Genomic DNA, 49284 nt, shown 5'->3' on the forward strand with positions numbered 1-49284 from the left:
CGCTTTCAAGCATTTTCTTTTCGTTCTTGGTACTGTATTGTTTTTTCAAGGTTCGCCGCGTTTTTTGCGGCTTATTTATAATACCAAACTCCCTCCCCCATGTCAACTCCTTTTTTTATCTTTTTTGTTTTTTTTATTCAGGATGTGTTTATATAGTTAAATTACCTTTATTTAAGCGAAAAAATGATTTATATAATTTTACGTTTGATCCTGTTTTTTTGTCTCGATTCAAAATTATTTGTGGCTTTTTTACTTTTTTATAAAATGCCATATACTGACAATCTCCCACATCCACAAATAAAAAAGGACTGTTACGACGTCTTCGCCCTAACAGTCCTTTATTCATATATTCATAATAAATTTTTTACTTTACCGTTTTTCTGAGGTCTACACCAAGCTGGTAAGCCGCTGCAAGTTCCTCTTCGTTCGGGTTGAGCTTCGCCTTTGCTTCGCCAACCACCTTCACGCCAAGATCGGTCAGCCGCTCGCTCATATACTTGCAGGCCTCCCCGCTCCACGCATAGGTGCCAAATACTGCCGCGTGCTTTCCCTTGACCACATAAGAGCAAAGGGAAGTCATTACATCCCATACGGGCTTTAACACATCCCTGTTGAGCGTTGGCGATCCAAGCGCAAACGCATCCGCATTATGGATTTTTGCGGCAACTTCCGACGCAGCAATCTTGGAAACATCCTCGATTTCTACCTCCACGCCATCCTGATCCGCTCCTTCATACAGCTTTTCGGCAAGCTTTGCCGTATAGCCGTAGCATGTAACATATCCGATATAAATCTTTTTCGGATCGTTGATCGTGGGCATGGACCAATTTTCGTAACGCTTCACAGCGCCCCACGGATCCTGACGCAAAACCGGACCGTGAGACGGGCCGATCACATCAATTTTCAGGTTCCGGATCTTTTCAACCGCCTGCAAAACATAGCTTTTGAACGGCGACATAATCACATCGAAATAATATTTCTGGGAAGCGATCATATTCGCGTCAAGCTTTGTAAGGTCGTCGAATATCTGGCCTGCCGAATAGTGGACCCCGAATACGTCGCCTGAAGACAGGAACGCATCCTCCTTCACATACGTAAAAATGGAATCCGGCCAGTGTAAATAAGGCGCTGAAATAAACTCAATCGTCTTATTGCCAAGGTCAAGCGTTACTCCGTCGCCCGCAACAATACATTCGAAATCCCTGTTAATGATCTCTTTGATGAACGTTTTTGCAGGACGCGAGCATACAACCACTGCGTTTGGAGCCGCATCCATCAGCTTAACCAAGGCGCCCGAATGGTCAGGCTCTGTGTGATTACATATAATGTAGTCAATTTTCTTCGGATCGACAACCGCGCTGATGCGCTCCAGCTGTTCTTCCGAGAATCCCTGTTTTACAGCGTCAACTACCGCAATCTTTTCACTTCCCTGAATCAAATACGAATTATAGGAAGTTCCCCATTCGGTTCTCATGATTACGTCGAAAATACGCAGATCAGGATTCTGAACACCTACCCACCAGATGCCGTCCGTTATTTTTGTCGGTGCTGCTGTCATACATACCCCTCCGTCTTATTCTTTCTCGAATGCCGATTTATCGGCTCCGCAAACAGGGCATACCCAGTCATTGGAAATATCGTCAAACTTTGTTCCTGGCGCAACGCCGTTATCCGGATCGCCCACCTCGGGATCGTAAACATAGCCACAGATTGTGCATACATATTTTTCCATTTGTTTTGTTCTCCTTTAGTAATTGATTTATAATGCGGAACAATCGTCCCTTATTTATCTGCAAGATACGCGTTCAGCTTTGTTTCCAGAGCATCCGCGTCAATTCCATGGACGGCACAAGCCTGTTCCAGATTCTCAAAATGCGCAGCCGCGCAACCAAGGCAGCCCATTCCGGCTTCCATAAAGATATCCGCGCAGCCTTCGTCTACCTGGATAATATCCATGATGTTCATATCCTTCGTTACTTTTTTTGCCATTGATTTTTACCTCTTTCCCTCAATCATTAATTACTGCTTTTTTATCGATCTCTAAAATATATAAATTATCATATATATTCATAAATAACCGTTCCCCAAATTGGCTAAACGTTTTTTTACGCGCCAAACGTCACAATAAGTTCCGGCGAACCGTTTTCCCGGATGAACCGGACAAATTCCTGCGCGCTGTGAATACCGTCCGGGAGCATCACGCCTCCCCGGCCGACGTCCTCTTCACTGTGCGCATCGCTTCCGCCGATCATGAGCAGATCATGCTCCGCCGCAAATTCGATCGCAAGCTTATTGCGCGAAAAATGCCTCGGGTGCGTATTGACGATCTCTATTCCGTCATAGCAGACAGGCTCTACCGGCGTAAGGCCATAGCGGTACGGGTGCGCCTGGAATACGAGAAAACCGTTCTCGTGCATTTTCCTGTAAAAATCCTGAAAGCTGAGCCGGTACAGGTATGGCTCGTCATATAAGAATTCCCGAGTGAATCCATACACCAGAAAATCGCTTCCAAGCCCGCTTTCCTGATCGATGCCAAGGGCGACCTCCATCCCCGGAAGCACGGTAATGCCCGTTCCCTCCGCCGCCTTGAGCGCATGCTCGTAGCCATTCCAGAAATAATCGATTTTTTCCTTCCACGATTTCCGTTTGAGCTTCGGTACCTCAAATACCTCCGGGTGATAATGATCTGTCGTAAATACATAACGGTATCCCGCTTCCTGATATCCATTGATCAGGTATCTGGCAGGTATCCGCGAGCACGGGCTGACTTCCTTCGTGTGACAATGCAATTCCGCCTGATAATATTTCAATATGCCACCTCCGCATTCTTACACTCCTATCATAGTATATTAATACCTCCCGTGCAACGCAAAACTTGATATATCGCAGCTTTTTTTTAATAAAATACACCTGTGGCAATTTGATATATTTTATTTTCCCGTTGCTTTTCTTTGCTTCCAACGCATGCGATTTTGCGAAGGAAGCAGGCGGTATGTAATACTTCCATACATAGAAACATTGCAGCATGAAAATTTTTGCAGAATATGTCCAATATATCATTTTGATATCCATAAGCGTAAAAATGAGCGGCAACCAACACACAATTTGATGAAAAAACACTCCGCATATGTTATGATATTAATAGTATTGGGCTGCTATCCTGAGAGCGAGCAGTCTGACATAATTTCAGAAATCGTATTTTTATCAAAAAATCAAAGGGGTTATTATGCAAAATCATTATTATTTTTATCTTTCTCCAAACAACAACCCGCATCACACGCTCGCAGTGGAAGAATATATGATGAACCATGTGAGCCCTGGCGATGTAATTCTTTACCTTTATATCCATTCTGATTCCATTATTATTGGAAAAAACCAGAATGCCTGGGCAGAATGCCGTCACGAACAACTGGGGGCGGACGGCGGGATTCTTGCGCGCAGGGTGTCCGGCGGCGGAGCAGTGTTCCACGATATGGAAAACCTCAACTTTTCCTTTATTGTCGGACGCGAGACTTACGACCTGCACCGCCAACTCAAGGTCATGCTGGACGCGGCAAAAATGTTTGGTATAGATGCTGAATTTTCCGGCAGGAACGATATTCTGGCGGACGGCAGGAAATTCTCCGGCAATGCGTTTTGTTTCCGCAAAAACGGCGCGTTTCACCACGGTACAATCCTCATCAATACGGATATGACAAAATTATCCAAATATTTAGCGGTACCAAAAGATAAAATTGAATCCAAGGGCATCGCGTCCGTACGTTCCCGTGTCGTAAACCTTGCAGAGCTCAATCCCCAGATCACACCCGAAAGCATGACTCAGGCGCTCAAAAAATCCTTTGCCGCAGAATATGGGGAGCCGCAGGAATATCCCTTCACGCAGGAAGCATGGGACGAAATCGCAAAAATCGAAGAACGCAATGCAGGATGGGACTGGCTATTCGGCCAGACGCCGCAGTTTGACATCACCATCAAAACACGTTTTGCCTGGGGCGGAATTGAGCTTTTACTCAAAACCAAGGATGCGGTCATTGAAGACGCTACGCTTTATTCAGACGCAATGGATGCGGACTTTATGGCTTCCATCCCCAATGCACTGAAAGGGAGCGTATTCCGCAGCCAGGAGCTGGCAGAACGCCTCCGCAGCCTTCCTGAAACCGAAGAACAAAAGCAGATCACGGACGATATTGCGGCATACATTGTCGAGCAGGGATATTAAATAATCCAGAACACAGGCAGCCATACCGGTTCATTGCGGGTATGGCTGTTTTTTTTGCGTCTTCTACTTTATAAAAAAACGATACTCGGTTATTGACCGGCAGATTTCGTTCTTTCCAAGGATACACGATGGAAAATGATCGTGATGCACACTGTCCGGATACAGCTGCGTTTCAAAGCAGCAGGCGCTTCTTGCCCCATAACGTTTCCCCCGCTTTCCCCTGACTCCTGCAAGTGCGTTCGCAGTATAAAACTGCATTCCGGGCCTGTCTGTAAAAACCTCCATCACAAGACCGCTTCCCGGCGCTTCAAGCCGTGCGGCGCGGCGCAGTCCCCTGCCCCTCAGCACAAAATTATGGTCGTATCCGCCGCACAGCTTCATCTGGCGCGCTTTGCTATTAATCATCCCTCCAATCCGGTGCGTTTCCCTGAAATCAAACGGCGTATTTTCCACCTTTAAAACTTCTCCTGTTGGAATCAGGTTCTCATCGACCGGCGTATAATAGTCGGCTTCCATGAAAAGCCTGTGATCTTCGATGCGCCCGCCGCCATCCAAATTGAAATAGGAATGGTTTGTAAGGTTCAATACGGTATCCGCATCCGAACGCGCCCCGTATTCAAGGCGAAGCGCATTTTCCTCCGTAAGGCTCATTGTTACGCACACATCCACTGCCCCCGGGAATCCCCCTTCCCCGTCAGGGCTTCTGTACGTAAAGAATAACCTGTCTCCTTCCCCTGTTTTCCCCTCCCATACAGCCCGGTGAAATCCAAATGTTCCGCTATGTAACAAATTGATTCCGTTTTCATTACATGGAATATGGTATTTTTCCTTTCCAACCGCAAAGCTTCCTCCGGCGATGCGATTTGCGCAGCGCCCGATGGTCGCCCCCAAAAATGGTTGTTCTGCAAAATATTCCTGCGGCGTATCAAAACCGAGCACCACGTCCTGAAGCATTCCATGTACATCCGGAATTTCAAGGGACATGATCGCGGCCCCATAATTGGTCGCCTTTAAGCGCATACCGTTTTTATTTGCAATCCTGTAAATGTAAACCTCTTTTCCGTTTTTTTTGCACACTCTTTCTGTTGTTGCCATCGTATTTTCCTTTCCAAAGGAAAAGCGGCGCATATGCGCGCCGCTTTTCCCATTTGTATTGTGAACCTACCTTATGAGGTGGCTTTCGCACCCATATTGTTTGTATCCTGAATTTTCCGGTAAAACCCATGCAGCTCTTTGAGGGATTGTTCATATAGCTTTTGGAAGGGTTTGTATTTTTCATACATATCCTGATTCGGGGCATACTCCGCAGCAACTTTTGCATGTGCTTTTGCCGTATCTTTAAGGTCCGGAAATATGCCAACCGCATTTCCCGCGAGCAGCGCTCCGCCCCACATTGCCGCATCATCCCTGTGGAGCACCTGATAAGCCTTTCCTGTCACATCTGCGTTCATCTGCATCCAGAACGCAGATTTTGCGCCGCCTCCGATTGCCCTGACCTCTTTTTTGCGGTATTCAGGATACAGCTTTTCTATTGTGTCAATCGTAAGATTGAAATCATATGTAAAGCTCTCCAGCAGCGCTTTATAAAAATGCTCCCTCCCGTGACTCCAGTCGTGCCCCATCCACATTCCGCGCAGCGCTCCGTCAAGCGGCATAGAGCTTCCTCCCAAAAGTCCAATCGCCATAAGCCCGCCGCATCCCGGAGGTATATTCCGCATATCCCGCTCCAGCCTGCAAAACGCTTCTGATAGCTCTTCCCCGTCGCGCCGTGCAAACGTATTTACAAACCAGTCAAGCGTAATCCCTGAACCAGCTACAAACTTTGTCGCAAAAAAGCATCCTGGTACTGCGGATGGCAGGCAATCGATTCTGCCCGTCTGTAAATCGGGCCTGTAATCCGGTACACAGCAACTGATCTCCCCGTAAGAACCAGCCTCAAAAATCATATCCCCGGGCGATACCGCGCCGCTTCCGAGCGCGCCCGCCATCTTGTCCCCCGCGCCGGAAACAAGCGGCACACCTTCTCTAAGGCCGGTATACTCTGCCATTTTTCTGGAAAGGTTGGCGCATATGGTATTGGATGAAACGATGCGCGGCAGGTATTTGGTATCGAGCCCGATCCTGTCGCAAATGCGCTCCGACCATGCTCCCTTCCCAATATCTGCAAGGCCCGTCCATGTCGTGTAGGTCGTATCGATCACCGCATCCTCGACAGGCATTCCGGAAAGCTTTCCAATCAGATATCCGCTGATCATCAGGTATTTCCTGATCTTTTTGCTTTCCTCCGGAAATTCCTTTTTGAACCATTCAAATTTAGGCGCCATCTGCGGAGCATTTGTGCCGCTGGTCTGAAGGAATTCTCTCTTCAGCTCCTTCATTTGGCGCTGCGCATACGGCATATACCGGCTGTCAAGCGAGCACGACCATGTGGTGATATCATTCCATTCATGATCCACCCCCATAAACCCGGACATCTGGCCTGTAAAAGCGATTGCCGCTATGTTTTTCACCCTGCCTCCAAGCTCATCGCATACCTTTTTCATACAGGAAACCGCGGAAGTTACCAGATCGTCTCCCCTCTGGATAAAGATGCCGGGCTTTGGCCTCTCATCCCTGACCGGCTCTGTCCTGAGCGCTACGCAGGCGCTGTCCATATCATACACGCCGGTTTTTATGAAACTCGTTCCGAGATCCACCGACATCAATAGAACCTCTTCCATATTTGTTTCTCCTATTTTACCAAGAGAACATACTCCCAAAGGGGCCGTATGTTCTCCTGGCGTCGTTTCTATTTTGGTGTGTTTGTTACCTTAAACCTCGATACACTCGATATCGAGTACATCGCACAGCATACGCAGCCTTCTCATATGGTCGCCTGTAAACATCACCTGATGATGCGTGCCTCCATATTTCAGCCAGTCGTTCATTGACGCACGGATTCCCTGATCCGGTTTAAAAAACGAATAATTCATCGGAATCCCGGGGATTTCTTCCGTATCAAGCACCTCGCCCTTTGAAATCAGCATCCTGTAACGGCTGCCTTCCACAGGCACCAGCGTTGCCATCGTCGTCTCTCCCGGCTGTGCGCTGTAAATCGGCGTGGGCGGGTTTTCCATATCCCCAATGTCCAGCGGACGGTCAATCAGCTTTATGGGCCTGTCCTTACGGGCGATTTTCCAGTTTCCTTCTCCCATATGGCTCATCAGCGCCGCATCGCGTACGTAATCGAGCGAATACATCTCGGTGAAATGCGGATCGCCGATCAAAAGGTGTCCTATCACGGTAAGCAGCATCGCGTGCACGTCCCCCTCCGCCGAATAACCATAGCCCTTGGCAAGCAGGTTTGACGCGCCCAGTATCGGCAGCTGCCGGAGCCTTGCGCCGTCATCGTGGTAAATGGTAAAGTTTGGCGTAAACGCCTCATACCCTTTTTTGACCATGAATTTTTCAAAGGCAATCTGCAGCCGGGCCGCGTAACGGTGCGATTCCTTCGGCAGGTTCGGCATAATCTCAAAATTCTTCGCATCCTCTGCTACCTGCTCGTCCACTTCCTCTTTTGTTACTTTTTCAAATTCCTCCACCACAAGCCCGATTGACTCGTAATCGATTTCCATTCCAAATTTTTGGAAATATGCCACTTCGTCCCCAAGGATGTCGCCCATGCCCTGCATTTTGTTAAATACAGCTCCCTTGACGGACTTCAGACGTTTTTTGGTGTAAGCCGCCGCAGCCCAGTCCTCTACAAAGTCCTTGAACGCCTTCGTATGCCAATCCTCTGTAATAATCGTTGGCTTTACGCCAAGGCGCATCAGCATATTTGCCGTATCCTGTGAGCCGTGAATGCCCTGGTTGGTTGTCAGCAGGCTCCAGTTCCAGTCCTGCGTTACCTCGGCAAGCGGCTGGATGTTTGCGATCAGCACCGGCAGCCTGTTGTCTTTCATTGCCTGTACCACGCGCATTCCCGGCGAATACAGCAGGTTCAGGGATATAATTCCATCATAATCCTTATCGTTAAACGTTTTTACGATGCGTTCGATTCCATCCCGGTCCTTTGCAATCTCCGGAAAATCGATCTCCACTACATCATCCAGATAAGCGGTCAGCTCCTTTACAAATTTTGTCTGGTTTTCCGGTATTTCCGGCTGCGACTCGTCATAAAGCCCCTGCATGATTCCTAAAAGGCCAACCTTTGGTTTCATTTTCTGCAACATCGTTTTTCTCCTTATGTTTAATTTCCTTTTTTCCTGTGTGAAAGCTGGTCGATCGTTACTGCCAGTATCAAAATCGCCCCGCTGATAAGGTCCTGCCAATATACCGATACGCTCATCAGCACAAGGCCATTGTTGATAATATTGAGCAATATCACGCCGAGGATCGAGCCGAATACCGTGCCCTCCCCGCCCGTCAGGCTCGCGCCGCCGATCACGCACGCCGATATCACGCGCATCTCCGTTCCCACGCCCGCGTTTGGAGCCGCCACATTAAAGCGCGAAAGTGACAGCACTCCCGCAATGCCTGCGAGAAGCGCGCATACAATGTAAACGATCATCTTGATCTTTGCCGTATTGATGCCCGAAAGGAGCGCCGCTTTTTCATTGCTGCCTGTGTAATACACATTGCGCAGCGGCGCAGACTTGCGGAACAGGAAGTCGGCTATGACCGCTATGACGACAAAAATAATGACAAATACCGGAATCCCTGCAAGGTCTCCGCTGCCAAGCACACGGAACTCCTCAGATACGCCCGAAAGCGACAGCGGCGAACCTTCGGTCAGCACATATGCCGCGCCGCGCGCAATACTCATCATACCAAGCGTCGCGATGAGCGGGCTGAGGCCGATCTTTCCGATAAAGTATCCGTTGAATAAGCCGCACAGCAGCGCTACTCCAAGGGCAATGAGTGCAGCCAGCCAGATATTGACTCCAAAAAAGATATACAGCGCACCGGCAGTTACCATCGATAGCCCCATCACAGAACCAACCGAGAGGTCTATTCCGCCAATCACGAGAACCATTGTCATTCCAATCGCAATAATTCCATCCGCAGATAGCCCCAGCGCTGTTGTCGAAAGGTTTGCGCTTGTCAGGAAATACGGCGAAATGATACTCAGGATTACTGTGATGCCAATGATCAGGAAAATAACCGAGGTTTCCCTGAAAGCAAACAGCTTTTTGAATGTATTTGCGTTTTTTTGATTTTGAAGTGTTCTTTCTTCCATTTTTCTCCCCCTTAGCTTGCGGCTGTTTTCTGCTGCGCGCCCGATGCGTACACGATAATATTTTCTTCGCTCAGGTCGCTGCCCGAAAGCTCCCCGCTGATTTTCCCCTCGTGCATCACGACCACCCTGTCCGCAACGCCTATGATTTCCGGCAGCTCTGAAGAAATGATGATCACGCCAATCCCTTCGTTTGCAAGCTTACGCAGCATTTTATGGATTTCTGATTTTGCGCCCACGTCGATTCCGCGCGTCGGTTCGTCCATAATGAGAAGCTGGGGATTGGTCGCAAGCCATTTGCCGATCATCACCTTTTGCTGGTTGCCGCCTGAAAGGCTTTTTACCTTTTGCTGGTTTGAAGCAATCTTGATTTCAAGGTCTCCCACATACCGGTCGCACAGCTTTCCCTGCTTTGCCTTGTCGATGGTAAGCCCGGACCTTATATTGTCTACCTTTGCCGCCGCAATATTCTCCTCAATGGTCATATCAAGGAACAGCCCCTGCGATTTGCGGTCCTCCGTAAGATATGCAAACCCGTGCGATATCGCTTCTTTATAGTCCTGGTTTTTGACCGTCTGCCCTTTAAAAATAATTTCACCGTCATCCTTTTGGTCGATTCCGCACATGGCCCGCATGACCTCCGTACGCCCAGCGCCCACCAGTCCGTAAAAGCCGAGCACCTCGCCCTTTTTGAGCGCGAAGGAAACGTCCTCAAATACGCCCCTGCTCGTGAGCCCATTCACCTTCAGAATCACTTCGCCGGTTTGCGCCGCCTTTTCCGGATACAGGTTTTCTATATTGCGCCCTACCATCATCCGTACAACCTGGTCCGGCGTTACGTCTTTCACTTCCACACTGTCTACAAAGCAGCCGTCCCGTATGACAGTGATCGAATCGCACATCTCGAATATTTCTTCCATACGGTGGCTGATATAAAGGATGCTCACCCCCTGCTCCTTGATTTCCTTTAATATCTGGAACAGCACCACCGTTTCCGCTTCCGTAATGGATGAAGTCGGCTCGTCGAGTATCAATAATTTGCAGTCGAGCGCAAGCGCTTTTGCAATCTCGATAATCTGTTGCTGTGCAACCGTAAGGTCCTTTACAAGGTCGTCCGGCCCAAAATCCGCATGGAATTTCTGCAGATAGCGTTTGGCATTCTCATGCAGCGCACGCGCGTCCGTAAGCTTCATTCCCTTGCGCGGCAGCCTTCCCATAAAAATATTTTCGCTTACCTTCAGGTGAGAGCACAGGCTCAGCTCCTGGTGCACAAAACCGATCCCCACATCCTGCGCTGCCTTTGGCGTCAAAAATTGCACCTTCTCACCCATAAATATAATTTCCCCTTCATCCGGCTGCATCAGCCCGGAAATCACATTCATGAGCGTTGATTTGCCCGCCCCGTTCTCTCCTACGATCGCGTGCGCTTCCCCTTTGTGCACTTTGAAATGCACCTGATTGAGCGCGAGCGTGCCGGGGAATTTTTTTGTAATATCCTTTACTTCCAAAATAATCTCGTCATGTGACATAGCGTTCCCCCATTTCGTCATCCTTGTTTTGTATCCGGCTTCGATTCTGTCGAAGCCGGATACAAAGGAAATCAAACCTATTTTTCCATGTAGAAGGAATCCGCATTATCCTTCGTTACAATGCTTACGCCTGTATCGACCGTAGTCGGCAGTGGGCTGATGCCTTTTTCCTTCCAGCCTTCCACTGGATTAGCATGGTTATTGTGCAGGTCATACAGGAATTCAAACGACCAGAAGCCCATATTGTAGGTGCCCTGTGCAATCGTCGCCTGGATCGTGCCCTCCTTAATCATATCGAGCGTCGCAGAATCCGTATCAAAGCTTACAACCTGGATCGCGCCTTCCTTGCCCGCTTCCTTGACAGCCGTACCCGCGCCTACTCCTGCGGTGGAGTCCGTGCAGAAGATTCCCTTCATATTGGGATTTGCCTGTAGCATTCCCGCCGTTACCTTCGCGCCTTCCGCCTGGTCGAGATTACCGTTTACAGTCTGTACCACCTTCATATTTGGATAATTGGCCTCGATTGTTTCTTTAAAGCCGTTTGCGCGTTCCTCCAAGTTCAGCAGGCCCGGCACCTGCAGTATCCCGACTTCTCCCTGTTCGCCGCATAGTTCTGCGATAGCCTTTGCCGCTTCTACGCCCGCCGCATAGTTACCGGTGGCAAGGAAGGAGTAGCGTCCGCTGTCAGGAGAATCCGAGTCGAACGTCACCACTGGAATACCCTGATCTATCGCCTTCTGGATCGGATCCTTCAGCCCCTCCGGATTCACGCACGTTACCGCAATGCCCGCAGGGTTTTTGGCGATGACCTGCTCCAAAACGGTAACCTCCTGGTTTACGTCGTTTGTATTCGCGCCCGTATATTCGGTTTTTGCTCCATATTTGGCCGCCGCGCTTTCAAAACCGTTATAACAGCCCTTCCAATACTCGATCCCCGAAGAGAACGTAACCATATAGTAGACGTCGTCCGGATTTGCCGCAGACACAGCCTGTGTTCCCTCATCTCCTGCGGATGCGGCAGGCGCGTTTGCGGAAGTGCCGCTGCAACCAGCCAGCATAGCCGCCGTTAACAATAAAGCTACGATAACCATCAAATTTTTTTTCATTTTTTCTCCCTCTTTCATTACTTTTTTATAGGATTTCATTCTTGTGAATGAAACTTATGATCTTCGATTACGTCCGTTATTGAAACGTTATTACCGCCTTCATAACGCCCTTTGTGCGAATATCTTCAAATGCGTCCCCAATCCTGCAAAGCGGGTACCGCTGCGAGATATATTTTCCTGCATCGATTTTGCCGCCGGACATCCATGCGAGCACCTTTCTGTTTTGTTTTGGCGTTGATGCGTGCACCCCATATATACCAAGCTCTTTATAGTGGATGATATTGCTGTCCAAAAAACCTGTTCCTTCCCCCGGAAGTCCGCCAAACAGGCTGATCCTTCCGCGTTTTGCAATGATGCTTTGCGCGTCGCGCTGTGCCGCGCCTGCAGAGCACGCAACAATCGCAACATCGGCTCCACAGCCTTCCGTCAGCTCCAGCACGCTGTGCCGCGTATTCCCTTCAACCGCAAAAATCTGCGGTATCAGTTCCTTTGCAGCCTGTCTGCGCGTTTCGTTTGGTTCGATCATCATCACCTTTTCCGCCCCTGCTGCCAAGGCAAGCTCAGCGTGCATACATCCGATAAATCCGGAACCAAATACCACAACACGTTCCCCTTCGCCAATATTCAGGAATTCCTGCGCGTTCACCACGCACGCAATCGGCTCCGCAAGCGCCGCTTGCTCATAAGGTACATTTTGGGGCACATGGTTCACATTTCCCATTTCAAAGTACCGTGCAGGTATTTCCATATATTCCGCAAAACTTCCGTCACACTGGAACCCCAGCGTTTCCAGATGATCGCACATATTCGTATGCCCCCTGCGGCACATCCTGCATTCACCGCATCCAAGCGCCGGGGCAACCGACACGATATCCCCCGGTGCAAACCCCTGCACACCCGCGCCGGCTTCGACAATCTCTCCACACATCTCGTGGCCGATTGTAGTGCCCGGGGCGATCTTTTTGCTGCCATGCAGGTATGTCCTGAAATCCGTACCGCATATGGACGACGCGAGCACCCTTATCACTGCCGCGCCTTTCCCTGCCTTTGGGCGCTCCTTCTCTACCAGTTCAAATTTTTCGTCCCTGTTAAAAATATATGCCAGCATATTGTCAACCCTTCCCTTCTGCCTTTGTTATTTTTCCAACCGCGTTCACGTGCACTCATTTTGCAAAAAAATTTCCTTTGAGATGCTAATATTACCTTTTTTCCAACTTTTGCCATGTATCAGGTGTGGCCAAGAATGATGCGGAAACTTTTTCTGTACTTCATTCGGCTTGCGTTCACGTGCACTCAAAAGATTAAACAAAGTACCGCCTTTTCGATTGCCTGGAAAAAGCCTGTTTTCATGCGTTATTCATTTTTTTGCTGTCATTTCTGGAGTCTGGTTAAAAATCTATCGTTACTTGCTTTTCAATATTTATAGAGCGGGTACCCATCCACACTGGGCCGTTCGCTGAGCAATATCCCCAGCCTGGTGTACAGATGTTCCTTCTCAGGCATTTTACCGTCCGTGAGATACCGCGATAATATTTTCAGTGAGTAATAGCCTTGCGCGTGCGGATCCTGGTGGATTGCCGCATAAATCACATTTTTTTGCATCAGCTCTTCTATTTCGTCATTTACGTCAAAACCGATCGCCTTTATAACGTCCTGTTTCCCGCAATCAAGTATTGCCCTTGCGGAGGCTTCAAGTCCCGTCGTTGTGGTCAAAAATACGCCCGCAAGCTGTGGGTAATCGATTGTCAGCCGTTTGGTGATCTGGTAGGCTTCTTCCTTGTCCTCAAAATACTCGTAGGTGCCAATCAGCTCAATCTGCGGAAAGCTTTCCTTCATGACGCTGATAAAGCCCTCTGCGCGCTCGCGCAGCCCGGAAGCCTGTGGAAACCCTGAGAGGATTGCCACCTGTCCCTTTTTCGCAAGAAACTTTCCCATCAGCTCTGCAGCCACCCTGCCCGCCATCATGGAGTCCTCGCCCACAAAGCAAAGCCTCTTGCTGTCCGGCAGATCGTTATTGAGCGCAACCACCGGCATCCCGGCCTCAACCGCAGCGTCCACATGGGGGCGCAAAAGAACCGGGTTTGCGGGTATGATCAGCATTCCGTCATACTTTTCCTGTATCGCTTTTTCAAACAGCTCGATCTGCCCGCATACGTCGTTGACAGCCTTGGTATGGTAATAGGTAACGCTTACGCCAAAATCCTTCAGTTCCTTTTCCGCATCCCTGATGCCCTGCTCGATCTTTCCAAAAAAGTACTCGGGTATGCTCGGCAGAATCGCTACAATACGGATGTCCTTTTGCAACACCAGCGTACGCGCAAGCTTATTGGGCTTGTAGCCAATCCTCTCTGCGGTTTCCAGAACCCTGCGTTTTGTTTCTTCGCTGATCCTTCCGGCGTTATTAAGCGCCCGATAGACCGTTCCTCTGGAAATACCAAGCAAATCCGCAATATCTTGTGATGTATGTCTTTTTTGCATAAACCGTATCCTTTACGCAGCTTCCATTCAGAGTTGCCTGCTTTATTTTTCGTTGTGTGCTCGTGAACGCAATTCATTAAAAAATATATTTATAAAGTATCACGCATTTTTATAAATAGCAAGCCTTTCTGTCGCAAAAAAGCGAATCTGAAATATATTTCCAGGATTCGCCCTTGCAGGTTAAATTAATTTCCCTTTGTTTTTCCCTGTTCTCCCGTGTATAACAATTCATCCAGCATTCTCTGCGGATGGTTGAGGAATTGTTTTGTGATAAAGTAATGCTCTGTTTGCTCGTACATCGTCTTCTCTATGCCATGCTCGCCCAAAACAAAAATATCCGCATCGGGATACGCCATCAGGATCGGAGAATGCGTTGCAATGATAAACTGCGAGTTGCGGCTGGCAAGCCCGTGCAGCATCACCAGAAGGGAAAGCTGCCTTGCCGGGGAAAGCGCCGCCTCCGGCTCGTCAAGGATATACAGCCCGTTTCCCCAAAAGCGGTTCTCCACAAGCGCCATAAAGCTTTCCCCATGCGACTGCGCGTGCAGCGATTCCCCGCCGTAGGAATGATAGATGCCTGAACGCTCTTCCTCCATCTCGTCCACATTGGAGGCTACGTTGTAAAAGCTTTCGGCGCGCAGGAAAAATCCGTCTTTTGCAAAAGGAATTCCTTTTGCAATCCTGATGTACTCATACAGGCTGGAATGCGTGCTGCGTGAAGAGAAATTAAAATTTTTAGAACCGCCTTCCGCATTGAAGCCGTATGCCACTGCCACCGCCTCGAGCAGCGTCGATTTTCCACTGCCGTTCTCACCAACAAGGAAAGTGACCTTTTTTGTCAATTCAAGCGGCCGGTAAAGCGCCCTTATTGCCGGAATCCCGGCCAGGTACGACCGTTCCAGCTCCGCGCGCTTATCCTGCCGCAGTACAACCTGTTTTACATACATTGTTTCTCCCCATGCTCAGTACGCGTAATAACCGAACGCGAGCAACATCATTGCAGAGAATACGGCTACGATAATCGATACCGCCAGAAAAACAACGCTGAGCACAAAGCCTGCGGTTCCCATTCCCCTCGCCGTGGAACGCATTCCCTTCCTGCCGCTGACAATTCCGATAATACCACAAACAATCCCAATGATCGGTACCCAGATGCCAAGGATGCTTACCAGCCCCATTACAAGGGCAAGCGTCGCGCTTCCTTTCGGATCGTGAACAAACACCGGTACGCCCTGCGGCGCCTGCTGCTGCGGCTGGTATACCTGTTGCGGCGCTTCCTGCCCGAAGTTTTGCTCTCCCTGAACGGCTGGCGGCGCCTGCTGCATGTCCGGCGCAGTCTGCCCTGCCGGCTCTGTGGGCTGCTGGGGCGCCGCTCCATTTTGCAATACCTGCGATTGCTGCAAAAGTCCGATCAGCTGGTTCACTGTTTTATGGAAGCTGTCCTTAACGGCAAATCCCCACGCCCCGGTAAAATCCATCTCCCCGCCATATACGCCGGGCAGCCATACAGTGCGCAGCCACGCCTCGAGGTGCACCCGCCCGCCCATATACTCAAGCTTGATAAACTGCGGCGCTGCAAGCGCTCCAACGCCCTTTTTCCATACATTTTCGCCTTTGAAATTTACATACTGGTATCCTTCCTTCCCGAAAAAATCCTGCGACACAAATGCAATAAACTGATCCGCATCCGGCCTGTCCACATAAAAATCTGCCATAAACCTTGCCATCACTTTTCTCCTTTTCCTGTTTGTCTCCGTATGATCGATCTATTTTATCAAACTTCCATGCACCTTTGCAGGCGCAGGAAATACAGATACTTTTCTTTGACCGGAATTCCGGTGATTTCTTCAAGCGCACGTGCATAGAGCTCAAGCTGAACTGCATAACCCTGCGCGGCCTGTTCCACCGTATTGTGCGTCACGCGGTCTGTTTTATAGTCTACAAGCACCCATTTGTCTTCCAGGAAAGCAAGGTCTAAAATACCCTGCACCATCATGCTGCCTTCTCCTTCGTAGCCGATGCTCTGCGCCTTTACCTCCAGATTAAACGGCTGCTCCTTCAAAACGCGCCCGGCGGTTTTGATCCTCTCATAAAGAGATGTTTTCAAAAAGCCCTCAATCCATTCCGTGTGTGCAAGAACCGCCTCGCGCTCCTGCCCGGTCAGCAGCTTTCGCGCTTCCATTTCAAGCGCCGCCTCACGAACATCCTGACCGGTAAGCACAACGCGTTCCATCATGCTGTGCACAAGCGTGCCAAGCCGTGCGCCTGTGATCTCCTCGTCGTCCGGCTGGAGGTCTGGTATCAGGAACCTGCGGATATTCGCAGCGTTCGACTGCTTTACTGCGCTCACCGAAACCTTTGCAGGGATATCCGGCTGGCGCGCAGCGGATAGAAGCTCCGCCCGGTCCTCAACTTTTGCCATTTTATTACAGTATTCATCAAAGTCGAACGTGGTTTTTTCCTTTTCCCCTGCCTCTTCATCCCCTGCAAAACGAACCGGTATCTGTCCGCCGGCATTCGCCGCCATAATCCAGTCCAGCATGGATTTTGCATCCTCGTAGGAGCCCATATCGTGCATCATCGCCCATTCGTGCCGCGCCTTTTCAAGGTTCCCCACGCTTCCGGCAAGAAACAGCTTTTCACGCGCGCGCGTCATCGCCACATACAGCACGCGCAGCTCCTCCGACAGGTATTCGCGCCGGATTTGTTTTTTTGCAAGCTCAAGCTCTATCGTTGAACGCCTCACAAGGCTTTGCTCGTCGATATACTGCATCATCAGCCCATAGTCTGAATGGATCAGCATCCTGTTTTTAAAATCCTGCACAGTAAGCCTGCGCTCGAGGTTTGCAACATAGACGATCGGATATTCGAGTCCCTTGGAGCTATGAATCGTTGTAATGTGCACGCAGTCCGCGCCACCGGCTGCCATCGCTGCTTTGACATACGCGCCGTCCCGTTTTTTTGTTTCATGCAGGGCGCGAAGCAAAAGATAAAGGCTGTTGCCCTGCGCGGCGCACAGCTGCGCCGCCATACCAAGAAACTGCGAAAACGCCGTACGCTTCATTTCGCCGTCAGGTACGCAGGCAAGGTAGGTTTCAAAATCAAATTCCGTCGCCACAAGCGACAGAAATTCAGGCATCGCAAGGGATTGTGCACAGGTTCTAAGGTAATCGAGCTTTTCATAAAAGGACCGCAGTTTTCTTGCCAGCGTGTCCTCTTTTTCCGCCGCATACATCTGTGCCGACTCATAAAAAGGTTCCTTATCCCTGTCTGCGCCGATTCGAATACGTGCAAATTCCTCCTCGTTCATTCCACCGATAAACGACCGCATCACACTCAGAAGCGGTATGTCCTGCCGCCTGTTATCCACCAACCGCAGGATGTTCACAAACAGCTCGATCTCCTTAAGCTCCCTGGCCTGTTCCACATCAATGGAGCAGGGAATGCCCCGCCTGTCAAGCTCCGCCTTCAGCAGATAAATCATATCGCTGCGCGAACGAACGAGTACTGCAAAATCTCCAAACGCCGCTTTACGCATTGCGCCTGTTTTTTTGTCGGTCACCTCGCCCGCAAGCTCCCTCTCGATGCTGCGCGCAATCATTTCCGCTTCCACCGCATGCCTGCTGCGCGTTTCATCCTCACCGTCGTCCGCCTCGCAGGCGAGCAGGATTTCGGTCTTGCCACCCCGGGCGCTGCCAACCAGCCGCTCTCCCTCGTCGTACCTGATCTCCCCCAGGGTTTCGCACATTACGCATTCCATGATGCCGTTAACCGCATCGATCACGCCGCTCTTACTGCGGAAGTTGTCATTCATCAAAATCAATTCGCCGCCTTCGGCCTGCGCGCGGAATTCCTGTGATTTCTCCTTGAAAATAAGCGGATCAGCCAAACGGAATTTATAAATACTTTGCTTAATATCCCCCACCATAAAAAGGTTTCCATCGCCCGACACGGCTTTTATAATGCTCTCCTGTACCGGATTGGTATCCTGATATTCATCCACAAAGATGTACTGGTACAAATCCGCATACATCCTGCGCACCTCTTCATCCTCAAACGCACGCAGCGCAAAATGCTCCATATCCGAATAATCCAGAACGTTGAGCTCCGATTTGCATTCCGCATAATATTCGTGAAACTGCCGCACCAGGGCAAGCATTGCGCAAACGTCCTGCTGCGTATGCGCCAGCTCCGCACCGGCGGTAACATGGAAGTTTTCGCAATCATCCCCGGCAAGCGCCTGTTTCAGCTCCTTACGCGCCTGGGCGTACAAATCCTGAATCCGTTTCTTACACTCGTCTCCAAGTCCTTTCGTGATGCTGGGTATCTTCATGCCCACGCTGTTTTTGCGCAATGCGGCAACGCCGTTGTCACGCGCATAGGAATACGCCTCGCCAAGCAGCGTGGCGCAGGCTTCGTCCTGTGCAAGCTGCTGTGGATATTTGCTGCCGGAAAGCGTGGCGCTGGCATCCATCAGACGCTTTGCACGCAGGAGATGTTCCATGATATTCCCGTCGTACTGCGCTTTCAGCCTTGCGATATATTCCTCATTATTTTTATGCTCTGATCGCTCCGCCCACGCAAACGGCTCCGGCTTGCTCATAATATGATCGTAAATACGGAACAGATATTCCATCAGCTGCCTGTCGTCCCCACGCCTCGTATAGCGCTGCACAAGCCGCAAAAAATCCCCGTCTTCCTCTTCATACAGCCCGTCAAACAACTCGCGCGCAGTCTGCGTTTTCATGCGGTTCATCTCTCCCGCATCCATGATACGCACCGTTGGAGACAGCCCCAGGATCGCATAATTTTTGCGCACCACCTTCCCGCAAAAGCTATGAAAGGTGGAGATATCCGATACCGCGACAAACTCCGCCTGTTCATACAGGCGCTTTTCCCCCTGCCGAAGCGCCTCCTCTCGCAACTCCCGGGCTATCCGCTGCCGCATCTCTGCCGCCGCCGCATTTGTAAACGTCATAACAAGCATTGTGCGGATATCCGCCCCGCCCTCAACAAGGCGCGCGACGCGCTTTGCAAGCACGCTCGTCTTCCCGCTGCCCGCGGCAGCTGATACAAGTACGCTTTTTGTCTGTGTCTTAATTGCCCTTGCCTGTTTATCTGTCAGTCTCATACCTGTTCCCCATGTCCGCTGATTTTCTCCATTGCCTGCTCCCGCGTCAATTTCTCAATCACACGCGGATGGTTCCCCGTATATCCCTCGTCATACATACAAATACTCGCAAATTCACAATAGTCACAGCCCATACGCTGCTCGAGCCGGTACGGCATGATCTGCGTATTTCCCTGCTTCATTTCAAGTACCGCCTGACCGATCAGTTTTTTGGTAAACGCTACCAGCTCTTCCACCTCATCCGGGCTGAACAGCCTGTCCTGCGCATTTTTCCTGACACTGCCGTCCTTTTTACGTTCAATCGCGATCGTGAGGACAATATCGCCTTCCCCGCCGTAGAGCTTTTGTGCCGTATCAAAATCAACGCCGCAAATACCCTCCATGTCAAACTCCCCGTCAACGTCTTTCCCTTCCTCTTCAAAGGACGGAAGATGTATTTTCAAATAGTTCGCGCCTGCAAATTCCGCGCCGTTTCCCAGCAGCTCGCGCACTGCAATGATATAGATCATCAGCTGCAGGCTAAGGCCGCTCGCGAGTTTCAGGAGCTTAAATTGCGGATCGCCTGTTTTATAGTCCACAATATCAAAATAGAGCGTACCATCGATAACTGCCGTATCGATACGGTCTATTTTACCATTGATCGTAAGCCCATCCGTAAATTCCTGCGAAAACCAGTATTCACTCTCCGCAGGCTGCAGGCTTGCGCGTCCGGTCTGCGTACGGATTGCGTGCGCCGCAAGCCCTACCTCTCGTTCCACCAGGGCCAGCACGTTTTCATTGTGCCTGTTTAACGTATATTTACTTTGCTCCTCACGCGCCGTCCCTGCGCAGGCCTTCAGGGTTTCCACAAACTCCTCTTCCGGAACATCTGCCCAACGCGTTTGCTTCTCCTTGAATGTGTTTGTCAGCTCCTCCAGAATTTTGTGCGCATAGTTTCCAACATCAAGCTGGTCGATCACATATTCCCTCGGCTGCTCCACATTCAACCCGTAAGCAATAAAATGCTTGTAAGGGCATTCAAAATATTGCTCGAGCCTGCTCGCGCTGCCCTTCATTTCTCCATACAGGGCAGCGGCAATATCCGCATTGAGCCGCGCTGCCGCATTCGCATTCATCACGCCGCGCCGGATGGCCCGCTGCTTTTCCGGAAGCGTGTCGTCTGCCAGTACGGCTGCAACTACCTTTCTGTCATATTCCTCAACCGTCCCGTCGGCAAGCCCACGAACGATACGCGCAGCCTGTGCATAGGCGTTCTGCTTCAGAAGCGGCGCGATATCAGCGGCACGGTTCTGCTTTACCGCTCCGAATAATTCGCCGAGCTTATCGATCAACGGCGACGGTTTTTCCCTCCCGTCGTCCACATAACTGAAAAACAGCTTTTCCTTCGGCTTTGTAACGATTTTCTGTATTGCCAGCTTTTGCTTTTCCACATTCCCGGTAAACCGGAGCCCCGCAAGCTGCGAAAGCAGCAGCTCCCGTTCATAATCAGCAAGAATATCGGACGGCTGTTCGTAATTTGGTAAAAGCCCGTCGTTCGCCCCCACAACAAAAACAGCCTTAACATCGTCAAGGCGGATATAAGAAACATCTCCCACCGCCACCTCATCTGCTCCCGGCGGGATCACGCCGATTTTCTGTGATGTAAGCCCTGTTTTCAGTAAAGAAAGTATCTGCCCCTTGCCTGCCTGCGTATCTTTTAAAATCTCCCTTGCCTGCGTCAGGATGCGCATGGTCTTATCAAAAACCTGCCCGTTCCACTCCGCGCTTTGCAGAAGCCCCGCCTCACGCGCTGCCTTGGTCTGTTCCGCAAGCTTCGCGTCCACATGCAGCCTCTGCATATACGCAAGCACGCAGCCAATCAGGCTGTCCGCGTCCTTTGCCCCCTTCGCCGCTTCACGCAGCTCGGTCACTGGCTCCATAAGGCGCAGCCTTGCCCGCTCCGCGCGCGGCTCCTTGAACGGATAGCCAAATGCAAACCCGTCGCGCACATTGCAGTACGCATAATTTTCCAGTGCGTCCGCCTGTTCCTCCCTCAGATCGCAAAAGCCTGTCCTCGCGTGTGCAAGTAACGTATCCTTTTTCAGCCGTCCCTGTGCAAGTTCAAGCGCAGTCAATAAAAACATACTGAATGCGCACTGTGCAAGCGTCCTTTTTTCTCCTGTAAAGCATGGAATGCCCGCCTCTGCAAAACGTCTTCTTATCACAGGCGAATAGCGCTCCCCGCTGCCGCACACAACAGCCATGTCGCGGTAATCATATCCATATTTCCGGTTAAGCCACACAATCTGCGCCGCCACCGCGCGCACCTCTTCGTCAACGTCCGGCGCACTTGTTACGCTGATGTCCTTCGCCCGTTCTTTATGCCGTGCAGGATAAGCGTAAAGATTCTTTTCAAGGTGCAGGATGTCCTTCGAAATTTCCCTGTCTTCCGTAATGATCGTTGTTTCAAGCCCCATTTTTATCGCATCCTGCAAAAATTTATTCCTGTTTTCATTACAGATTTCATAAACCCCGCTATCCGGAGCATTGGTCTGTGCGTAATAAAAGGACATGGTCGTATCCTTTGCCGCGTGCATCAACGCTTTTAAAAAACGCACCGTCTGCGCATTATAAATATCAAATCCATGAATCACAAGATGCGCGCCTTTTAAAAATTCAGCTTCCGGGATATGCTCGATGACAAGGTTAATTTTGTCTTCAGTGTCAAAAAGCCCTGCTGTCTTTTCCTCAAAACGCTCATACAGAAGCGCAATATCTGCAAGCTTTTTTTTGGTGTTTTCATGGTTCGTATCGATTTCAAGCAGCATTTGCGGCGTTATGTCAAGCGTTTTAAGCTCCGCGATCAGTCCTGAAAGCTCCATGGGAACATCGCTTTTCCTTGCGCTTTTGGCAAGCGCCTCAAGATGTTCCTGTTCGCCGTCCAAAATAAGGCGCAGGATCATACTCTTTCCCACGCTGTCAATTTCAGGGATCGTCCTGCCATACGTACTTTCCAGCACCCTGTCGCAAATACGCGCAGGGCTTTGTACGACCGCGCCCATCAGCCCCTTCAGCCCAAGCTTGTGCATAAGCTGCTTTTCCGTGATATAGGTGGCCTGCGGCGGCACAACAACCAATACATTCGCAAGCGGATCTTTGCGGATGATCGATCCTATTTTTTCCATGACATAATCGTCTCTTTTGCTGGCGGTTCTTCCCAGCACAAATTCAACGCCCACGTATCGCTCCGTTCTCTCAAGGTTTTTCAAACCAGAACATAAAAATTTTACTTAGCATTATTATATCATGGGACGCAACCAATTTATGGATTAAATTCAAAGTATTTCAGGCAATAAAAAAAGGTTATAGCCTAATGGCTACAACCTTGGTTTACAAAAGGTTTTTAACCTCTTACTAAGTAGTTCAGCAAGAGATTCAAATCTTCTGGCTCGGATACGATCAAATCCAACTCGTCGATCTGTGCGTCTTTGAACATCTGCGTCAAAGCGATGTACTGGCACAGTGTGGATTTCAGATTCAGTCTGTCACCCTCTGAGGTAACAAGCTCTACCTTGCCTTTGCAGTCCTTCAATAATTCAAAGAATTTCTGCGGTTCGCTAATGTTTTTAATTTTCACTCCGTTGTCCTCCTGACACATTATAAATTTGTGGGTTCCGGGGAGTTTTTTGGAGCTCACCCTTTGTGTAATAGTAACACAAAGCCCTACATACTGTCAATATAACCCGTATGGATTGCCCGTAAACATTTTAATGAAACTTTTACAGAAAATACCTGAAAATAATCGGCAGGGCGATGGCAACGCTTCCAAAAACGGCAATCATAACCTTGATGACTGTCATATCGTGCTTTGTCTCCCGCTGCACCTTCCTGAGCTTTTCGTGAATGGTTTTGATTACCGCGTCATCGGCTTCTTTGCGTTGCTTTTGCTCCTGCTCGCGCAGTTGCCGCACAGCTTGTTCCCAATCGCTCATGCGCGAGGTAATCTCTTCAGAATATATATTGAGCCGCTTTTGCAGGTCTGCTGTCTGTTCCCTCAGCGCAAGCCTCAGCCTGTCCTGCTCCCGCCTGATCGTTTCGTATACGGTGAGCGTACCGTCTACAAGCAGCGCGGAATTTCTCAAAAGCGCTTTCATCTGCGACTTGGTATGCTCCAGCTTCTCATCGCTCTTCTGCAAATCGGAAACAAGCGCCGTTACGCCTTCCATTTCTTTCAGGGCCTTATTCAGCTCGTCAATACTTTCATTTAGCTGCTCAAACATAGCCATGTTTTTTCCCCGTCTTTCCTGCCCTTTAAATTCCCGGCCTTCAGATTCCCCACTTTTCCTCCAGTGCCAGCGTCGTCCCGTTTTCCTTTAGCTTTTCGATTGTTTTGTTCATTTCTGTCTCGACGGCGCTCTGCCCTGTCGGCAGCATAATACAATATCCAACCGTATAAAGCGGTTCCGCCAAAATCCTGTAGCCTGCATCCTGGAACTGTCTGGATATTGCGCGCGGCATGATCACCGCCGGAATACGCCCGGCTTCCAAATCGAGCATTGCGCTTTCGTAATCCGCATACCGCTCGACCTCAAAGTTTAACTTTTCATCCTCCAGATACTGCTTCAGGTCGTCCACAGACATTGCGGTATTGATAACGCCAATCGACGTCGCCTCAATGTCCGGCACCCTCTGCACACGCGAATCCGCACGCATAACGGCAACGACGTCGTCCGTATAGTATGGCTCGGTCAGTGTAAAGCCTTTTGTTTTTGAGACATTTTCGCCTGTCGTCAAAAGCCCCAGCGCAATATCGATGTTGCCATACTTGATTGCACCGCCCGCATCCTGCGATGTAATAGGATAATACTCATACATTTTTTCCTGATTTCCGAGCAGGTCTTTCAGTACTGCGTCGATATAGTCCCTGTCAAAGCCTATCAGGTTCCCGTTTTCATCTTTTCCGCCAAAGCCTTCTATATCAGTACGCAAACCAATCCTCACAACGTCGCGCGTCATAAGGAAGCTTGTATCAAATCCCTGTCTGGTTGCCAAATTGGTAAACAGAACCGCACAGGCGATTACCGCGGCAATAATCAAAATGGTAATCAAAAGCGGTTTTTTATTTCGTTTTATAAACTCGGCGCCCCTGCTGCGGCGGTGCGATTTAAATTCTCTGTCCAAATTATTTCTCCTGTTTGTCTATGTGGCTTATTATACTGATTTTCGCGGAATAATTCAACCAAACACTTGCAAAACATTTTTTAACATGATAAATTTAGGTTAAATATCAGTCATAAAATAAATGAAAAAAAGGACATGTAATTTATGCCTCAGAAAAACATCGAATCCATCCTGGTCATGGGAGACTCCGTCGCAAAGGGCGTTGTGTTCCATCCTGAGAAAAACCGATATATTTTTTCCAAGTCGGGGTTCATTCGCAGGCTTGGAACCATGCTCAAGGCCAAAATCCTTGATTTTTCCAAATTCGGCACCACCTCTGATTATGGATCAAAGCTGCTGGGCGATAAGCTCAGTGACCTCAATCCTGATCTTGTGCTGATTGAGTACGGCGGAAACGATTGCGATTACAACTGGGATGAGGTCGCGCAAACCCCCATGAAAGAGCATTTCCCCAATACGCTTGTTACGGCTTTCGAGGAAAATATCACCCATATGGTAAATTCCTTAAAGAAAGAGAATAAAATACCGGTGCTTATGAATCTGCCGCCGCTTAACGCGCCTTCGTATTTTCGCTGGTTTACCAAAAACGATCCGCAACGCGCCCATAATATCTTAAAGTGGCTGCATGATGTATCCAAAATTTACTGGTGGCAGGAAAAGTATTCTTACACAATCGAAAAAATCGCCCGCGCGACCGGCACGCACCTGATCAACGTCCGTAATGCGTTTTTGAGCCAGCAGCATTATCAGAATCTTATCTGCGAGGACGGTATCCATCCCAACGAGAAGGGGCAGGCCCTGATTGAAAAGACTTTTATCGATTATATCGAAAAACACGCGGCATATATGATGGTATAAATAAATTGCATTAAAAAAGGCGCATATCAAGGTGTATGCGCCTTTTATGATTGCCGCTTATCGCCTCGCGGCAGCGGTTCTTTCCCATGCTTTCTTCACGCCTTTTGACGTAACAAATACTCCGTTTTTTAAATTTCACTTTCCGCTGTTGCGCTGTCAATCAGCTTGATGAGCTCGAGCGCGCTTCGAAATTTCTTTTTTTCGTTTTTTTCAGACCAGACAACCTGACCCTGCCAGGTCGCGTTTTGCCTGTATTGTATCTGAACGATAAATGTCGCTTTTTTCCCAGTTACATTAATTGCTTCCGTCTGTTCTGCCATACTTTTTGCCCCACTTGCCTGAGTTTTTTCCTGCGCTTCTTTTCTCTTTCCAAACACCCGGTGCTCGATTGCCGCCTGCGGATATTTCAGTGTATTCAAAACAGAATCTATTTTGATCACCATTTCATTGATGTCGCAAAACTCTTCTGGTTTTTCCAGGCATTTGTGGTGAATGCTTCCAAAAAAACCTGCCCCGTCTCTCTTGTCTACGCATACATGAATACTGTTTTGCACAATTCATATATCCTTCCTCAGCTTATCATTACTATTATAATCCAAGCCAGTCACAAAACCGGTCACAAAATTGGCCTTGCATAGCCCTTTTGAAATTATAAAACAAAAAAGGCCCTTTCATTTCTTCCGCTTACAGCTCATTTACCGTATGCTTCCTAAATGATTTCGTATCCTGCGCCGCAGTTCTCCGCAGCAACGCAAAATGGATACTGCTTCGCAAGGGCATCCTGCGCTTCCTGTACCGCTTCTTGCGGAAAAATAGCAAATACGCAGCTCCCGCTTCCCGTCATCATCGCAAAATCCGCCCCCAAAGCCCTGCATGCACAAATCACATCAGAAACCTCCGGGCATATCCTGATCCCCGCAGGCATCAGCACATTATTTGCCAGTGAAAAATACCGGCGCACATCGCCTTTGGCCAGCGCATCTGTAATTCCATCCATATCAACCGTTTCCTTCGGCAGCTCATGAAACACACTGTACGCCTGCCCTGTCGGCACGCCGCCCTCCGGCTTTACAAGCAAATATGCAAATCCGCACCGGTTCGCTACTGGCGATAATACTTCTCCCACGCCGCGCGCGCGCATACATCCTCCCTCGATAAAAAACGGAACATCCGCGCCGATCCCGACGCCGATCTCCTTCAACACTTTTTTCGAAAGATGCGTTTCATAAATCCGGTCAAGCGCGGCAAGCGTCGCCGCCGCATCGCTGCTGCCTCCGCCCAGCCCTGCCTGCGAGGGGATTCTTTTTTCAAGCGTGATTTTTGCGCCGCCCGTTATCCCTGTTTTTTCAAAAAACAGGCGCGCCGCACGCAGAACGGTATTATCTCCCTGCGCTTCCATACCGTCGCACAAAAGCGCCAGCCCGTCCGCGCGCACTACGGTTAATTCATCCGCGAGGGATATATTCTGCATCAGCATATCAAGCTCGTGCATCCCGTTTGGATATTGTCCAATTATGTTAAGGGCCAGATTCAGTTTTGCATATGCCTTCAGTTTCATAATTTCTCCCGCATTCAAATGGTCAGCAACATTATAGCATAAAGCGTTGTATTATGTTAGAATATTCAGGAAGAATTGAATCGAGGATTTAGAATGTTTTTATCAGATGAGTGGAGTGATTATAAGGTGCTCGATACCGGCGACGGTATGAAGCTCGAGCAATGGGGAAACGTAATCCTTTCCCGGCCCGATCCGCAGGTGATCTGGGCAAAACAGGCTCCCGCGCTTTGGCGGGACGCCCATGCGGAATACCACCGCAGCGAACGCGGCGGAGGACAGTGGAGCTATCTCAAAACGCTTCCCGAGCGCTGGACTATCAGTTATCGCGATTTGCAGTTTTATGTGCGTCCCACAGGCTTTAAGCATACGGGGCTGTTTCCTGAACAGGCTGCCAACTGGGATTTTATGGATAGTATGATCAAAAATTCCGGCTTTTCTCCCCGCATCCTGAACCTGTTTGCATATACCGGCGGAGCAACGCTTGCATGTGCGGCTGCCGGAGCGCAGGTTACGCACATCGACGCGGCAAAAAGCATGAACGGCTGGGCGAAGGAAAACCTTGCGCTCTCAGGCCTTTCGGACAGGCCTGTGCGCATCCTTGCGGACGACTGCCTGAAATTTGTACTGCGGGAACAGCGCAGGGGCAACCGCTACGATGGAATCATCATGGATCCGCCAAGCTATGGCAGGGGCTCTGACGGCAGGGTGTTCCGGACTGAGGACAATCTTTTCGATCTGGTATCCGAAACCGCAAAGCTGCTCTCAGATACGCCGTTGTTTTTTATCATCAACTCCTACACCACAGGGCTTTCCTCCGTGGTCAGCAGAAACCTCCTGTCCATCTGTCTTTCCGGGCGGGGCGGCACAGTGGATGCTGACGATTTGTGCCTTCCGGTGGAGGGCCAGAATATCTTCCTTCCCTGTGGCACAACGACAAGGTGGCACATATGATTCCGCAGATACTATTTGAGGACAATCATCTGGTCGTTGCTGTAAAGCCACAGAATATGCCCTCGCAGGCAGATAACTCCCACGATGCTGATTTTCTCAACGTCATCAAGCGTTACGTCAAGAAAAAATACGGGAAACCGGGCGACGCATACATTGGACTTGTGCACAGGCTTGACCGTCCCGCAGGCGGCGTGATGGTGTTTGCGCGCACATCCAAAGCCGCTGCGCGGCTATCCGCACAGATAAAAGATGGCACGCTCAAAAAAAGCTATTATGCCATTATAACAAATCCGGTCCCGCCCAAGGGGACGCTCTGCGGCTATCTCTTAAAGGATGCCAGAACGAATACTTCTCGCGTTGTTCCGGAGGATACCCCGGGCGCCAAACGCGCAGAGCTGTCCTATTCCATCGCCTGTTCGGACGGGCCGTACTCCCTTGCGGATATTGCACTTAAGACGGGACGTTCACACCAGATACGCGTGCAGTTTTCCCATATGGGGGCTCCGCTTCTTGGAGATGTGAAGTATGGCGGCATGGAAAACCCAAGGCTGTGCCTGTGGTCGTATTCCATTTCCTTGATTCATCCCACAAAAAAAGAGCGGCTGACCTTTACCTGTCCGCCGCCCAATCTCTTTCCATGGCCCCTGTTTTTTGATTAATCAAAATTCACAAGCGGGAAATCGATATCCTCTGTCTGGATCATCTTCCCGTTCAGATATTCGAGCATATTGTTCACGCCCGTATCAAAACTGATCGTAGTCGCCCATAACGCCTGGTATTTGATGCCAAGCTTTTTGTTTGCCTTCATATCCCCATAGAGGTTATCCCCCAGGATCGGGAAACCCGCCGCTTCCATATGCGCGCGCTCCTGATTCAGGTACTGAGTCACCGGTTCGATATCGATAATGCTGTATATTCCATTGCTTTCCACCACCTGATAACGCGTATAAATAGGCACGCTGCCACGCAACTTCGTTTTTGCGACACGGTAATTGTCCTTATCGTCCTTCACATAAAAATGCTGAAATTGCCCGCGCTCATATTCCGGACACCCCTTAACAATGGCACGAAAAACACGTTTAATACGCCGCTGGCGGATTGCTTCACGGATCGCCTCGAAATATTCGGCATTCTTGGCAAACATCACAAGCCCGCCCGTATAAATATCGAGCTTAAAGCACATAAATGGAATACAGCCGGATTCTTCGGAATATTCATTTCCGTCCTTCATATAGTTAATTACCATAGACATCAGCTCCGGCGCGTTTGGCGTCGCAGCGGTGCAGGTCACGACCGTTCCCGGCTGCTTGTTGACCACAAGGATGTTCTTATCCTCGTATACCACATCAAGCAACGGAAACCGCTCATATTCCACAGGCACATACACCTCTATGATGTCGCCGTCCTCCACCTCAAAATCCTTCTTGATGCGGCAACCGTTCAGCTTAATATCGCCTGTTTTGATCATCTTTTTCAGATTCAGTTTTTGAAGCTCCGGTAAAGAGGCAGCAACGCACTGCGTTACCTTGCTGCCTTCCTGCTCCTTCTCGATTTCCAGTTTGATCATGAATGTCCCTCTGCCTTTTACGCTTCTAGTGGTAGCGTGTTTTTTGTGATATACTATATATTGTATTATAGCCTTCAAGCAAATAATTTGCAATTCTTACTGATATAATATATATTAAAAACATAAAAAGCAGAAGGAGGACTTCTATGGATCAGTTATCATGCGTTTTTAACCGCCGCAGCGTCCGCAAGTATACGGATCAGCCCGTATCCACGGAGCATGAGGAGCTTTTACTGCGTGCGGGTTTATGCGCTCCCAGCGCGCACAATTCACGGCCGTGGGAATTTATTGTAGTGCGTGATAAGGACGTACTAATGTCGCTTTCACAGCTGCGTCCCTATTGGAAGCTATTGAAAAATGCCGCCCTCGCAATCATCGTTTGCGGTGATGTTGCGGATTATCATGGCTCCACCAAAGAATTTTTCATTCAGGACTGCTCGGCTGCCACGCAAAATATCCTGGTCGCTGCAGAAGGCCTCGGGCTTGGAGGCGTGTGGCTCGGCTGCTATCCCACCGAAGGCGCAAAAGGCGTTGCAGAGCTGCTCTGTATTCCGGAAGGCGTTATCCCGGTGAGCGTTATATCGATCGGGCATCCCGCCGAACACGCAAGGCCGCACAGCGGAGTCGAACCGTCTAAAATCCATTACGACAAATACTGATTAAACAGCGCTTGACATACCTTGAACATCTATGTATAATCCAAGCATAGGTATTCAAGGTATTTTTTGTGCAAAATTATCGTTCTGTAATCTCAAAGGAGGTAACCATGAAGTTTGACAAAAACATGACCTCAGTAGGCACTTCGCTCCTGATTCTCCATCTTCTTGAAAAGGCCGATATGTACGGCTATCAGATTATCAGCGAGCTCGCGCAGCGTTCCAACCACGTGTTTGAATTTCAGGAAGGCACGCTGTATCCTGTTTTGCATAGTATGCAAAAGGATAAGTATATCGAGTCCTATAGCGTCAAAGCTGAAAACGGCAGGCTGCGTAAGTACTACAAAATCACGGATAGGGGCATCAGGCAACTCTCCAGCAAAAAGAAAGAATGGCGTATATTTTCTTCCGCCATGGAAAGCATGATGGGAGGTACCGTGTGATGGGATTCAGCAAAACCAATTTGCCCGATCGAAACAAAGGGGTGATCTATCATGAAGCTTGGTGAAACAGCTTTAGCGTATATTGCATCCGTTTGTGGCAAGATCAAAGACCGCCGTGCGCGGGAAGCTCTTCGCGAGGAGCTTACCAGCCATCTGGAAGAAATCATTGACCAGTTGGTTTCGGAAGGATACGAAACGGATCGTGCTGAATTTGAGGCGGTATCGCGTATGGGCGATCCCCGTACGATCTCAGGAAATATGAACAAGGTCTATTCGCCGGTGCTCTACACGATTGCAAAATATTCCTGTCTTGTGGTCACCTGCGTGCTGTTCCTGCTGAATATTGCGCCCTTTCTCTTTTCAGGCAGCAATTTTCCGCCTGCGCTTATATCAGATGTCGGCACCATCGGCGGTGCGGACGGCCCGACGGCGATCTATGTTGCGACTACGTTTCCCTTAGCCGCCCTCTTTTATCTCTTTCTGTTTGCTACGCTCTTTCTTTTCCTGTTTCCGCTCCTGAAAAATACAATCCACAAAAGCCGTAAAAAATAAGGACAAAAAACACCCGGAAAGAATCCGGGTGTTTTTGATTCGCTATTCGTTCTCTATCATACCGTTTCGTAAATTCCGGTCGTTCCCGTACCGATATGATCTGATATCCGACTCCTTTGCTTCCATCCCTGCAAGCATATTTTATCATGCCGGGTATCTGGCTATTCCCTGCCCGGGAACAAATCCGCATAGCGCATTTCTTTTCCGCAGCCGCTTTTAAAAACAAGCGTTTCCTTCGTGACGCACATTGGTACGTGGGGCACGCCGGTATCGTCTATTTCATCCCCGCACACCTCGAAGCCGAAGTTTTCATAAAACCCTTTGACTCTTTTTTGCGCAGTGAGGCAAACCTTTGACGGCTTGAATTCAAACGCTTTCACAAGCAGCACGCGCATCATCAGGTCGCCGATGCCCTGTCCCCTGTCTTCCTTCAGCACGCATATCCTGCCAATACGAAAGGTTTTCCCGTCGTGGTATACCCTGCCGGTACCCACCGGCCTTTGCCCGTCATAAATCACGACGTGCATTGCCTGATCGTCAAATACATCAAGCTCTTCCTCTTCCGGAAAGCCCTGCTCCTCTACAAATACCGCATGGCGGATCATCTTTGCATCCGGAGCATCTTTTATCCCGCAAAACCACTGGTTCGTAATCAATATTCCGGCGCCTCCTCGTCGTCATGGACATAATCCACTTCCATATATTTCGTGTATTCACCCTGCCATTGCATAGAGATCGCCCCCGTTGGGCCGCTCCTTTGCTTTGCAATGATGACACGCGCTTTTCCAATATTTTCCGGCGTTTTATCCTCCGGGTAATAATCTTCCCTGTGCAGGAAGATAACAACGTCCGCGTCCTGCTCGATCGCACCTGATTCACGCAGATCCGAAAGCATTGGGTACCGCGACTTTTTATCACGTTTTTCCGAAGCACGCGAAAGCTGTGAGAGCAACAGGATCGGCACGTTCAGGTCTTTTGCCATGATCTTTAGCGACCGCGTGATCTGCGCGACCTCCTGCTGGCGGCTTTCCACGCGTCCCGAGCCCTGCATAAGCTGTAAATAGTCGATCGCAATGAGGCCAAGCCCCTTGCTCTTTTTGAGGCTTTGCGCCTTTGCAAGCATCTCCGTCGGCGTAATGGAGGCAGAATCGTCAATATAGATTTCCGTTCCGGAAAGCTCCTTGATTGCCTCGGCAAATTTGTTGATTTCCGCAGCGCCGATTTTCCCCGTACGCGCATCCTGGCTGTCTACCCTTGCCTGAGAGCACAGCATACGAGTCGCAAGCTGGTCTGCCGCCATTTCCAGAGAAAACACAAGGCATACTGCCTTTTGCGTCAGGCCAATATGCTCTACCATGTTCATGGCAAAGCTGGTTTTACCCATACCCGGACGGCCCGCGACAACAATGAGCTGCCCTCCCTGCAAACCGGAAAGCATTTTATCCATCAGCGGGAATCCTGCCGGAAGGCCCATCAGGCCGTCCTTGTTTTTCATTGCCTCGCTGATAATCACATAGCTTTGCTGAAGCGCGGTCGAAAGATGCTGCATTGTGCTCTTATCGTCCTGCAGCGCAAGACTCAGTATCGCCGTCGCCGCGGTGTTTGCAATTACGCGCGCATCCTGTTCGCCACGGTAGCAATCATCTGATATCTTCATACATACGTCAATCAGCTTTCGCAGCGACGCACGTTCCTTCACAATATGGATATAATGCCTGATGTTTGCAACAGAAGGAACTGCCATCGTCAGGTTGGAAAGGTACTCCATTCCGCCCATCGGCATCTTCCCCGCCTGCTCGAGCTTCTGGCTTACCGTTACCATGTCTACCGACACGCCCTCGCGCACAAGCTCGTCCATCGCACCAAAAATACTGCGGTGCTGCTGCTGGTAAAAATCGTCCTCGTGCAGCGACTCCATCGCCTCAAATACGCATTTTTCACTCAGCAGCATACTGCCCAGTATCGATTGCTCCGCCTCAAGGTTGTTTGGCGGTATGCGCCCCGCGGGCAAACGCACGCTGTTTTGTTCAGCCATCGATAACCTCTACCTTTAACGCGGTGCTCACTTCCGCATAAACCTTAACGCTGACATTGTATTCTCCAAGCTCTTTGATATTGGGCACAGTAAATTTCTTTTTGTCGATCATAACGCCTGTTTCCTTCTGAAGCTCCGCAGCCACTTCCTTTGCGGTGATCGCGCCAAAAAGCTTTCCGTTTCCGCCATGCTTTGCCTTGATCGTCAGTGTCATTCCGGCAATCTTTTCCGCAAGCTCCTTCGCATCCTGTTTTTCCACCGCTTTTTTATGCTTTTCCGCAGCAATCGCAATGTTCGCCGCATTCAGGTTTGCCGCTGTCGCCTGTTTTGCCAATTTTTTAGGGAACAGGTAATTGCGCGCATAGCCGTCGCTCACATTTACGATATCCCCTTCTTTTCCTTTTCCTGCTACGTCTCCTGTCAAAATAACCTTCATGTTTTAGCTCTCCTTTTTATAATCTTCGATTGCCTGCCGCAGTTCGTCGTTTGCTGTCTTTTTATCGGTTCCTTTCAGCTGCGCCCCCGCAATGGTAGCGTGGCCCCCGCCGCCAAGCTTTTCCAGAATACGCTGCACATTAATCCCGCCGATTGACCGTCCGGAAATGATGATCGTATCCCCCTGCCCGCACAACACAAACGAGGCGTTTATCCCACGGATGCCAATCAGGGAATCCGCGGCCTGCGCCGCAAGCATCTGTGGATTTTTCGCATCGTCCGGGCACCACGAAATCGCAATGCCGTCCGGCAGAACCTGCGCGTTTTGTACGACGCTCGCCCTTGTGGAAAATGTTTCCAGATCATCCTGGAACAAATGCCTGATAGACGTGGTATCCGCGCCAAGCTTGCGCAGGTATGAGGCCGCCTCAAATGTCCTGACGCCTGTTTTAAAGGAAAATCCTTTGGTATCGATTGTAATTCCCGCCAAAAGCGATTCCACTTCAAGCGGTTTGATGTAAATCTTATCTGAGAAATATTCCAGCAGCTCGGTCACCATTTCTGCCGTTGAAGACGCATAAGGCTCCAATAGCGAGAGCGTCGGCATTTCAATATGCTCCGTACCGCGCACATGGTGATCGATCACCACAAGCGTCTTTGCTTTGGAAACAAGCTGCGGGGCAATCGTAAACGACGCAATCTGCGTATCGAGGATCACCAGCATGGATTGCTCCTCCAGCAAGCTGTTTGCCTCAGCCGGTGTGATCAACACATTATTGTAATCCGGATCGCGCTTCATCTCGTCCACAAGCCCCTGCACCGCGGCATTGGATTTATCCAGAACGATATATGCCTTTTTTCCGACCTGCCTCGCGCAGGCAAATATCCCCATCGCCGCCCCCATGCAGTCAAGGTCCGGCACAGTATGCCCCATAATAATCACACGGTCGCATTGCTCCATCAGGTTTTTCAGGGCGTGGGAAAACATTCTGGCTTTGACGCGCGTACGCTTTTCGATCGCCTGCTGTCCGCCGCCATAGAACTTATATCCTGCTTCATCCTTAATGACAGCCTGGTCCCCGCCGCGCCCAAGGGCCAACTCAAGGGCTGCAATCGCGCTGCGGTTGGCGTCCTCCGGCACATTTCCCACACCCACGCCCACACTGAGCGTAGGCACAACGGCATTTGTCCCCGTATCAACGCGCTTCACCTCGTCGATAAAAGAAAATTTTGACTGCATCAGCGCCGACAGGTAACGCCGCTCAAAAATCATCAGGTATTTGTCCCTGTCGTATTTCTGGTAAACGCCTTTAAGGCATTTTGTTTGTTTGGAAATAATACGGTCAATCTCCGCGTCAATATTGGCATGCCTGTTTTGGCTTGTCCCGCGCAGCAAATCGCCATAATTATCCACCTGTATGTGCGCGGACGTCGCCATAACCGTCCTGCACAGGTCGGATGCTTCATAAGTGTTTCCCACGTCAATCAGGCGGTAAATCATATAGTCCACGCCGTCGAACCTGGCAGGTATCGCCTCTTTGAGGTATGTCACGTTGCCGATCTTTACCTTTTTGTCCTTTTCCGGCTTGTATAGCTGCGGAAAAATGCGAAACAGGTTTTGCCCCTCGCAGCGTCCGCCAGCAAGCAATGCAAATGCAGGATTATGCCAGCCAATCATCCCGTTTTTCCTGGTGATAGCCGTGGGCATTGTCACCGCGCTTACGTATTTATCCATCTGCTCCGAGCAGCTGGTCAGGACTTTTCCCGCGATATAAAACCACCGTTCCTTACGCAGCGTCGATATTACAAAATACACGATTGCCACAACGAATATCATTACGATCACTGCTGTGCGAAGGCTTGGCGGCTCCATCAGCATCGTCACAAGCAGTGCCGCAGCAAGTAATACCAAAAACACAACAAGCTCTGTCGTTATATAACTGCTTCGTTTTTTCTTCGTCATGCTAAGGCCTCTCCACTGCGTGTGTGTACTCAATCCCGACACTAATCCATAATATTATATTATAGCCTTTTGGGCATATAGTCAACTATACCCCGCCTGTTTTACATTGCGTCACAAAAAAAACAGCGCCCGTTCTTTCGAACAGACGCTGCCGTTTTTTTCGTTAGTTCGCGTAAACGCTTACCTGCTTCTTGTCTCTGCCTTTGCGTTCAAACTTTACAATACCGCTTGTGAGAGCAAACAGAGTATCATCATTGCCACGGCCTACGCCGTTGCCCGGATGGATTTTTGTCCCTCTCTGGCGAACCAAAATGTTGCCCGCGAGTACATACTGTCCGTCTGAACGTTTGATGCCAAGGCGCTTCGATTCGGAGTCGCGTCCGTTTCTTGAACTACCTACACCCTTCTTATGTGCCATGTGAATCACACCTCGCTTCTACGTTAAATTCCTGATTATTCTGCGTCTTTTTTAGCAGTTTCTTTCTTCTCAGCTGTTTTTGCAGCCGGCTTCTTTGCCGTTGTTACCTTTTTCTCGCCTGTCGCAGCCGGTTTCTTTGCCGCGGGCTTCTTTGCAGCAGCCGGTTTTTCCGCCGTTGCTTTTGCCGGTTTTTCTGCAGCCGGTTTCTTTGCAGCCGTTGTCTTCTTAGCTTCCGTCTTTGCAGCCGTTGCCTTTTCTGCTTTCACAGTCTTTTCAGCTGTTTCCACTTTTGCAGCTTTCGCCGGTTTTTCTTTTGCAGGAGCAACTTCCGAGCCAACCTGAGTGATTTCCACTTTTGTATACGGCTGTCTGTGTCCCTGTTTTTTGCGATAGTCTTTTTTTGGCTTATACTTGAACACGATCACTTTTTTCGCTTTATCTTGCGCAAGCACTTTGCCTTTGACCGCAACATCCTTCAAAATCGGATCACCGACGGCAACTTTCTTGCCATCCGATGTCAGTAAAGCTTCAAAAGCGACCTCGCTGCCTACCTCTGCGTCGAGCTTCTCAACCTTGATGACCATTCCAGGTTCTACTTTATACTGCTTACCGCCTGATTTGATAATTGCATACATAACATTTACCTCCCTTGCCCAGTCTCGCCGCAATCGGTCCATATCCTGCGATATGCGTTTCGCACCTTATGCGAGCGGCTCAGTTAAATATGTTACCACACAAAGCGGCCTCTGTCAACAAAAAACCTGTGTGTCAGACAGGGAGTTCTTGTCTGTAATGCGCGTTATGACGATCTGCTCCGGATGCGCGTTCGGCACACTGCGAATAAAGAAGTGCGCATTTTCATAATGCGGGAGCACAGCCTGGTTCTGGTTGTTGCGCGAAACAATATAATTCGCGAGATTGCCGTTCACCTCTACCACGAACATTCCCTGCTCGTCCGGGTTTACCGTGCGGATAATTTCCCTTCTCAGGCGCATTGCCATATTTTCCAGATTGTATACCCTTCCGGAGCCGCTGCAGCACGGGCATGTTGTCTGCGTGAGCGAAGAAAGCTTACGTCGCGTTTTCTTGCGCGTCATTTCCACAAGCCCAAGCTCTGTCATGCCGATCACGTTGGATTTGGTCCTGTCGTTTTTGAGCGCACGCGTGAGCTCATCCACAACCTTTTGTTTGTTCTCCTCATTATCCATGTCGATAAAATCGATCACAATGATACCGCTTATGTCGCGCAGCCGAAGCTGCTTGGCAATTTCCTGCGCCGCTTCGATGTTGGCGTTTAGAATGGTATCCTGCAGGTTGTCCTCGCCGATGTATTTACCGGTATTGACGTCCACCACAGTGAGCGCCTCCGTCTCGTCGATCACAAGATAACAGCCGTTTTTCATCCACACCTTGCGCTGCAGCGCTTTGCTGATTTTATCTTCAATCTCGTAGTAATCAAAAATATTCCCTTCATGCTCAAACAGCTTCAGCTTGCCGTCCATGCCCGGTGAAATAATATTGACCACCGCAAGAACCTTGTCATAATAATCCTTGTCGTTGATGATAAATTCGGAAACGTCCGCTGTGAACATATCGCGCACCGTACGGAACAACAGTGTTTCCTCTGCGTGTATCAGGCGCGGAGCGCTCACAAAGTCCGCTTTTTCCTGAACTTTCTGCCAAAGGCGCACGAGGAATTTCAACTCTGCCTCAATTTCCTCCGGATCCGACTTTTCAGCCACGGTACGCACGATCACGCCCATGTCCTTGGGTTTGATCTCTGTCAGGAACTCTTTAAGCTCTTCACGTTTTTTTTCATCCGCAATACGCCGCGAAACGCCGACATGGTCTACCGTAGGCATCAAAACAAGCATCCTGCCCGGCAGGGTAATGTGCGTTGTGACGCGCGCGCCTTTCGTGCCGCCCGGCTGCTTCAAAACCTGCACCATAATTTCCTGATTCGGCTTTAAAAGCTCCTTGATGTTGGGCACTTCCAGCTTTTTCTTCACCGGGCCTTCGTCCGCGTTTTCGTCAAAAATAAAATCCGACTCGTCGCAAAGAATATCCCCTGCGTATAAAAACGCATTTTTGTCGAGCCCTACATCTACAAACGCAGCCTGCATTCCCGGCAAAATATTGGCAACCCTACCCTTATAAATATTTCCGACGAGGCGTTCCTTGCCGCGTGTCTCCACCTGGATTTCGACAAGATCCCCATCATCGAGCAGCGCAACCCGCGCTTCATGCGCATTTGCATCGGCTATGATTTTTTTAATCATTCCAATCTCCTTAAACTTTTTAAAAAACTATATCTCACTAAACGGCATCACTTCGCCGTTCACAATCGCGTAACATTCCTTCCGGCAAATGTCGCAGTCCATTTCCGCCGCATCCATCTCAAGACGCAGAACGTTTGCAACCACAGCCGGATTCAAAGCGCCGTCGTTAGCGTTTTTTACAAGCAGCGAGACGACTTTACCATTGGTATCCGCTTTTAAAATCAGTGGGCGGATATCTATTTCCCTGCCTTTCCTGTCCCTTGCCATATAGTGCCCGGAAGCAGTCAACGCCATCACAGCATCTTTTATTTTAACATATTCCCCATCATTTTCAAAATGAAAATTGAGTTCGTAAAGCGCGCTATGGTTGTGCGCCATCAGCTTTTTATTGTCTTTTGCCATATGCACGTGCAGAATGCGTATCTCCTCCGGGAAAACCGAATTGAACGCTTCCTTCATTTCTTCCGGCGGCATTTCCGATGCAAGCGACAGCTCCAGGTAATCGCCGTCCGTTGCGTATCCCACTGAGAGCGGGGAGGCAAACGACATCACAATATGCGGATTAAAACCATGCGAATATTCCGCGTCGATACGCGCACGGCGAACCGCCCGTCCAAACGTGCGTTGCATATCCAGATGTGAAATATACTTTGCCGCGCCATGGCGGCTGTATTTGATAATCGCTTTCATACTTTTTCTCTCGTCACAAACCCGCAGTCTTTTTGCAGGCCGCAACCCGCGCAGCGTTTCCTGCACTCGGGCGTTGTCGTTTCTGCATAGGCCTTCGCGCGTTCTTTGAGCAGGAACGCCTTGTCGATCCGGCAGTTGATGTGCTCAAACGGCATCATTTCCTCATCGCTGCGCACACGGTTTGCGTAGAAAGCGGGATCGATCCCGCAACGTTCAAACGCCTCCAGATAGCGCTCCAAAGAAAAATGCTCATTCCACGCATCAAAAACCGCACCGTTTTTGTATGCGTCCAGCAGCGCAGCGGAAAGCCTCCTGTCCCCTCTTGCAAGCACCGCTTCAAGAAAGCTCAGCGACGAATCGTGATAGCTGAACTTCACGCCCTTCATTTTGAGCTTGCCGCGCAGGAACTGCTGCTTTTGCCGAAGCTCCTCCATGGTGTCCTGCGCCTCCCACATGAAAGGCGTACAGGGCTTGGGTACAAAACAGGAAGCCGAAACGTTGATATTAATAAACCCATTGCGTTTTTCCCTTGGCACGCTGTAAAACGCCTCCCTGATTTCACGAACCAGGTTTGCAATCCCAGTAAGGTCGTCGTAGGTTTCTGTCGGAAGTCCGATCATAAAATAAAGCTTTACTGTGGAAACGCCGCTTTCAAACGCACGCACCACGGTTTTCATGATCATTTCCTGTGTGATATTTTTATTGATCACATCGCGCAGGCGCTGCGTACCCGCCTCGGGCGCAAACGTAAGGCCTGTTTTACGCACTTGCTGCAGGCCCGCTGCCAAATCCTTTTCAAAGCTGTCCACCCGCAGCGAGGGAAGCGAAACCGACACCCTTTGTGCGGAAAATTCATCCACCAGTCCTCCCACAAGCTCGTCGATTTGCGAGTAATCGCCTGACGATAGCGAGGAAAGCGAAATTTCATCATACCCGGTAGACTCGATCACACTTCGCGCCGTATCCCGCACCGTCTGCGCTTTGCGTTCGCGCACCGGCCTCATTGCAAAGCCTGCCTGACAAAAGCGGCAGCCGCGGGGGCAGCCGCGCATAATTTCCAGCGTGCACCTGTCATGTACCGTATTTATATACGGCAAAACCGGCTTTCTGATTGTCTGCTCAGCGTCAAAATCCTTTACGATCCGCCTTGTTACGGTCTGCGGCGCGCCTTCCTTTGGCGTAATCGAACGAATCGTACCATCCTCATGATAGGTTATCCCGTACAAAGACGGCACGTAAATCCCATCGATCTGCGCCGCCTCCCGCAAAAACGCCTGGCGCGAAAATCCCGCTTTTTTATGCCGCCGATAAAGCGCGATCAGCTCGCGCGTTACCTCCTCGCCCTCACCAACTGCGAACAAATCAAAAAAATCGGCAACGGGCTCCGGATTTATCGTACAGGCTCCGCCGCCCAGAACAAGCGGATCGCCATCGCCCCGATCCTTTGAAAGCAGCGGGATGCGCCCCAGCTCAAGCATCGTAAGCACATTGGAATAACACATCTCGTAGGAAAGATTGATCCCTACAATATCAAATTCACAAAGCGGCTTTTTCGTTTCCAAAGACCGAAGCGGTTCCTCCCCGCTTCTCAGCTGCTCTATCATATCCACCCACGGGCAGAATACGCGCTGCGCGTAAACGCCGTCGATGGCGTTAATTACCTCATATAATATATTGATTCCAAGGTGGCTCATTCCAACCTCGTATGTATCCGCAAAACACATTGCAAAATCCACTTCCGCGTTTTGCTTGTAAACGGAATTCAATTCCCCCCCGGTATACCGCGCGGGCTTTTCCACATGATCCAGTATTGACAATTTCTACTCCTGACAACCTCTAAAATTTTATATCGCCGGCGATATCCGCACAGGCTTAATCCGTAACATTCTTTCCTATTGCCCCTGCCATCTCTGCCTGCGCATATCCACGCTGATCACCATGCCAAACGCAATACAGTTTGTGACCATGCTGGAGCCGCCGTACGAGAAGAACGGCAAAGGAATGCCCGTTACAGGCAATATGCCCAAATTCATACCGATGTTTTCCACCACATGGAACAACGTCATTGCGGCAACGCCAACGATAATATATGCCCCAAAATCGTCTTTGGCGCGAAGCGCAAGCATAAACGTGCGTCCAATCAACAGAAAATACAGGATGATTAATATCAGGCCGCCCAAAAAGCCGAACGCTTCTACCGTCACCGCAAATATAAAGTCATTGTGTTTTTCAGGCACATAATTCAGCTGTGAAAGCGATCCCGGCGCGAACAGGCCTTTTCCAAGGAACTGCCCGGAACCGATGGCAAGCTTTGCCTGATCTACCTGCATCGTTGCGTCTGCGCTCTGTGCGCTCGGATTAAAGAAGGACAGGATACGCTGCTGCTGGTAGTCCTTCATGGAAAACCACAGGATAGGAGCCGCAATCGCAATGATCAGCAGCAACCACAGCACCACCTTCCAGTGCACCTTGCCCATAAACAGCATCGCGGCAAAAATGAACAAATATACGACAGCCGTACCAAAGTCCGGTTGTATCATAATCAGCACGACAGGGATCATCACGCGCCACAATGCCGGAAAAATATCCCTCATCGTCTGCAGCCCGTCGTCGTTTCCTTCCGTTTTATCGGATAATACCTTTGCAAGGACAATAATAATCAGCACCTTACAGACTTCGCCCGGCTGGAATCCACGGTTTCCGATCATAAACCAACCTGTCGTCCCGTTCTGTTCGCTGCCAAGAAACATAACCGCCACAAGCAGCGCCACCGTCGCCCAATACAGCAGGTCTGTGATATGCGCGACGCTGTGGTAGTCCACCAGCATTACCAAAAACATACAGAAAAGGCCGACGATAAAAAATATGACCTGCCACATCGCGGAATTCAGGTTCAGGTTTGCGAAAAATTCCGCAAACGTTTTTTCATCGCCTGTAAACGGGCTTGCCGTTGCATTTACAATGGAAAGCACGCTGTAGCCTACCAGTATGAAAATAATCACAACCAGCGTCCAGTCCACGTATTTCCACATGTTTTTGTTAATTACTTTTGTCTTCATCCGTTCTCCGTTATTTTACAAAAAGACCGCGCACGCAACACGGTCTTTTGATTAATACGTCCCTTGCTTATCTTCCTGCGTTTTTTACCATCTGTTTGATCTTTTTGATCGGGATGTTCATCGCGATCTGAGAGGAAACGCCTTCCTCTTCCTGATTCTGCACACTCTTGAAGTCGATCTCAAATTCCGACTCATCGATTTCAACATATTTTGAAATCACCTGCATGATATCTTTTTTGATCATATTGATCATATCGTCGTTTGAGGTTGTGCCCGCGCGGTCATAGATAAGAACCAGCTTCAGCCTGTCCTTTGCCACCTGGCTGCTTTTCTTTTTATTAAAAAACCATCCCATGCTAACGACCTCCGATTATTTTGAAAAGAGCTTCTTCAGCTTACCAAAGAATCCTGATTTTTGTTCCAGGTTCAGCATAGGAACATCCTCGCCCATAATGCGCTTTGTTACATTGCGGTACGCCTCGCCCGCAAGCGAGCTGTTATCCGTAACCGCCGGTTCTCCCAGGTTGGAAGAACGGAAAATAAGCTCGTCCTCAGGAATCACGCCAACAAGGTCGATCCCCAGGATCTCAAGCGTATCGTCGATCGCCAGCATATCGCCCTTGCGTACAAGATCCGGACGCAGGCGGTTGATGAGCAGCTTTACGTCGTCAACGCCATTTGCTGAAAGAAGTCCGATGATTCTGTCTGCATCGCGCACAGACGAAACCTCCGGCACAGTCACTACAATCGCTGATTTCGCCCCTGCAACCGCGTTTTTGAATCCGCGCTCGATGCCTGCCGGGCAGTCGATCAGCACATAATCAAATTCCTTTTCAAGCTCTGCTACGAGCTCCTTCATCTGCTCGGGCGCAACCGCCATCTTGTTTCTGGTCTGTGCCGCGGGAAGGAGGTAAAGCCCCTCGTAGCGCTTGTCCTTGATGAGCGCCTGCTTCAGCTTGCAGGTGCCCTCCACAACGTCCACAAGATCATAAACGATCCTGTTTTCCAATCCAAGCACCACGTCAAGGTTACGAAGCCCAATGTCCGTATCTACCAGTACTACCTTTTTTCCCTGCATTGCAAGTCCCGTTCCAAGATTTGCCGTGGATGTCGTCTTTCCCACGCCCCCCTTGCCGGATGTGATTACAATTACATTTTCCATCTGTTATGATACCTTCCTTACAGCGCTCACTTTGTTCGCTTCCCAAGGGGAACACGCTGTTCCCCTTGGGTGATCCCCTCGCTCAATGTTATTTTGCTTCGCGCTTACCACCGCTCGCAAAACCGATTGATTCCTGACGATCCCCGCAACTTTGCACGCGCTTATTATTTTCTTCTTTCCCTATCTCAAGCTGACAGGGCGGATAACCACCTTGCCATCCTTAAACTCTGCTATTTCAGCGTCGTGTGCATCCGCCCGCTCATTTGGGAACGTAACGACGCGTCCTGAAATCCGCATCTGCTTTGGACACATATTGAGCGCAGCCACGCATACGTCGGTCCTTCCCGCGCATCCTGCGTGCGCCAGACCCCGCAGCCTTCCAAAAACAGCGATGCTGCCGCCGGCGATCACCTCCGCGCCCGGATTTACGTCCCCGACCACGACGATATCCCCCTCGCACTCGATACGCTGACCGCTCCTGATCGTGTTGTTGATAAAGATCGACTGCGCGTCGAAATAGGCGTTCGACACAAGCTCCACTTCGTCCGTATACTCATCCACCGGCGCATGGGCACGCCTCACTGCGGACGGTTTCTCAATCGAAATCTCCGCCTCCTGCACACGCTCCGCCTCATCGCCGCAGTAAACGTTGCGTATGCCAAAATCCATCGCGAACACACGCTTGATTTCATTAAATTGAGCATTGGAGAGCTCTTTTCCCCTTATCACAACCTTTGTACCGGAATCTTTAAAGAAGCTCTGGTTCTTTTTCAGCTTGTCCATCAGTTCTTCGCGCAGGACGGGATAAGTAGACTTTTCATCAAGATAGATTTCCAATCCGTCTTCTTTTCCCTTAAATGTCACAATACTCTGCATGGTTCTTCCTTCCTCCGCCTTCCGGCCTTCTGTATGGTACAAAAATACGCACTTTATTACGCACTACATTATACATGATATCATAACGCTAAGCAAACTGTTTTTCCCTTGCCTTAAGGTATCAGCGTGTTTTCTGAAGGCAACTCGTTCGCCTCCTCCTGCTGCTTGCCGTCGAGGTAATACTGAATGATATCCTTTGCCGCAGGAATCGCGTGCGATCCCGACATTCCGTTCGGTATGTAGGACACAACAGCAATCTCCGGATCGTCCTTGGGCGCAAACGCCACAAACCAGGCGTTCGTTTCCAAATCGATGTTGGACACCTTACCGGAGCCCGTCTTGCCCGCAATGTCGTTTTCATACGGCCAGCCCTTGAAGATATCTCCGGCAGAGGTGTCCTCGCCCGATACCACCTTGGACATCCCGTCGCGCAGCGCCTCAAAGTACTCCTCAGGCGCATCGATCTTGTTGTATACCACCGGCTCCTTCTGCTCCACCACATTTCCGTCCGAATCGAGGATGCTGTCTACGACATGCGCCTCGTACACGGTTCCGCTGTTTGCAATCGCCGCCACATAACGTGCAGCGGCAATCGGCGTGATCGTCGTACTGCCCGAACCAATACCGGAAATAATCGTCTTTATTGGATTCCAGCGAAGCTCCGCAATGATACCGTTGATCTGGTTGTCCCAACCCTTATTGGAAGATACCGTCTCCGGGATCTGCAGCTCCTCGCTCAGGATGGCCCTGATTTGCGAACCGACCTGCGTGTTATCCGGATCCACAAGCTGTATCAGCTTTTCCGCCGTTGTTTTGAGCTGCTCGTCCGTATAAGTAATGTCCCTGCCTTCTTCTCCGACCTCATCCCTTAAAAAAGTGATCAGCGAGCTGCGCACCAATGCAGGCAGCGAGGTTTTCTGATTATCAATGGATTTGGTCTTATCGTAAAGGGTTTCCTGGTTACCGATTGCTCCGACCGCTTCGCCTGTAAGCTCGATCCCTGTCGTAGAGGTAAGTCCAAACTGCTCGCCCCACTTCACAAGGTTATCTACGCCTGTCCTGTGGGCGACTTCATAGAAGAAATAGTTACAGCTGTGCTCAAGGCCCAGCACAATATCCTGGTTGGCATGTTCCGGAACGCTCGACATCCCCTTTACGTAAGCCCAGCAGGCCGGAACGTCGTCGCCGGTATAGCCTTCCTGTACGTCGATATTATAAAGGCCCATATCGCTGATTTCCTCATGAAGTCCGAGGTCGCCTTCCATAAGGCCCGCAAGGCCGGTTACCATCTTGAAAATAGAGCCCGGAATTCCCGTCGAGGAGATCGCATTATTAAACATCGGGCGCGTTTTGTCGTCCTGTAATTCCTTAAGCTGTTCTTCCGAAACTCCGCCCGAAAAAATGTTGAGGTCATAAGACGGATAGCTCGCCATGGCAAGTATCTTTCCGGTATTGACATCCATCACAATGAGCGCACCCGATTGCGCGAGATTCAGCTTATCGAAATTAGTCGTCTGGCCTTCTTTTAGCGACCGTTCATCCAGCTTGGTATCATACCCAACATATCCCTGCCTGTCGTATCTGTTTTCCGGATCATTATACTCAGCAACCTGCTCTTCATAAACGCTCTTAACGTTTGCCTCGATCGCTCTTTCCGCTTCCATCTGCAAATCGAGATCCAGCGTCAGCCGCACATCGCTTCCTGAAATCGCCGGAGTGCTCGAAACCTCTTTGATGACCTTGCCCTTACTGTCGACCTCTACCTGTCGCGTCCCCTGCTTTTCCGTTGAATTTCCAGTCAGATATTGCTCCATCGTACTCTCGATGCCCGCTACGCCGATTTTATCCTCCGATGAATATCCCTTATCCTGGTATTCCTTAACGGTATCTTCGTCAACCATTTTCCCCATGTATCCAATAATATGCGCCGCAACGCTGTCCTTTGGATACACGCGCACAGCGCTTTCCGCCACCTGGATGCCGTCAAGCTGGTCCGCCTTCGCCTCGATTGCCGCAACCGTGTCCATATCGACGTTACTGCAAATCGTAATCGGCTCGTACGCACGGTAAGACGACAACTGCACCTCCTGCCAGATTGACAGCAGCTTACGCGCCTGCTCGTAGGTATATTCCTCCGGGATACGGTAGCGCGTGCGCATATCGCTGTAAAGCGCCGCCGCGTCCGCTGTTTTGGAGGCAAACATATTTGTGCGCCATCTTTCCTCGCGTGTTTTAACAGCTTCCTCGTCCGTGATCCCAAAATCGAACGCAAACGTGCCGTCGTCCTGACGTTTGATTGCAAACGTATCAATCGTCGTGCCGCCGTTTTGTTCAATGATCTCGATCGTCTGCATGAGGACGTCCGTATAGTAGGATTTGTCTGTCGTTGAATTTTTGGAAGGGTCCCTTACGAACTGGATATCATAGCTGCTTTGGTCGTACGCAAGCGGTATCCCTGAATTGTCGGTAATCTGCCCGCGCGAACCCTTTACGGAAAGCGTCCTTACCTTTTTACTTTCCGATTGCGTTGTAAGATCGCCGCCCTGGGCAAGCGTAAGATTTCCAAGTCCCGCCGTTAAAAATACAAAAAGCGCGACAATAATTGCCAGTCCGGCAAAAAACCTGTTTTTTAATTTTTTCAGCATCGTTTTCCCTCATAAATTACCGCTTCTACTTTCATGCGGTCAAAGCCTTTTCGCCACGCTGCTTCCCTCAGAAGTCCTCCGGGCGATAAGCGACGGCCGGACGCATCCAGCCATTCTTATATAGTCTTGCAAATAACAGATAAGCGACGATCAGCAGCCCTCCCGTAAGCGCCGCCGTAGGAAGCGTATACCTTACGAGGATGGACAGAAAGTCAAACCGTGCGCCTAACACATACACAATGAGCGCCATTACCGTTTCCTTGATCACATATCCTGCCGCGCCCACCAAAAACAGGATCAGTACGTTGAATTTCTCTTTGTTACGGAACGCAAGGAACACAATGGCCGCTGCCACCGTATAGCTCAGCGCATATACGCCAAGTACAGTGGAATACATGATATCCATAAAAAGGCCTGTTCCCGCGGCAAAAATGATCGCAGCTCCGCTTTTGTCTACAAGCGCCAGCGCAAGGACAATCAAGAGTACGATATCCACCTGTATCCCCGCGAGATTAAGCCCGCTGAATACGGAACCCGATAAGATTGTGCTTACAATGGCAAACAATACCAAAACAACATATCTCATCTTTTACTCCTGCGCGGCTGCTGAAGCCGATGCCGATGCCGATGCGCCCTGCGAAGCCTGCGCGTCCTGCCCGGTTATCACTTCATTTGCCGCCTGCTGCGTCCCTGTCGGTTCGCCGTCTGTTGACACCACCACAAACACTTCTTCCAGCCTGCGGAAATCAACCGCGGGCGTAATTTTAACATTCTTTCCGTCTTTCTCCGTATCCGTCGACTTTGCAACCTCGCCAATCACAAGGCCTTTGGGGAATATCCCATCCAGACCCGAGGTAATGACCCTGTCGCCTTCCGCCACATCCGCGTCGAGCGGCAAATAACTCATGTAGAGCGATACGTCAAGCGCATCGTTTGCTATATTTCCTTTTACCGCTCCTACGTCGCGCGTGCGTTCCATGATAGCCGATACGCTGCTCCTCCCATCAATGATCGCCATGACCTTTGACGAATTAAGGCTGACCTCTTCCACGCGGCCAACAAGGCCATCCGCGGTAATGACGGGCATATTGACCATAATGCCGTCTTTCCTGCCAAGGTCGATCGTAAATACGTCAAACCAGTTGCCCGGATTTTTTCCTGTGATCGTCGCCACCTTGAGCTCCTGCGACGTATTCTTCTGCTTATATTCGAGCATTTCCTTCAGGCGCTCGTTTTGCGCTTTCAGCTCGTCATAATTGTTCGATTGGCTTTTGATCGTTTCAAGCTCGCTTTCGAGCTCCTTATTTTGCTGGGCCGTATCCCCGGTATTCACAAGGCTGTCAAAAAATCCGCCGATCGAATTTGACGCCTGATAAAAGAACTCCTGCACCGGTGTAAAAATTCCCCCTGCTTCGCCCGCGCCCCGTGAAATACTGCTGCTGTTGCCGGACATTACCAAAAGCACAATGAGTATCACAATTACAATAATTGTTATAAGGAGCGGTTTATTTCTAAATACACCCACAGCCTGTCTGCCTTTCCATTGTTTTCGATATCCGCCGTGCAAAACGGTTTGCCCCGTTTTATGGCAGACTCCGATTATTTTTTCAATTATACCATAAAAGGTGTATGCTTGTCATACGCGAAAGTAAACTTTTTGTAACAAAGCCGCCACTCTGTCCCTTATATCAGAATTAACATGAAAAAAGACAAACGCATTTGAGCGCTTGTCCTTTTGTATGTCGATATTCCTATTTTTTCAGGCAACTGATCAGAAAGCTTTTTGCTTCCTGCTCATCCGAAACTTCTTTGCATTCCCCGGTGATATAGCTGATTGCATCCTCCCATTCGGAAAAAGAATAAGCCCGCGGCTCGATACCGTCCATAATTTCAGAAAGCCCCGGGAATAAATATGGCTTGCGTAAATCAGACAAATAGGCACAACCAGCCCTTTCCGCTAAAAAGTCAAGCAGCGTGCTTTTGGTATCTTTTTTCCCTGTTTGGCTCATGCGTTCCACCTCAATCCAGTACATCCAAGTCTCGAATTGGTCAAAAAAGTAGACTTTTTTGACCAATTAATAAATCCGGGCATTTTGCTGCATTTCCCCCAAAAATGCCCCGATATTTAATCTTTTAATCTTTTTTATCAGTATAATTCATATGGCTATAAAAGTCTACTTTTTTTGTCACTTCTTTTTATTATTTTCAACAATTTTTACCCATTTGAAAAATGTGTTATGCGTAATATAAAGCCTGCGCGCCGCCTCTCTTCCGCTGATTTTGCCTTCCTTCCAGATAT

General features: G+C 49.7%; 46 protein-coding genes. 7 read left to right on the forward strand and 39 right to left on the reverse strand.

Going from position 1 to position 49284, the window contains the following annotated elements; all coding sequences use genetic code 11:
• Window positions 1-364 precede the first annotated feature (364 nt).
• From CHK_RS02130 to CHK_RS02140, 4 genes are all read right to left on the reverse strand, one after another.
• On the reverse strand, window positions 365-1558 hold the full coding sequence (locus CHK_RS02130; RefSeq protein WP_046442394.1) for an FprA family A-type flavoprotein: 1194 nt from the start codon (window positions 1556-1558) through the stop codon (window positions 365-367).
• A 15-nt stretch (window positions 1559-1573) separates the two neighbouring features.
• Entirely contained in the window at window positions 1574-1732 is a 159-nt protein-coding gene (rd, locus tag CHK_RS15970) for a rubredoxin (RefSeq protein WP_059109614.1), read from the reverse strand.
• A gap of 50 nt (window positions 1733-1782) precedes the next feature.
• Window positions 1783-1989 carry a DUF1858 domain-containing protein gene (locus CHK_RS02135; RefSeq protein WP_046442395.1) on the reverse strand — a complete coding sequence of 69 codons (207 nt, stop codon included), beginning with the start codon at window positions 1987-1989 and terminating at the stop codon, window positions 1783-1785.
• A 116-nt stretch (window positions 1990-2105) separates the two neighbouring features.
• Window positions 2106-2810: a PHP domain-containing protein gene (locus tag CHK_RS02140; RefSeq protein ID WP_046442396.1), complete on the reverse strand. Its 705-nt coding sequence runs from the start codon at window positions 2808-2810 to the stop codon at window positions 2106-2108.
• 416 nt (window positions 2811-3226) lie between these two features.
• Between CHK_RS02140 and CHK_RS02145 the strand changes: the two genes are divergently transcribed.
• Window positions 3227-4219, forward strand: a complete 993-nt coding sequence (locus CHK_RS02145; RefSeq protein WP_046442397.1) for a lipoate--protein ligase — start codon at window positions 3227-3229, stop codon at window positions 4217-4219.
• 63 nt (window positions 4220-4282) lie between these two features.
• Here the strand turns inward: CHK_RS02145 and CHK_RS02150 are convergent, their stop codons facing one another.
• The 15 genes from CHK_RS02150 to CHK_RS02225 all read right to left on the reverse strand — a co-directional run bounded on the left by CHK_RS02150 (window position 4283) and on the right by CHK_RS02225 (window position 24838).
• On the reverse strand, window positions 4283-5314 hold the full coding sequence (locus CHK_RS02150; protein ID WP_046442427.1) for an aldose epimerase family protein: 1032 nt from the start codon (window positions 5312-5314) through the stop codon (window positions 4283-4285).
• Between the two features lie 71 nt (window positions 5315-5385).
• Window positions 5386-6939, reverse strand: coding sequence for a xylulokinase (locus CHK_RS02155; protein WP_046442398.1), 1554 nt, complete (start codon window positions 6937-6939; stop codon window positions 5386-5388).
• 90 nt (window positions 6940-7029) lie between these two features.
• Window positions 7030-8430: an L-fucose/L-arabinose isomerase family protein gene (locus tag CHK_RS02160; protein ID WP_046442399.1), complete on the reverse strand. Its 1401-nt coding sequence runs from the start codon at window positions 8428-8430 to the stop codon at window positions 7030-7032.
• 17 nt (window positions 8431-8447) lie between these two features.
• The gene (locus CHK_RS02165) at window positions 8448-9437 is read right to left on the reverse strand and encodes an ABC transporter permease (RefSeq protein WP_046442400.1); all 990 of its coding nucleotides are present in this window, start codon (window positions 9435-9437) and stop codon (window positions 8448-8450) included.
• A gap of 11 nt (window positions 9438-9448) precedes the next feature.
• Entirely contained in the window at window positions 9449-10963 is a 1515-nt protein-coding gene (locus CHK_RS02170; protein ID WP_046442428.1) for a sugar ABC transporter ATP-binding protein, read from the reverse strand.
• Window positions 10964-11040: 77 nt separating this feature from the next.
• On the reverse strand, window positions 11041-12069 hold the full coding sequence (locus tag CHK_RS02175; protein ID WP_046442429.1) for a substrate-binding domain-containing protein: 1029 nt from the start codon (window positions 12067-12069) through the stop codon (window positions 11041-11043).
• Window positions 12070-12145: 76 nt separating this feature from the next.
• Complete coding sequence (locus CHK_RS02180) at window positions 12146-13177, reverse strand: alcohol dehydrogenase catalytic domain-containing protein (RefSeq protein WP_046442401.1); 1032 nt, start codon at window positions 13175-13177, stop codon at window positions 12146-12148.
• A gap of 305 nt (window positions 13178-13482) precedes the next feature.
• Window positions 13483-14547: a LacI family DNA-binding transcriptional regulator gene (locus CHK_RS02185; protein WP_046442402.1), complete on the reverse strand. Its 1065-nt coding sequence runs from the start codon at window positions 14545-14547 to the stop codon at window positions 13483-13485.
• Window positions 14548-14732: 185 nt separating this feature from the next.
• On the reverse strand, window positions 14733-15494 hold the full coding sequence (locus CHK_RS02190; RefSeq protein WP_046442403.1) for an AAA family ATPase: 762 nt from the start codon (window positions 15492-15494) through the stop codon (window positions 14733-14735).
• A gap of 15 nt (window positions 15495-15509) precedes the next feature.
• Complete coding sequence (locus tag CHK_RS15475; RefSeq protein WP_052740178.1) at window positions 15510-16274, reverse strand: hypothetical protein; 765 nt, start codon at window positions 16272-16274, stop codon at window positions 15510-15512.
• A gap of 47 nt (window positions 16275-16321) precedes the next feature.
• A complete protein-coding gene (locus CHK_RS02205) occupies window positions 16322-19678 on the reverse strand; it encodes a UvrD-helicase domain-containing protein (protein ID WP_046442404.1) in 3357 nt (1118 codons plus the stop codon).
• On the reverse strand, window positions 19675-22896 hold the full coding sequence (locus CHK_RS02210) for a PD-(D/E)XK nuclease family protein (protein ID WP_046442405.1): 3222 nt from the start codon (window positions 22894-22896) through the stop codon (window positions 19675-19677). Before CHK_RS02210 ends, CHK_RS02205 begins: the two co-directional genes overlap by 4 nt.
• Window positions 22897-23060: 164 nt before the next feature.
• Window positions 23061-23294 (reverse strand): hypothetical protein, encoded by a 234-nt coding sequence (locus tag CHK_RS02215; protein ID WP_046442406.1) that lies wholly within the window; start codon window positions 23292-23294, stop codon window positions 23061-23063.
• Window positions 23295-23436: 142 nt separating this feature from the next.
• Window positions 23437-23943, reverse strand: coding sequence for a hypothetical protein (locus tag CHK_RS02220; protein ID WP_046442407.1), 507 nt, complete (start codon window positions 23941-23943; stop codon window positions 23437-23439).
• A 40-nt stretch (window positions 23944-23983) separates the two neighbouring features.
• Complete coding sequence (locus CHK_RS02225; protein ID WP_046442408.1) at window positions 23984-24838, reverse strand: substrate-binding periplasmic protein; 855 nt, start codon at window positions 24836-24838, stop codon at window positions 23984-23986.
• 144 nt (window positions 24839-24982) lie between these two features.
• Here CHK_RS02225 and CHK_RS02230 point away from each other — a divergent pair, with 144 nt between their 5' ends.
• Window positions 24983-25696 (forward strand): SGNH/GDSL hydrolase family protein, encoded by a 714-nt coding sequence (locus CHK_RS02230; protein ID WP_046442409.1) that lies wholly within the window; start codon window positions 24983-24985, stop codon window positions 25694-25696.
• A gap of 128 nt (window positions 25697-25824) precedes the next feature.
• Here CHK_RS02230 and CHK_RS16865 read toward each other — a convergent pair whose 3' ends face one another.
• Window positions 25825-26250, reverse strand: a complete 426-nt coding sequence (locus CHK_RS16865) for a hypothetical protein (protein WP_235811596.1) — start codon at window positions 26248-26250, stop codon at window positions 25825-25827.
• Window positions 26251-26405: 155 nt separating this feature from the next.
• Complete coding sequence (ispE, locus tag CHK_RS02240; protein WP_046442410.1) at window positions 26406-27254, reverse strand: 4-(cytidine 5'-diphospho)-2-C-methyl-D-erythritol kinase; 849 nt, start codon at window positions 27252-27254, stop codon at window positions 26406-26408.
• Window positions 27255-27347: 93 nt separating this feature from the next.
• On the opposite strand from ispE, the gene CHK_RS02245 reads away from it, so the two are divergent.
• Both CHK_RS02245 and CHK_RS02250 read left to right on the forward strand, forming a co-directional pair.
• Window positions 27348-28205 (forward strand): class I SAM-dependent methyltransferase, encoded by an 858-nt coding sequence (locus CHK_RS02245; RefSeq protein WP_046442411.1) that lies wholly within the window; start codon window positions 27348-27350, stop codon window positions 28203-28205.
• Window positions 28202-28864, forward strand: coding sequence for an RluA family pseudouridine synthase (locus CHK_RS02250; RefSeq protein ID WP_046442412.1), 663 nt, complete (start codon window positions 28202-28204; stop codon window positions 28862-28864). Before CHK_RS02245 ends, CHK_RS02250 begins: the two co-directional genes overlap by 4 nt.
• Here CHK_RS02250 and CHK_RS02255 read toward each other — a convergent pair.
• Complete coding sequence (locus CHK_RS02255) at window positions 28861-29772, reverse strand: pseudouridine synthase (RefSeq protein WP_046442413.1); 912 nt, start codon at window positions 29770-29772, stop codon at window positions 28861-28863. The two genes, CHK_RS02250 and CHK_RS02255, sit on opposite strands and share 4 nt — an antisense overlap.
• Before the next feature lie 146 nt (window positions 29773-29918).
• On the opposite strand from CHK_RS02255, the gene CHK_RS02260 reads away from it, so the two are divergent.
• The 3 genes from CHK_RS02260 (at window position 29919) to CHK_RS02270 (ending at window position 31423) form a co-directional block, all read left to right on the forward strand.
• Entirely contained in the window at window positions 29919-30431 is a 513-nt protein-coding gene (locus CHK_RS02260; protein ID WP_046442414.1) for a nitroreductase family protein, read from the forward strand.
• 107 nt (window positions 30432-30538) lie between these two features.
• The gene (locus tag CHK_RS02265) at window positions 30539-30871 is read left to right on the forward strand and encodes a PadR family transcriptional regulator (protein ID WP_046442415.1); all 333 of its coding nucleotides are present in this window, start codon (window positions 30539-30541) and stop codon (window positions 30869-30871) included.
• A 51-nt stretch (window positions 30872-30922) separates the two neighbouring features.
• Window positions 30923-31423: a permease prefix domain 1-containing protein gene (locus CHK_RS02270; RefSeq protein WP_046442416.1), complete on the forward strand. Its 501-nt coding sequence runs from the start codon at window positions 30923-30925 to the stop codon at window positions 31421-31423.
• Between the two features lie 161 nt (window positions 31424-31584).
• Here the strand turns inward: CHK_RS02270 and CHK_RS02275 are convergent, their stop codons facing one another.
• From CHK_RS02275 to CHK_RS02355, 17 genes are all read right to left on the reverse strand, one after another.
• Window positions 31585-32079, reverse strand: coding sequence for a GNAT family N-acetyltransferase (locus CHK_RS02275; RefSeq protein ID WP_052740181.1), 495 nt, complete (start codon window positions 32077-32079; stop codon window positions 31585-31587).
• Window positions 32076-33458, reverse strand: a complete 1383-nt coding sequence (dnaB, locus tag CHK_RS02280) for a replicative DNA helicase (RefSeq protein WP_046442417.1) — start codon at window positions 33456-33458, stop codon at window positions 32076-32078. Before dnaB ends, CHK_RS02275 begins: the two co-directional genes overlap by 4 nt.
• Window positions 33451-33894 (reverse strand): 50S ribosomal protein L9, encoded by a 444-nt coding sequence (gene rplI / locus CHK_RS02285; protein ID WP_046442418.1) that lies wholly within the window; start codon window positions 33892-33894, stop codon window positions 33451-33453. Before rplI ends, dnaB begins: the two co-directional genes overlap by 8 nt.
• Before the next feature lie 3 nt (window positions 33895-33897).
• On the reverse strand, window positions 33898-35856 hold the full coding sequence (locus CHK_RS02290; protein ID WP_052740183.1) for a DHH family phosphoesterase: 1959 nt from the start codon (window positions 35854-35856) through the stop codon (window positions 33898-33900).
• 163 nt (window positions 35857-36019) lie between these two features.
• Window positions 36020-36274 (reverse strand): 50S ribosomal protein L27, encoded by a 255-nt coding sequence (gene rpmA / locus CHK_RS02295; RefSeq protein ID WP_046442419.1) that lies wholly within the window; start codon window positions 36272-36274, stop codon window positions 36020-36022.
• Window positions 36275-36309: 35 nt separating this feature from the next.
• Complete coding sequence (gene rplU, locus CHK_RS17105) at window positions 36310-36909, reverse strand: 50S ribosomal protein L21 (RefSeq protein WP_046442420.1); 600 nt, start codon at window positions 36907-36909, stop codon at window positions 36310-36312.
• Between the two features lie 114 nt (window positions 36910-37023).
• A complete protein-coding gene (locus CHK_RS02305) occupies window positions 37024-38553 on the reverse strand; it encodes an Rne/Rng family ribonuclease (RefSeq protein WP_046442421.1) in 1530 nt (509 codons plus the stop codon).
• 27 nt (window positions 38554-38580) lie between these two features.
• The gene (locus CHK_RS15480) at window positions 38581-39243 is read right to left on the reverse strand and encodes a TIGR03936 family radical SAM-associated protein (RefSeq protein ID WP_052740186.1); all 663 of its coding nucleotides are present in this window, start codon (window positions 39241-39243) and stop codon (window positions 38581-38583) included.
• Window positions 39240-41060 (reverse strand): TIGR03960 family B12-binding radical SAM protein, encoded by a 1821-nt coding sequence (locus CHK_RS02315; RefSeq protein WP_046442422.1) that lies wholly within the window; start codon window positions 41058-41060, stop codon window positions 39240-39242. The genes CHK_RS15480 and CHK_RS02315 overlap by 4 nt, the downstream gene beginning before the upstream one ends.
• A gap of 75 nt (window positions 41061-41135) precedes the next feature.
• Window positions 41136-42302 carry a rod shape-determining protein RodA gene (rodA, locus tag CHK_RS02320; RefSeq protein ID WP_052740188.1) on the reverse strand — a complete coding sequence of 389 codons (1167 nt, stop codon included), beginning with the start codon at window positions 42300-42302 and terminating at the stop codon, window positions 41136-41138.
• Between the two features lie 67 nt (window positions 42303-42369).
• On the reverse strand, window positions 42370-42657 hold the full coding sequence (minE, locus tag CHK_RS02325; protein WP_046442423.1) for a cell division topological specificity factor MinE: 288 nt from the start codon (window positions 42655-42657) through the stop codon (window positions 42370-42372).
• 15 nt (window positions 42658-42672) lie between these two features.
• Window positions 42673-43464, reverse strand: coding sequence for a septum site-determining protein MinD (gene minD / locus CHK_RS02330; protein WP_046442424.1), 792 nt, complete (start codon window positions 43462-43464; stop codon window positions 42673-42675).
• A gap of 180 nt (window positions 43465-43644) precedes the next feature.
• Window positions 43645-44340, reverse strand: a complete 696-nt coding sequence (gene minC, locus CHK_RS15485) for a septum site-determining protein MinC (RefSeq protein WP_052740191.1) — start codon at window positions 44338-44340, stop codon at window positions 43645-43647.
• A 113-nt stretch (window positions 44341-44453) separates the two neighbouring features.
• Complete coding sequence (locus CHK_RS02340) at window positions 44454-46985, reverse strand: penicillin-binding transpeptidase domain-containing protein (RefSeq protein WP_046442425.1); 2532 nt, start codon at window positions 46983-46985, stop codon at window positions 44454-44456.
• Window positions 46986-47052: 67 nt separating this feature from the next.
• On the reverse strand, window positions 47053-47571 hold the full coding sequence (mreD, locus tag CHK_RS15490) for a rod shape-determining protein MreD (RefSeq protein WP_052740193.1): 519 nt from the start codon (window positions 47569-47571) through the stop codon (window positions 47053-47055).
• A gap of 3 nt (window positions 47572-47574) precedes the next feature.
• Entirely contained in the window at window positions 47575-48510 is a 936-nt protein-coding gene (gene mreC, locus CHK_RS02350) for a rod shape-determining protein MreC (RefSeq protein ID WP_052740195.1), read from the reverse strand.
• Window positions 48511-48736: 226 nt separating this feature from the next.
• Entirely contained in the window at window positions 48737-49018 is a 282-nt protein-coding gene (locus tag CHK_RS02355; protein ID WP_131924801.1) for a hypothetical protein, read from the reverse strand.
• Window positions 49019-49284: the final 266 nt, after the last annotated feature.

It is taken from the genome of Christensenella hongkongensis (assembly GCF_000981035.1).
GTDB classification, from domain to species: Bacteria; Bacillota; Clostridia; order Christensenellales; family Christensenellaceae; genus Christensenella; species Christensenella hongkongensis.

Excerpts from the sequence above, each read along its gene's own strand:
- CHK_RS02130 (WP_046442394.1), bottom strand. The coding sequence starts at position 1,558 with ATGACAGCAGCACCGACAAAAATAACGGACGGCATCTGGTGGGTAGGT.
- rd (WP_059109614.1), bottom strand. The coding sequence starts at position 1,732 with ATGGAAAAATATGTATGCACAATCTGTGGCTATGTTTACGATCCCGAG.
- CHK_RS02135 (WP_046442395.1), bottom strand. The coding sequence starts at position 1,989 with ATGGCAAAAAAAGTAACGAAGGATATGAACATCATGGATATTATCCAG.
- CHK_RS02145 (WP_046442397.1), top strand. The coding sequence starts at position 3,227 with ATGCAAAATCATTATTATTTTTATCTTTCTCCAAACAACAACCCGCAT.
- CHK_RS02150 (WP_046442427.1), bottom strand. The coding sequence starts at position 5,314 with ATGGCAACAACAGAAAGAGTGTGCAAAAAAAACGGAAAAGAGGTTTAC.
- CHK_RS02155 (WP_046442398.1), bottom strand. The coding sequence starts at position 6,939 with ATGGAAGAGGTTCTATTGATGTCGGTGGATCTCGGAACGAGTTTCATA.
- CHK_RS02160 (WP_046442399.1), bottom strand. The coding sequence starts at position 8,430 with ATGTTGCAGAAAATGAAACCAAAGGTTGGCCTTTTAGGAATCATGCAG.
- CHK_RS02165 (WP_046442400.1), bottom strand. The coding sequence starts at position 9,437 with ATGGAAGAAAGAACACTTCAAAATCAAAAAAACGCAAATACATTCAAA.
- CHK_RS02170 (WP_046442428.1), bottom strand. The coding sequence starts at position 10,963 with ATGTCACATGACGAGATTATTTTGGAAGTAAAGGATATTACAAAAAAA.
- CHK_RS02175 (WP_046442429.1), bottom strand. The coding sequence starts at position 12,069 with ATGAAAAAAAATTTGATGGTTATCGTAGCTTTATTGTTAACGGCGGCT.
- CHK_RS02180 (WP_046442401.1), bottom strand. The coding sequence starts at position 13,177 with ATGCTGGCATATATTTTTAACAGGGACGAAAAATTTGAACTGGTAGAG.
- CHK_RS02185 (WP_046442402.1), bottom strand. The coding sequence starts at position 14,547 with ATGCAAAAAAGACATACATCACAAGATATTGCGGATTTGCTTGGTATT.
- CHK_RS02190 (WP_046442403.1), bottom strand. The coding sequence starts at position 15,494 with ATGTATGTAAAACAGGTTGTACTGCGGCAGGATAAGCGCGCGGAGCTG.
- CHK_RS15475 (WP_052740178.1), bottom strand. The coding sequence starts at position 16,274 with ATGGCAAGGTTTATGGCAGATTTTTATGTGGACAGGCCGGATGCGGAT.
- CHK_RS02205 (WP_046442404.1), bottom strand. The coding sequence starts at position 19,678 with ATGAGACTGACAGATAAACAGGCAAGGGCAATTAAGACACAGACAAAA.
- CHK_RS02220 (WP_046442407.1), bottom strand. The coding sequence starts at position 23,943 with ATGGCTATGTTTGAGCAGCTAAATGAAAGTATTGACGAGCTGAATAAG.
- CHK_RS02230 (WP_046442409.1), top strand. The coding sequence starts at position 24,983 with ATGCCTCAGAAAAACATCGAATCCATCCTGGTCATGGGAGACTCCGTC.
- ispE (WP_046442410.1), bottom strand. The coding sequence starts at position 27,254 with ATGAAACTGAAGGCATATGCAAAACTGAATCTGGCCCTTAACATAATT.
- CHK_RS02245 (WP_046442411.1), top strand. The coding sequence starts at position 27,348 with ATGTTTTTATCAGATGAGTGGAGTGATTATAAGGTGCTCGATACCGGC.
- CHK_RS02250 (WP_046442412.1), top strand. The coding sequence starts at position 28,202 with ATGATTCCGCAGATACTATTTGAGGACAATCATCTGGTCGTTGCTGTA.
- CHK_RS02255 (WP_046442413.1), bottom strand. The coding sequence starts at position 29,772 with ATGATCAAACTGGAAATCGAGAAGGAGCAGGAAGGCAGCAAGGTAACG.
- CHK_RS02260 (WP_046442414.1), top strand. The coding sequence starts at position 29,919 with ATGGATCAGTTATCATGCGTTTTTAACCGCCGCAGCGTCCGCAAGTAT.
- CHK_RS02265 (WP_046442415.1), top strand. The coding sequence starts at position 30,539 with ATGAAGTTTGACAAAAACATGACCTCAGTAGGCACTTCGCTCCTGATT.
- CHK_RS02270 (WP_046442416.1), top strand. The coding sequence starts at position 30,923 with ATGAAGCTTGGTGAAACAGCTTTAGCGTATATTGCATCCGTTTGTGGC.
- dnaB (WP_046442417.1), bottom strand. The coding sequence starts at position 33,458 with ATGGCTGAACAAAACAGCGTGCGTTTGCCCGCGGGGCGCATACCGCCA.
- rplI (WP_046442418.1), bottom strand. The coding sequence starts at position 33,894 with ATGAAGGTTATTTTGACAGGAGACGTAGCAGGAAAAGGAAAAGAAGGG.
- CHK_RS02290 (WP_052740183.1), bottom strand. The coding sequence starts at position 35,856 with ATGACGAAGAAAAAACGAAGCAGTTATATAACGACAGAGCTTGTTGTG.
- rpmA (WP_046442419.1), bottom strand. The coding sequence starts at position 36,274 with ATGGCACATAAGAAGGGTGTAGGTAGTTCAAGAAACGGACGCGACTCC.
- rplU (WP_046442420.1), bottom strand. The coding sequence starts at position 36,909 with ATGTATGCAATTATCAAATCAGGCGGTAAGCAGTATAAAGTAGAACCT.
- CHK_RS02305 (WP_046442421.1), bottom strand. The coding sequence starts at position 38,553 with ATGATTAAAAAAATCATAGCCGATGCAAATGCGCATGAAGCGCGGGTT.
- CHK_RS15480 (WP_052740186.1), bottom strand. The coding sequence starts at position 39,243 with ATGAAAGCGATTATCAAATACAGCCGCCATGGCGCGGCAAAGTATATT.
- rodA (WP_052740188.1), bottom strand. The coding sequence starts at position 42,302 with ATGAAGACAAAAGTAATTAACAAAAACATGTGGAAATACGTGGACTGG.
- minE (WP_046442423.1), bottom strand. The coding sequence starts at position 42,657 with ATGGGATGGTTTTTTAATAAAAAGAAAAGCAGCCAGGTGGCAAAGGAC.
- minD (WP_046442424.1), bottom strand. The coding sequence starts at position 43,464 with ATGGAAAATGTAATTGTAATCACATCCGGCAAGGGGGGCGTGGGAAAG.
- minC (WP_052740191.1), bottom strand. The coding sequence starts at position 44,340 with ATGCAGAGTATTGTGACATTTAAGGGAAAAGAAGACGGATTGGAAATC.
- CHK_RS02340 (WP_046442425.1), bottom strand. The coding sequence starts at position 46,985 with ATGCTGAAAAAATTAAAAAACAGGTTTTTTGCCGGACTGGCAATTATT.
- mreD (WP_052740193.1), bottom strand. The coding sequence starts at position 47,571 with ATGAGATATGTTGTTTTGGTATTGTTTGCCATTGTAAGCACAATCTTA.
- CHK_RS02355 (WP_131924801.1), bottom strand. The coding sequence starts at position 49,018 with ATGTACTGGATTGAGGTGGAACGCATGAGCCAAACAGGGAAAAAAGAT.